This window comes from Mycobacterium sp. ACS4054 (assembly GCF_001667275.1).
Taxonomy (GTDB): Bacteria; Actinomycetota; Actinomycetes; order Mycobacteriales; family Mycobacteriaceae; genus Mycobacterium.
Map to the genome: position 1 here is coordinate 1 of NZ_LZHV01000024.1, position 53,892 is coordinate 53,892.

Consider the following 53,892-nt stretch of genomic DNA (forward strand, 5'->3'; position numbering starts at 1 on the left):
TTGCACATGCCGGGGGCGGCCAGCTTGGCCAGCACCGCCTCGATGGTGGCCCGCAGCTCGGGGGTGAGCACCCCGCGCAGCTCCGACATCCCGTCGGGCCCCTGCTGACCCAGGGTCAAACCTCGCCTGCGGGCGCGCTCGGCGTCGCTATAGGTGCCGTCGGGGTTGAGGCAATAGGCAATATGCTCGGCGAGCGCCGCCAATTGCTCGGGGCGATAATGCGTTCCGTGCGTGGCGAGGTCGGCTTCGACCGCCTGGCGAGTGGCGAAGTCCACCCAGCCGGGCAACTGGTGGAAGAACTTACGGATCACCCCAACCTGTCCACCACCGAGCGTCCCGTCGCGCTGGGCGGCGGCCGTCGCGGCCAGGATCGGCGCCAAAGGTTCGCCGGTCAGCCCGTGCCGCGGCCCCAACTCGACGGCCTCTTTCACCCGCCGGGAGGCTTCGGCGCGGCTGATCAGCGTCGCCTCGGCAATGGCATGCGGCAGCGTGCCACCCAACTCCTCGGCGGTGGCCTGCCGACCCAAGGTGTTGATCACCGGATGCTCGATCGCGGGCAGCTGCCGGCGCACCCTTTCCGAGCGCTCCAGGTAGGCCAACTGCTCGCGGGTGCCCAGGGCATTGCAGTCGTAGCCGCGCAGAGTTTCCAAGGCGGCATCGATGGCGTCGAACGCCGCCGACACCGCCTCGGGATCAGTACTCATACCGCCAAACTATCGGCACCCACTGACAAAAAACGCTAACGTGAGACGGCTGAAACCAAAGTGGTGCAAGTGGTTTCAGCCCGCTTGTCCCAATCGGTCTGGGCAGTAGGTGCGGCGGTGACGCAAGTGATTTCAGCGATACGACGGGCCGGCGGTTAGCACCTCGGCACCACCGTCGGTGACGTGCACGGTGTCCCGGCGGAACACCGCCCCGACGCCGTGCTGCCACACGTAACCGGTGATCGCGAGCACCATGCCCGCCTCGAGCCGGTCGTGTTCGCCCGCGGCCAGCAATGTTTCGGACACCACCGGCGGATCGAAGCCCAAGCCCAACCCGTGCGCGATCGGCATCGGGGGTATGGGTTCACTGGCCGCCTGATAGGCGGCCAGCAGATCGGCGGTCGGCGCGCCGGGCCGGCACGCCGCAAGCATGTTGTCGTGCAACGCATCCGACCGGTCGAACAACTCGCGCGCGCCGTCACCGGCCGGCCAGGTCCGACCGACCTCGGCGACATAGCCATTCGCCAAGGCGCCGGCGGAGAACGCGACCAGGTCGCCGGGCCGCACCGCGTCGTAACCGGCGCGCCGCCAAGGTTGTTCCTTCGACGTCACCCATGCGGCGTCCTGGGTGGCCGGCGTGCTCACCCCACCAGCGGCCATGGCCTGCATCATCGCCCCGGCCAGGGTCCGCTCCGCCACCCCCGGCGCGAACTCCGATAACGCTGCAGCAAGTCCGCGTTCGGCGACGCGGAGAGCGGTGTCCATCGCAGCAACCTCATCGGGCGTCTTGATCCGCCGCGCCGCCCGCATGGCCGGCTCGGCGTCGACGAGCTCCGCATTGGGGAACGCGTCGGGCAACAGGGCGGCGAAAGTCGGTGTGATCGCGTCGGTTCCGACCCGCCGCGCCGTGTCGGCGCCGTCGATCTTCTTCAGCACGTCGATGAGCGTCATCGGGTTCCAGGCCAGCCCGTAGAGATGATCGCGGCCGATCTCCTCCGGAACCCCCTCGTCGTCGGTGCTGTTGAGATAGATGTCCCCGGACGCGCGCACCAGCACGCACATCGGACCGAAGGGCCGGGTGCCGGCTATCCACAGCTGCGGCGCGCCGGTGACGTAGCGAATGTTGGCTTGCCGCCCGAGCACGAGGATGTCGAGCCCGTGTGCGTCCATCTGGGCCAGCGCCCGTTCCCGGCGGCCCATCCGCAGTGCGGTGGGGTCGGGCAGAACCTCAGTCGCCATAGGGGGAATAGGGGTAGTCGGTGATCGGCAGGTAGCCGTCCTCGGTGATCACGACGATCTCCTCACTGCGATAACCGCCCGTGCCGTCCTCCCACACCACCGGCTCCAAAACCAGAACCATGCCGGGGGCGAAGACGAAGTTGTCGTCGAACTCTTCGCCGAGATCCGTTCCGATCATCGGCGCTTCGGCGGGATAGGTGCCGATACCATGGCCCAGATAGAAATGCGGCAGCCACGGTTTGCGGCCGCCGTTGGCCGCGATCGCCGCGCGTGCCAAATCGCCGGAGGTGACACCGGCTTTGGTCACCGCGAGCACGGCATTCAGGATTGCGCGCCATTGCCGAAACTGGTCCTGCTGGCGGGGAGTGGGCCGTTGGCCGACCACCCAGGTCCGGCCGAAATCGGAGCAATATCCGGCATAGGTGATGCTGATGTCGGTCCACAGCACATCGCCGTCCGCCAATTCCCGCTCGGTGGGCAGCAGCGGCAGCGCCAGGTCCCCGTGCGTCGTCCACACTCCGGCTGCCCGGGAACTCGGCATCACCTGCCAGATGGCCTCCAGCATGTTGGTGGTTGCCCCCAGCTCGAACGCGCGGCGCACCAACGTGGCCGAGAGGTCGATCTGCCGCACGCCGGGCGCCAGCGCCCGCTGCACGTCCACGACCGCCTCTTCGGTGATGCGGGCCGCCCGGCGCAGGCAGGACAGCTCGTCCCGCGTCTTCACCAGTTGCGCGTCCCCGAGCACCAGCGCCGCATCGGTCGGCTCACCGCCGGGGAACAGCGTGGCACCGGCCCGGCGCATCGCCCCGGTCAGCTCGTCGACGGCGACGCTCGCGGACGCGGGGATCAGTCCGGCCAGTTCGCGCGCGAATTGCTCGACGCCCGAGTCGAATTCGAGATACACCGGGCCGTGCAGGTGGTCGGCGGGCACCGGCAATTCCGCCGAGGCCCCGCCGCGGTACGGCATGAACAGGTGGGGATGTTCGTCGCCGGCGTCGTCGGCGGCGACGGGGCGCTCGACGTGCGAGAGGCCCGCGTCCACGAGCGGCCAGCTGATGCCCGTCGCGTATCCGACGTAGCCGTTCATCAACAGGATGAGCGCATCGACACCATGATCGGCCATCGCGGACCGCAGCCGCGCGCCGGTCTCCGCGCGCATGCGCGCCCGGTCCGGTTCGTCCGGTATCTCGACGGTGGAGGCGCTTCCGGGGAATGCCATGGCTACCCCTCCGGCTTCACCATGTCACTGGAAGCTCGTAGAGGCCGTAGGCCAGCGCGTCGTGTTTGAACGGCAGGTCCTCGACCGGCGCCGCGAGCCGCAGCGTCGGGACACGACGCAGCAAGGTGGGCAGGACGATCTGCAGTTCCATGCGCGCCAGCTGTTGCCCGACGCACTGGTGGCGACCGTAGCCGAAGCCGACGTGCGGGCCGTCCTCTCGGCGCAGGTCGAGCCGGTCGGGGGCGGGGAACTGCCGGGTGTCCCAGTTCGCCGGTGCGACGTCGAGGATGATGCCCTCGCCGGCGCGGATCGTCTCGCCGCCCACCTCGATGTCCTCGACGGCGATGCGGCGCTGGCCCGTCTGAATGATGCTCAGGTAGCGCATCAATTCCTCGACGGCGACGGCGATCACCTTCGGATCATCGCTGTCGCGCATCAGCGCCAGCTGATCGGGGTGGTCGAGCAGGGCGGCGACGCTGAGGCTGATCATGTTGGCGGTGGTCTCGTGGCCCGCGATGAGCACACCGGTGGCCAGCTGCGCGGCCTCGCGCACACTGAGCTCTTCGGCGTTGACCCGCTCGGCCAAATCGGAGACCAGATCCTCCGACGGGCTCTGCATTTTGGTCCGCACCAAGTTCGCCAGGTACTTCGCCAACGACGCGGCGCCCTGTGCCGTGTCCTCCTCGGTGGCGTAGCGGCCCATGCCGCGCTGGGCTTGGGTCTGGAAGAAATCCGCGTCCTCGTAGGGCACGCCCAGCAATTGGCTGATGACCAGCGAGGGGACCGGCAGCGCCAGCGTGGTGACGATGTCCCCGGGTTTAGGGCCGGCCAGCAGCGCGTCGATGTGGTCGTCGGTGATCTGTTGCACCGCCGGTCGCAGCGCCTCAACCCGCTTGAACGTGAAGGGTTTTGACAGCATCCGGCGAAACCGGGTGTGCTCTTCGGCGTCGGAGGTGAACACCGAACGGGGGCGTTTGTGCACCGTCGCCAGCATTCCCGCGTTCCAATGCGGGTAGCCCGGCAGCCGGTCGTCGACGCTGGTGCGCGAGTCGGTGAACAACGCGCGAATCGCCTCGTAGCCGTGGATCAGCCACGGCGTGCTGCCGTCCCAGATCCGCACCCGGCTCAGTTGCTTATCGGCGTTGAGCTGCAACACCTTTGGCGGCGGCGCGAACGGGCATCCCGGCGCCCGCGGCATCGGGAAAGCCGGAATATCGGTGGCGGTCGAGACGTCGGTCATCGTTCTCCTCGGTGCGGGGCCGGTGTGGTTTCGCTGGGCCGGCCGCCCGCCGCGCCCACGTGGACCGGGGCGCGCCACAGGCCGACGATCGCGTCGATCAGGCCTTCGCCGGCGACCGGCCAGGCCGAACGCGAACGAGGTCCGTGCTGGGCCAGCGCGCTTTCGTGCTCGGCGCAGGTGTGCATGAGCAGGTTGCGCACCATGACCATTCGTTCGGAACGAACCCGCCGTGGCAGGTCGGGGAGGCACCGGTTGATGCCGTCGATGGTCCGCACCAGCAGGGGCGACGCGAGCGCGTCCTTGGTGACGACGTGGCGGTACGTGGGATCGGCCATGGCCTGGGCGGCGAACCGGGCGTACCAGCTGGGCGCGCCCAGCGCGTGCAGGTGATCGGTGAGCGGCCGCACCAACACACCCACCCAGTCGCGCAGGTCCGTCGAACCCTCGATGGCGGTCAGCATCTGCGCCCGCAGTTGCTCGATCGGCTCCCGATGCTTGCCCTCGATCGCCCGAAGCAGGTCGGTCCGCGTCCCGAAGTGGTAGCAGGCCGCGGCGTTGTTGCCTTGTCCGGCCGCCTCGCTGATCTGCCGGTTCGACACCGCGTACATACCGCGCTCGGCGAACAGCTCTTCCGCGGCCGACAGGATCGCCTCCCGGGTGCCCGTCGACCTGTCGGCGCGGGCGACCCGCTCGGCTGTCATCGCCTCAGTGAACACCGCCCACGGAATTAAATCAAGCAATTTATTTACGACGGTGCGCCGCCCGGCCGTCGAGAGTGTTCCCGCCGGAATCCCCGGGCTTCAAGGTGATTTCATCGCTCGGCCGCCCGGGCCGGCCCGCGCCGGAATACAGTCTGGTGTATGAATCCGCTTCAGCGGGTGGCTCGCAATCCGGCGGCCTACCGCCGCCTGGTCCTCAACGGTCAGCCGGTGGCGGAACGAGTCGAGGCGCTGCTGCGGTTCGCGACGGGCGAGCGGTTCGGCGTGCTGGACCTCGCCGGACTTCCGAACGTCCGGATCACGACGCCGGGCCGCAAGACCGGTCTCGCCCGCACGGCGACGGTGCAATACGTGCCCGTCGAGGACGGGCTGTTGCTGGTGGGTTCGAACTGGGGCCGGGATCGCCACCCGTCCTGGTCGGCGAATCTGAAGGCCGCCCAACGCGTTACCGTCCGCCGGCGCGGCCGGCGGTTCGTGGCGACCGTGCGGTTGCTCACCGGCGAGGAGCGCGACCGAGCGTGGTCCACGGTCCTGGCGCACTGGCCGAACTATCAGCTGGCCCAGAATCGCGCGGCCGGGCGGCAATTCCGGCTGTTTCTCCTGACGCCCACGCCGTAGCCGTCGCGACGAACTACCCCGGGTGGGCCTTCTTCAGGTGCGCGATCTCGTCGCCCCAAACGGACTGAGCCCCGGCGTCGCCCACGCGGTAGATCTGCACCGTCGACGCGACGGCAATGGCGAGCACCACGATCGCGATGGTCGCCCGGACGGCCACCCGGCTCTTGTCCGAGCGGCGTTCGATCACGCGCATCACCACGAGCACCAGCGCGGCCGCCAGCAGTGCGGCGGCGAAGTAGTTCATCGTGCCGCCCAGGGTGGCGTGCTTTTGCAGGATGGCGCTGGGTTTGGCCCTCAGGTCGTAGAGCCATTCCCCGGCATTCACCGTGATCGGCGTCAACACCATGGTGGCGGCAGCCGAGATCACCGCGAGCCACAACAGCGGGCCGCGCCGCGCCGTCGGCCACAACACGCACACGATCTCCAGCAGGGCGGTCAGGGGCACCAGCACCACCACGAAGTGCAGCAGCAGGGCGTGGGCCGGCATGCCGTTGATGACGGTCATCGGGCTCCTCGGGTTGTCGGCGGTCAGCTCGCGCTCAGCCGCCGAGCCCCTTCTTGACGGCCGCGTCCTGTTTCTGGGCCACGTCGTTGACGAAATCGGTCGGAGCCAGCGTGTCGGGCGGCCCGTCAAACTGCAGCGTGACCAAGGCCCTGCCCTCGGTGAAGAGCACTATCGTCACGCCCTTGCTGCGGTCTGGGGAGTTGCCCAACAAGGTGGTTCCGCCGGCGCCGACGTTGGCCGCCTGGGTGGTCGGGTTCTTGATCACGTCACCCTGAGCGCCCTTGGCCGCGTTCAGCGCGTTCGTGGCGGCGCCGGGGTCGGCAAACACCTGGATCGTGTCCTTGATGACGTGGCTGCCGTCGTCGTCTTTGAACGTCGTCGCGACGCCCGGCTGGCCGTTCGGGTTGCTGGTCGGCGGGGCGGCCGTGAACGGTATCGGGGCGTTGATGTCGCTCGCCTGGATCAGCAGCCCGGTGTACTCGTTGGGCTGCGCGGCCGCCGACGAACTCGGTGCGGCGCTGGTCGCGCTGGTCGCCGAGCTGGACGACGCCGGTTTCGACGTGGAGGGCGTCGAACTCTTGCCGCCGCACCCCGCTACCGCCACCGCCAGCGCCGCCGTGACCGCGACGCCCGCGGTCACCGTCCGTGAAGTCCTCATCGAAGTCGAGCTCCCTTCCAGGGCGGCCTGCGGCGCCACAGTCGAGTCGTTTCCGAATCGCACAGTACATTGCGGAGGTCGCGCCGCTGTGGCGCTCGAGGGCTCCTGAGGGCCGGCAACGACCCTAGTCGAGCTGGTCGCGCAGGCAGCGCAGGGTGCTGGCCAGGATGCGGGAGACCTGCATCTGCGACACCCCGATCCGCTCGGCGATCTGGCTCTGCGTCATCGATTCGAAGAACCGCATCCGCAAAACCTCGCGTTCGCGCGCGGGAAGGCCGGCGACCAGGACGCGCAGCGCCTCCCGATTGGTGATGTGCTCGATCTGCGGATCGATACCGCCGACCGCGTCGGCGACCGACCGGGGCGTACCCGAACCGTCGGTGCCCACCGGCGCGTCCAGGGAATCCAGCCGGTAGGCGTCGCCCGCCACGAGGCATTCGACGATCTCCTCGCGGGGAACCTCCAGCACCTGTGACAACTCACCGGCGGTGGGCGCGCGCCCCAGCTTCTGGGCCAGGTCACCCGTCGTCCTGCTGATCTGCACGTGGAGTTCCCGCAACCGCCGCGGCACCCGCATGCCCCAGCTGTAGTCCCGGAAGTATCGCCGAACCTCGCCCATCATGGTGGGGACCGCGAAACCGATGAAGCTGGGCCCCTTGGCCGGGTCGAATCGGTTGACAGCGTTCATCAGCCCCACGCGCGCCACCTGCACGAGGTCGTCGAGGCCCTCGCCCCGGCGCGCGAAGTGACTGGCCACATGGTCGGCCAGCGGCAGGCATCGGGCCACGATGCGTTCGCGCTGGCGGCCATACTCGTGCGACTCGGCCGGCATCTGGCGCAGCGCCACGAACATTTCGACCACGTCGTCGTAGGAATCGTCGGATTTGCGGTCGCGGCACTCGGCGGGACGGCTGGGAGCTAGTACGTCGGTCATAGGCGCACGCGCCCCGTGTTGGCGCGGCTGATCCTGAAAACTTTGGTGCACAATCGGTTTGGCATTGCTGACTCACTCCTCTGAGTCGTGTGCAACGAGGCCTGGCAGCTATGCGCAGAGTCGCCTCACTGCACCTGTATCCGTAGGACTGGTCGATTCCCAACACGCAGGGTTACCAAGGAGATGACTCGAGGTGGTTTTCGCCGGAGCCATGTGCTCAGCAGCCGTGCGGCTGACTGGCCGCTTTGAGCTAAACGGCGACACGTCCATAACGGACTTCACTGGTGACTATACGCCCCATCGCCGACGCCCGCGATCGCTTGCCCAACCCGATTCAGATAATTTCTGAACAGTTTCCGTTGTGAACCGACCGGGCGGCGGCAAACGGCGGGCACATATCCAGGCCGCGGTCGCAAGGCGCCGGACCCGCGCCGCGGCCGTAGGTGCGCCGACCGTGGTTCTCATTTCCGTGGCGGCTGGGTACTGTTCGCCTAGTGTTCGTGACCAGCCTCCCGCGACCGGGTCTCTGCGTGCGCCGAGACCGGTTTGCGCCCAATGCATTACGGCTCGCATGACGACAAATGCGGGTGCCCGCCTGCTGGACGGGCGCGCAGTGGTGGTGGCCGGCGGCAGCCGCGGGATCGGGCGCGCGGTCGCCGAACTGCTCGGCGCGTTGGGCGCCGGCGTGGTGGTGAACGGGCGTGACGCGGACGCGGTCGAGGAGACCGTCGTCGCAATCACGGCGGCCGGCGGGCGGGCCAGCGCGGTGGTCGGTTCCGCGGACGAGGAGCGCATCGCGGGTGCGCTGGTCGACGACTGCGTGCGCAGCCACGGGCGGCTGGACGCCCTGATCAACTGTGCCGGCATCGCCGAGTCGGCCGGGTCGTCGATCCTGAACATCTCGCCGGAGGACTTCGACCGCCTGATCAGCGCCCACCTCGGGACGGCGTTCCATACGTGCCGCGCGGCGGCCCGCGTCATGGCCGCCCAAGGCCACGGGGCCATCGTCAACACCAGTTCGGTGGCGTTTCTGGGTGATTACGGCGGGACCGGCTATCCCGCGGGCAAGGGGGCGGTGAACGCCCTGACCATGGCGATCGCGGCCGAACTCAAGGCCCACGGCGTACGGGCCAACGTGGTGTGTCCCGGGGCCAGGACGCGCCTGTCCAGCGGCGCCGAGTACGAGGAACACATCGCGGACCTGCACCGCCGGGGGCTGCTGGACGAAATGACCATGCGCGCCTCGCTGGACAGCGCGCCGCCGGCCTTCGTGGCCCCGGTCTACGCCTATCTGGTGAGCGACTTGGCCCGGGCGGTGACGGGCCAAATCCTGGTTACCGCAGGCGGATTCGTCGGCCGCTTCGACCGGCCGGCGCCGCGGCTGCTGGGCTACCGCGACCACCACGAGGCCGAACCCTGGTCGATTGACGACCTGCACAAGATGATCGGCGCCGCGCAACCCGCGCGCTGAGCCCGCCGCGGCCAATTGGCAGCAAACCGATCCCGGCGCGTCGAGGGTGCGGCCCGCCGGACCGGGCGCTGCGTCCGAGACGCACCGTGATTTCGCCCTCGATCCACTCCGAAGTCGCACGTTGTGGGGGCGGGCGGCCTACGCTGTCCTGCGAACCGCAGGAGGGTGTTTTGACAATGCAACCGAACCCGCTCGACCCGGTGGCCAGCGAACGGCTGTCGCATGCAGGCAAAGTGTTCACTTCCGATCTGTCGATCAACGAATTCGCCTTGCTGCACGGGGCCGGGTTCGAGCCGATCGAACTCGTGATGGGCGTCTCGGTCTATCACGTCGGCTACCAGTTCACCGGGATCCGGCAACAATCCGAACTTCCCGTGCTCACCGACGCGACCTATCGCGCGCGCTGGAATGCGATGTCGCGGATGCAGGCGGAGGCCGATTCGCTGGGCGCCGACGGCGTGGTCGGCGTCCGCCTCGAATGGCGCCATCAGGGCGAGGGCGAGCATCTGGAGTTCATCGCGGTCGGAACCGCGGTGCGATACGTCGCGAAGCCCGGCGCCTACCGGCGCCCCAACGGGCAAGCGTTCACCAGCCACCTGTCCGGGCAGGATCTGACGACCCTCCTGCGATCCGGATTCGCCCCGGTGGCGTTCGTGATGGGGAACTGCGTGTTTCACATTGCCGTGCAAGGGTTTTTGCGCACCCTGAGCCAGGTTGGCCGCAACGCCGAGATGCCTCAGTGGACGCAGGGCAGCTACCAGGCCCGGGAGTTGGCGATGTCCCGGATGCAAAGCGAGGCCGAGCGCGACGGCGGAACCGGCGTCGTCGGCGTGCACTTCGCGATTTCGAACTACGCGTGGGGACACCACACGGTCGAGTTCTACGTGGCCGGCACCGCGGTGCGGCGCGGCGGTGAGGCGCAAACGCTGACCCCGTCGTTCGTCCTGCCCATGAGCGATTGATGACGACCCTCGATCACCAGCGCGTCGGCCAGGCGGTCGGAACGGCTTTGGCGGGGCCCGGGGGAGTCGGGCTGGTGCTGCGGGTGTTCTGCGGGGTTCCGGGGGTGATCCTGGTCCCCGCGCGGCGGGGCTTCTTCCGGTCCCAGCCGGAGCGGGTGCAGATCGGCGACTGGCGTTATGAGGTTACCGCCGACGGCCGCCTGAGCGCCGCGCACGTGGTCAACGGGATCGTCCTGGCCGAGGAGGTGCTCGCCGCCGGTGCCGTCGGGCCGCACATCGCTCGCGCACTCGGGCAGCTGGTGAACAGCTACGGCCCGACGATCATGCCCAACGTCGATGCGGCCCTCGAGGTCCTCGAGGCCGGGCCGCGGTGACGCCGGGCGCCCCCGCCTAGAGGCGACCGGCCGCGAAGTCGGCCGCCTGGTCGACCAAGCCCGCCTCGACGTACTGGCGGTGGGCGACCGGGTTGCCGGCGTCCGAGCACACCGGGTCGCCGGGCACGCACAACTCGATGGTCTTGCCCGCGTACTGCGGGCCGATCGTCACGGGCGGCTCGTTGAGGATGCTCATGAACTGGCTCGATGGTTTCCCGAAAAGCGCGATGGCGGCCACGTGGTTGGAGACCTCGGCCGGCATCGGCTGCAGCGACCGGACCAGGTGCACCCCGTCCGGCACCGCGCTTTCGGTGACGAAACCCATCACGGCCGCGCCCTGCGAGTATCCGCCCAGCACCATCCGGGTTCTGGGGCAGGACACCGCCATGTGTTCGACATGCGCGCCGGCGTCGCTGATGCCGTCCGCGGCCCGGGGGAAGTCCGTGGTCGCCGGGTAGTCGACCGGATAGACGCCGAGTGACCTGCCGCCCACGTGCGAGCGCAGGGTGTCGACGAAACTCTGGCCGATCCGGCCGACGCCCGGCGGCTCGTTGGTGCCCCGGGCGAACACCACCTCGACGTCGGGGCACGGCTCGGCTGCCGCGACCGGAGCGACGGTGAGGGCCGAAAAGGGTAGAAGGACAGCACAAATCAGCTTGCCGAGGGTGTTCGCCTGCACAGCGTGATTTTGTCACAGGGTGACAAAGTGCGCGCGTTATGAGGTTGCGGCCGAGGCCGGGGTTACCCCGGCGTGTCCGCGCCCGGGCCGTGGGGTCGTCGGTGCAGGTACGAGGTGGCGGCGCGCAGCGCGCCGCGAAACGCATACACGGCGCTCACGATGGTGAGGAGGATCAGCAAGATGAACATCGGCAGCCAATTGCCCCTGCTGTGGTCGACGTCCCACCAGATGAAGGTGAACAGCACCGCGCAGATGACGAGCACCATGTCGCGCCAGTTTCCCCGGTACGACAGCGCCGCCCTGCGCAGCGCCTGATTCCGGTCCGCGATCGCGACCAGGTCGTCGATGCGCGCGTCGATGCTGCGTTGCAAATCGGCGCGCCGCTTGGTGGCCTCGGGTGGCAGCCGTTCCAGCAAGTCCATGTCCTGCGCGATCAGGCCGCGATAGTCCGGTCCCCTGAACTGCCCTGCGGCGATGGCCAGCATGGCGCCGCCGAAAACGGGTGCACTATTGAGTGCGATCTGCCCCAGGCCCGCCATGCCCGCTCCTTCCGGTGGTCGTCAACGCCGCTCGCTGACGTAGGTCAGGATGCCTTGGAAGGGCGCCGTCGCGTGCGCTGCGGCTCGGGGCCTTGCAGCGCGTCCATCGCGCGCATCATTTGCGGATACGCGATCGCCGGCCCGAGCCAACGGGTGAGGTATCGGCGCAGATCGGCACCGCTGCGCGCGGGCCGCCCGGGGTCGGTGAGGAAGGAGTGCAGCAACCGGAGGCTGAACTCGTTCAGTTCGTCGAGGCCGGCGTCGTCGAAACCGTAGCTCTCCCAATCGATGTCGTAGCGGTGCAGCATCGACCGGCCGAATGCCAGGGCGGTGTCCGACACGATCGAGACCTTATGGCCCCTGCGTTGATTGAGCACGAACTCGACCTGGTTGTCGCAGGCCAGTTCCTCGATGGCGAACGCCAGGCCTTCGGTCATGGCCACCACCGGGTCCGTCACGCCCTCGAGGTGGGCGGCCATCCGATCCAGGAAGCCGTCGGCCGAGCGCATCGCCGACGCCACCAACAGCGCCTGCGTGCCGGGGAAGTATCGATAGACCGTCTGCCGGGTGACCCCGAGCGCCCGCGCCACATCGGCGATCCGGAGCGCGGAGCCGCGTTCCTCGACGATCGTGTCGGCCGCATCCAGGATGCGCTCGATGGCCTCCTCGTCGGAGGCGGGCGTGTTTCCTGCCCAACCGTGACTGCGCATCTAACGAGCGGCAAACCCGTAGTCGGTGAACCCCACAGCTGGATAATAGCCTCTGGGAGGGGTCTGATCAGTCCGGATGTGCACCGCGCGTCGGGCACGGCGGAAAGCCCGAACCGCGGGCCGCTAATCCGTTGCCGCGCCGCCGGTTAGGCCACCGAGGCGCCCAGGATGAGGTTGACGGCCTCGTCGAGCTGGCCCGCGATCTCGTCGAAGCTGACGAAGCGGGCCGTCATCAGGGCGCCGGAGAAGGTCATCTGCAGCGTGGATTTCACGGCGCGGGGCCAACCCGGCCCGAGGGCGGCACCGATCCGCGTGGACACCTCGTGGCCGATCTGCTCCCGAATCGGCTTGACCGCCGGGTCGTCCGCCATCAGGGCCGCGCCACAGGCGGCGGTCAGCTCGGGTTCGTCGGCGACCACCACGGCCATGTCCCGCAGCGTCGCGCTGACCCGCGTCTTCGTCGTGTCGTTGACGTCGGTGTGCACCGGCAGCTCGCGCAGGAATCGCAGGTATACCGCCGCCACCAACGCGCTCTTGGACGGGAAGTAGGTGTAGGCGCTGGCCGGCGATACTCCGGCGCGGGTCGCCACCGAGCGCATCGTCAGCCGTGCGTAGGACGACTCGCGCAGCTCCTCCAGCCCGGCGTCGAGGACCTTGCGGATCGTCTGCCCCGGCCGGCGGTCCGACCGCCGCGCCGCATCTCTAGACACCCGTCCAGTGTAGGAAGGCGTTCTCCGCGGTGGCCCGGTGTCCGCCGCAAGTGTTTTACGGACAGCCGTCCAGAATCAGTCGGCGAAGCGGTTGGCTCTAGAGTGGCGACCATGGCCGAGGCGGACCGGCATCGCTGGGACGAGCGGTACGCGACCCAGACACCGCCGTCGGTGGAGGCGGTGGGGCCGCCGGGGTTCCTGGCCCCCCACGCGGACGTAATGCCCACTGCGGGAACGGCTCTCGATCTCGCGTGCGGGTCGGGGCTCGGCGCGGTGTGGCTCGCGAGGCGTGGGCTGCGGGTGCTCGGCTTGGACGTGTCACCCGTGGCGGTCGGCCAGGCGCGCGACCTGGCCCGGCGGGCCGGGGTGAGCGATCGGTGCGGCTTCGAGGCCGTCGACCTGGACGACGGGCTCCCAGCCGGGCCGCCGGTGAACGTCATCCTGTGCCACCGATTCCGCGACCGGCGCCTCGACCGGGCGATCATCGACCGGCTGGCACCCGGCGGGCTGCTGGCGATCGCGGTGCTCAGTGAGGTCGGGGGCGCCCCCGGGCCGTTTCGCGCGGCCGCGGGGGAGCTCACCGCGGCATTTGCCGAACTCGACTTGGTCGCCGCCGGCGAGGGCGAGGGTCAGGCCTGGTTGCTGGCGCGGGCGTGACGTCAGGATTCGAGCCTGGCGCGCACCGCCGCCAGCCGCCCGGCCAACTCGTCCTCGTCGATGACGCCGCGTGCCACGAGCGAGTGTGCCAGCGCCATCAAGCGGTTCTCCGGATAGGGGAGGCCGGCGTACACGGTCGCCGACAGGGCGTCCTCTTCGTCGCGCCGGTCGGTGAAACTCAAAATGTCCGGGCCGCAAGGGCTTCGGTCGAGGGCGTCGCACATGCCGTCGAGGCTCGTTTTCCACGGCGGTACGGGATTGGCCACCCCGTACTCGGCCGCCATCCGACTCCAAACCTGGTTGCGCTCGACGATCTTCCTCAGCGGTGCGATCGCCGGCTCAGCGGGCGTGCTCACGTGTTTGGCTCCATCAATGTTCGACGGGATGCGTGGCGGGGCGGGTTTGGGTGATCGCGTTCGTCGTCACCCCGGGCTTGGGCAGCGCGACACCGATCAGGCAGTCGCGGGTGACGATCTCGGCCAGCTGGTCCTCCGTCCAGCCCTCGGTTCCCTCGGGCCGCACGGGCATCACCATGAAGCGGTGCTTCTGATTGGAGTCCTCGACCCGGATCTCGACGTCTTCCGGCAGATACAGGCCGAACTCCGCGAGCACCTGGCGCGGCCAGCGCACGATGCGGCGGCGAAAGTTTGGCGTCCGGTACCACTCCGGTGAGTTGCCGAGGATCGGTCGCGGATAGCACGAGCACAGCGTGCACACGATGACGTGATGCAGGGTGGGCGTGTCCTCGAGGACGTGAAAAGCCGTGAAGTCGCTGGGTGTTCCGAAACCCGTGGGTTCGAACCAGTCGACCCCGACCTCCTTGCTGGCCGCCAGCGGGTCGGACAGCGTCAGCCTCTTGTAGTCCGGGTCGAGCCACGCCCGGGCCACCATGTGGGCGGCCGGCGTGGGACCGATCTGTTCGGCGTACTCGGTGAAGCGGCGATGCTCCTCCGCCGTGAAAATGCCCTTCTCGATGCACAATTCGCGCAACGCGATCTCGAGGACTTCGAAGTCGGTGACCTCGTCGACCATTGGTGCGGCGGTGCGGTCGTGATCGTGGTCGTGATCGGCCATGCGGGAAGTCCTTTCGCGATTCGATGAGGGCACGTTCGAAGGGGGCGGGACTAACCGGCGGCCTCGAGCCAGCGCTCGGGGAGCTCGGTCTGCAGCGTGTCGTTGGCCGGCCCGGTATAGCCGTCCCACAGCTCGGAGAGGTTGAACCGCACGATGTAGAACCATTCGGGTTTTTGATCGGGGGCGTCCCACGTCTCGTCCTCGGCCGCGGGGCTTTCGTAGGAGACCGCCGCGATCTCCCCGGTGGCGCCCCGGACGTACTCCTGCGTGCGGGTGTAGAACAGCACGGGCAGCTCCCGGACCGAAACCCTTTCCCCGACTGCGAACTTCGGGGTGCCGGCCTGTCCGGCATACACCTGTGGATCGCCCTTGCCGACGGCGTGGAGGTGGTGCTCGTTGCGCCGCACCCCCTCGGGATCCCCTTCGCAGCGGGGCTCGGCGGCCAAGGCTCTGCCTTGCAGCCCGCCCGCGTAGCGCGCCTTGATTTCGGCCATTCGTTCCGCCAGCTCGCTCAGGCCGATGTGGTGTTTCTCGACGAGGACGCGCGCCACCGCAAGCAGCCACCGGCCGTAGTAGGGCAGCCCGAGATAGATCGTGCGGCCGAGGTCGACGTTGCCCATCCTGCGCCGTTCCTCGGACAGCCAGATCCCGCGCCAGCCGAGCAGCTCGCACATGACGTAGGTGTTCTCTTCCCACATCTCGTACTGCTTGTTCTCGAAGCTCAACGGGGCGTCCGGCTCGCCCCCGACATCGTGCGGGGTCTTGGTGTAGGCGGCGAAGCGGTCGTGATCGATGAGGTCGGGTGTTGGCGCATCAGGGAGTTCGGGGTAGGACGACTTGAGGCGGGCCACCAAGTCGAGCTGGTTCGTCCGGTCCCGGGGAGTCGCCATGAGACCTCCGCTCGCCGTCGCGATCTTGATGTTGCGGTCGTGGGCAAGCCAGCCGCACCGCGGTCCATTGTCCAACGAATCCGCGCTCGCCCGCGGCAAGATCGCGCAACTGCGGCGTGCGATGCGGCGTGTCTTTTCCCATCCTGCCGATCGGCGTGTCGGGTAAGGTCACGCGCATGGAGCGGCGGGTCCTGGAAGCCATCATCTACGAGCGCGAACCGCCGATCGCTCGGATCATCCTGAACCGGGTCGACAAGGCCAACACCAAGGATGCGGTGCTGGTCACCGAAGTCGACGAGTGCCTGCACGAGGCCGACCGGGACAAGGAGATCAAGGTCGTCATCCTCAAGGCCAACGGAAAGGGATTCTGCGGCGGGCACGTGGCGCGCTGGGGACCCGACGAGAATCCGTATCCGGACTTCGGCGAGACGTTCGAGGATCTGTACAAGGGCACCGCCGACCTGTTCCTGTGGCCGACGCTGTATCTGTGGGAGTTTCCGAAGCCGACCATTTCCGCGATCCACGGCTACTGCATGGGCGGCGGGATCTATCTCGGCCTGCTTACCGACTTCTGCGTCGCGTCCGAGGACGCGTATTTCCAGATGCCGCTTGCCCAAAGCCTCGGCGAGCCGGGCGGGCACACGATGATCGAGCCGTGGTTGCTGATGAACTGGCATCGCACCATGGACTGGCTGCTGCTGGCCCCCACGCTCTCCGCGCAGGAGGCGCTCGACTGGGGCCTGCTCAACAAGGTGGTGCCCCGCGACGACCTCGACGACGTCGTCGAGGAGATGGCGCGCAAGATCTCTCAAATCCCGTTGACCACGCTGATGGCGGTGAAGAACAACGTCAAGCGCGCCTGGGAACTGATGGGCATGCGGGTGCACCTGCAGGTCAGCCATATCCTGACGAACATGGTCGGCGCCGCCTCGGACGTCCAGGCGCGGCGGGCCGAGCTGAAGCAATCGGGCATGAAGCCGCGCGATTTCGTCGGCCGTGACGAATAGGCTTGCGCGACTGTGCGGCTGGCCGCACGGTCGGGGCCGAACGTGCGGCAGGCCGCACACTCGGCGGGGAGGCAGCGTTTAGCGGTTTCGCTCGCCGGCGACCCGCCGGCCGGCGGCGTGGCGGGCGGCCACATAGCCGAACACCATCGTGTAGGCGATGCTGCCGCCGGCGCCCAGATAATTGCGGCCCATCACCGTCGCCGTGATGTTGCCCGTCGCATACAGCCCGTCGATCACGCAGTCGTCCTCATCGAGCACCTGGGCGTGCTCGTTGGTGATCACCCCGCCGCACGTCCCGACGTCGGCGGGAACGACCTTGGTGGCGTAATACGGCGCCCGCGCGAGGGGGCCAAGGGCGGCGTTCGGGCGATACCCCGGATCGCCCAGGCAGTCGTTGTACGCCGACTGGCCGCGCCCGAAGTCCGGGTCGAGGCCCTTGACCGCAAAACCGTTGAAGCGCTTGATCGTCTGCTCCAGCGCGTCGGCCGGCACGCCCATTTGTCGCGCGAGGTCGCTGACGGTCTGGCCCCGGACGACCGCGCCCCGCGTGATGAGTTCCTCGGGCAGGCTGCGCTTCTTGAACGGGTTGGCGCCCGACACGTACCGGCCGATGTAGCCCTCGTCGAAGACCATCCAGCACGGCACCGCCTTGTGCGCGTACATCGCCTTGCCGACCTCGACGTAGGAGTTGGACTCGTTGCAGAATCGCCGGCCGGTTCCGTCGACGTAGATCGCGCCGGGCCGCTGCCGGCCGCTGCCCAGCGCCCGGGCGGCGTCTCCGCCGTCGGCGATGAAAACCGATGGCAGCCACCAGGCCTCGTCCATCAGGTCGGTCTTCGCGCCTAACCGGATGGCGGTCTGCAGCACCTCACCGGTGTCGCCGGCGTTCGCGATCGACCACAGGCCCTCGTTGGGTTGCTCGCCGCTGTAGCGGCGGCGCATGTCGGCGTTGCGGCTGAAGCCGCCCGCCGCGAGCACGACGCCCTTGCGGGCCTCGACGTTCAGCGCGGTGCCGTTGCGCGCGACGCGCGCCCCGACGACACGCCCGTCCTCGATGATCAGGTCCTCGATGGCGGCGCCGGTCCAGATCGGTGGCTCGCCGCGCAAATCGATCAGCGCCTTGAGCATCTGGCCGATGAGCGACGCGCCGTTGGTGAGCATCTCCCGGCGGCGCAGCCGCGCCGCCCTGGTGCGCGCGAACACCCGCATGGCCACCGCGAAGGCTCGCGGCGACCGGTTGAAGTACTGCACCGAACGCAGCTCGTTGGTCTTGAGGACGAACCCGCCGTAGCTCTTGGCCATCGAGGGCTGGACCCGGTCGTGCCAGCTGCCCAGCGCGGCCGCGTCGTAGGGGACGCATTCGATGGCGCGGCCGGCGTCGTTGCCGCCCTTGTGGTTTGGGTAGTAGTCGCTCCAGCCCGGGCACCGCACGAACCGGACGCCCTTGCGGGTCAGGAAGTTGATCATCTCGTAGCCGGCGGTCAGGAACATTTCGCGGCGGGCCGGGGACGACGCGGGGCCGATGTCGCCGACGACGTCGTCGAAGTACGCCAGGCCGTCCTCGTGCGAGTCCGGAATGCCGTCGGCCCGCATCAGCGGGTTGTTCGGCAGCCACACCATGCCGCCGGAGAGTCCGGTGGAACCGCCCACCAGGGGCTGCTTCTCGATCACCAGCGGCTCGATTCCGGAGTCGAGCGCCGCCAGCGCCGCGACCATGCCGCCCCCGCCGCTGCCCGCGATGAGCAGATCCACGGAGCGGTCCCACCGGGTGGTCATCGTGCCTCCGACGTCGCGCGCAGGCCGAGATCGGCGATCGGCACGTCGATGGTGGTGTTGGTCTTCTGGATGGCGGGCACCAGCGCCTCATACGGCAGGCCGGCGAGGAACCCGTCGATGACGCGTTCGAAGTTGGAGATCAGGCCTTCGATTCGGCTGGACAGGCGCATGTATTCAAACCCCTTGGAGTGCAATCCCTTTTGCTGTCTGGGCAGATTGGAGAAATCCTGCGCGGGGATCGGCGGCCAGCGCGGGTCGTCCGGCGCCATGGGTTCCGGCGGTGTCGGCCGGCCGGTGATCTCCTCCGGCGGGATGCGGGTCAGCGACCAGATCTCGAACAGCGTCTCCTCGGGGCCGAGCGGCCGGATCCGATACGAGGAGGCGCTGCTGTACTGCGGGAGCAGAAAGTAGTGCGGGAAGGCGAAATTGATGGCCTCGGTGATGCCGCGCCGCTCCAGCTCGTTGAGGTCGGGGATGTCGCAGCCCCGGGCCCGGTGCCAGTGGACGATCGCGTCGTTGAGGGTGCTGCGCCAGAGGGCCATCGCCGCGGCCGGGTCGGCCGGCAGCTCCATGTCCTGCAGGCCCTCGGCGATGCGGACGTCGTTCTCGTGGGTCATGCCCGCCATGCCTTCGCCCAGGGTGCGCATGAAGTACAGGTTGGTCCGCGCGAGACTTGGTGGCTTGGCGGCGTCGGGCTGCTTGGGCATGCTGGACGGCAACAACTGGGGGTGGGTCTGGGGGACGTGGTAGCCCTCCATGAATGCGGCCGTCGCCAGCTTCCAGTTCACCGGGAGCCGGCACGACTGCCACCACTCGACGCGCAGTGACTCGACCCTCCAGGCGTCGTAGATCGATGCGAACGGCTCGAAGCAGTCGCGCAGCGGCGGGGCATCGTCGTCGAGGTTGATCCACGCGCATCCGCCCCAGAGCTCGCATCGAACCGAAACCAGTCGAAGATCCTCCGGGTCCAGGTTGTGCTCGTCGAACTCCTCGGGCCGTAGCACAAAGGTGTTGCGTCCGTCGATACCCCAACACCACCCGTGGAACGGGCACACGAACGTGCGCCGATTACCGTTGCCCTCCACCAGCTTTACGCCGCGATGGCGGCAGGCGTTGTGATAGGCGCGGACATTTTCGGCGTCGAGGCGCACCACGATCACGGACTCATCGAGGATCTCGTATTCGACATAATCGCCGGGCTTGGGGATCTCCTCGAGGCGGCATGCCATCTGCCAAACCCGAGGCCAAAGCAGTTCGTTCTCCAGCGCGAAGAATTCCGGGTCGTAGTACCGCTGTTTGGGAATGCGGTCGGCGGCTTGTACGGCCAGCGGGACCGGCAGTGGGGTCCAGTTCGCGTTGACTTTCTGGGTGGTCACCATGTCCATTCCCTCGCTCATAGGATTCGGGATGCCCGCCCCTGCCAGTAACGCTCACGAATGCGCCTCTTGTACAGCTTTCCGTTCGGGTCCCGGGGTAATTCGCCGACGAATTCGACGGTGCGCGGGCACTTGTAGCCGGCCGCGTGTGCCCGGCAGTACTCGATGAGCTCGGCCTCGAGGTCCGGTCCCGGCGAGACGCCGTCGACCGGCTGCACGACGGCCTTGACCTCCTCGCCGAACTCGTCGTTGGGCACCCCGAAGACGGCCGCGTCGACGAGCTTGGGATGCATGATCAGCAGGTTCTCGATTTCCTGCGGGTAGATGTTCACCCCGCCGGAAACGATCATGAACGTGGACCGGTCGGTGAGGTAGAGGTATCCGTCGTCGTCGACGTATCCCATGTCGCCCAGGGTGCGCCAGCCGCGGTCGTTGGACACCGACGCGGTCTTGGCGGGGTCCTTGAAGTACTCGAACGCGGGCCCGCCCTCGAAGAACAACTCGCCGGCCTGGCCGGCGGGTAGCTCCTGGCCGTCGTCGGAGATGACGTGCACCGGTGACATCGGTCTTCCCACCGAACCCGGGTGGGCGAGCCATTCTTCCGGGCCGATGGTCGTTCCCGCGAATCCCTCGGTGCCGCCGTAGTATTCGTGGATGATCGGCCCGAACCACTTCATCATGTGATGTTTGACGTCGACCGGGCAGGGCGCGGCCGCGTGGATCACGCATTGCAGGCTCGAGACGTCATACCGCTCCCGAATGGCCTTGGGCAGCTTGAGCATTCGCACGAACATGGTCGGCACGAACTGGGCGTGGGTGACGCGGTGGGTCTCGATCAGCCGCAGGACGGTCTCGGCGTCGAACTTGCGCATCAGGATCGCCGCCGCCCCGACACGGTTGACTGCCATCGTGTAGTTCACTCCCGCGGCGTGATAGAGCGGGGCGGGGGACAGGTACACGCTCTGACGGGTCATCCCGTACTTGTGGGTGAGCGCCAGCTCCAGCACGGCCTGCGCCCACGAGCCGTTGCCGTCGACGGGCAGCGGCCGGCGGACGGCCTTGGGCCGCCCGGTGGTTCCCGACGAGTACAGCATCTCCGACCCGTCCGACACCGGGGGCGGGTCGCCCGCCGCCGCCAGCGCGTCCTCGTAGTCACGCCAGCCGGCCAGGTGGCCGCCGACCGCGAGGTGGACGGTGACGGCCGGGTTAGCCGCGCGCACGTGCGCGGCGAGCTCGGGCATGCCGGCGTCCACGAACACCGCCCGCGCGTCGGAGTCGTCGACGACGTAGGCGACCTCGTCGGGGGTGAAGTGGGTGTTGACCGCGGTGTAGTAGAGGCCCGAAAGCTGGCAGCCCCAGGTGATTTCGAGGAACTCGGGCCGGTTCGACAGCGCCAGGGCCACGCCGTCGCCCGGGCGCAGCCCGGCGTCGTGCAGGGCGGCGGCGACGCGTTGGCTGCGGGCGTACAGCGTGGAGTGCGAGATCGTGTCGCCGCCCGCGACGATGAGGGCCGGCGCCTGCCCGGCCCTCGTGGCGTGGTCGGCGATGTTCACCGGCGAGCCCCCGCGGAAACTTAAGTGGCCGTTGCGCCGTCGGTCGACGCGGCCGCCGCGGCCTGGCGCCGGGCCTGCTCGGACGGCAGCACCTTGTCCCGGAAGACCGTCTGGATCAGCTCCTGGACGTCCTTACTGATGGAGGCCAGGGCGACGAGGTCGTTGGAACTCTGCCAGTGCACCCGCATGCCCATCAGCTCCCAGGCGCGCTTCAGGTTGGCCTTGGTGGCCAGCAGCGTGGTCATCGGCGCCTGGGCGATGTGGCGGGCGATGGCCTCCACCCGGTCGTCGAGCTGGTCGCGCGGCACCACCTCGTTGACCAGCCCGACCTCCAGCGCCTTCTTGGCGTCGATGACCTCGGCGAGGTACAGGTAGTAGGCCGCGCGCCGCCAGTTCATGAAGACCCAGGGCTCGATCGAGCACTCGCCGGACGGCATCCCGAAGCCCTGCAGCGGCGGGTAGGAGAAGTAGGCGTCCTCGGAGGCGATGACGATGTCGGTGGTCAGGCCGTAGTGGGTGCCGCCGCCAACGCAGTAGCCGTGCACTTGGGCGATGGTCGGTTTGGAGAACTCCCACAGGTTGAGCACGGGCTTGACGAACAGGTCGGTCTGCGGCTTCCACGGTGTGCCCATGACTTTGGCGCCCTCGACGAACGCCGGGTAGTCGACCGCGTTGTTACCGATGGCGTGTCCCGAGCAGAAGCCCTTGCCGTTGGCCTTCAGGACGAGCACCTTTATGTCATAGTCGCGGTCGGCGTCCAGCAGCGCGGCATCGACCTCTTCGGCCAGCTTCTGGTCCTGGGCGTTCGCCTTTTCCGGCCAGTTCAGCGTGACCCGGGCGATGGGCCCCTCTTTTTCGTAGATGATTCTCTCGCGAGTCTCGTTGAGATCCATACGTGCTCACCTTTCCTGGTTCACGAAGTGATGACGCCGATTTCGGCGCCGATGTCATAGGTGGTTCCGACCTGCCCCGTCCACCGCACGGTGCCCGACGCTCCGGCTTCGATTTCCTGCTCTACCTTCTCGGTCGCGATCACGTAGATCGGCGTGCCCGCTTCCACGTGCTCCCCGGCGTCGACGAGCAGGCTGGTCAGCTCGGCCTCCGACACGGCCACCGAGACCCGCGGGATGCGAATGACGAAGTCAGCCATGCACTCTCGCTCCCGCACCGGTCTTATCGAGGGTCCGCTGCGCGGCGGCGACGATCCGCTCCGGCGAGGGGTACACCTGTGCCTCGAGCGCGGCCGCGGCCGGGTTCGGCACGAATCGGGCGGCGACTCGTTCGACCGGCGCGGCCAGCTCGGCGAACAGCTCCGAGTGCAGGATCGCGGCTATCTCCGCTCCGGGACCGGCGAATTGGACCGCGTCATGGATGACGACGGCCCGGCGGGTGCGGCGGGCGGAGTCGACGATGGTTTCGACGTCGAGCGGCACCAGGGTGCGCAGGTCGACGACCTCGGCGCTCACGCCCTGTTCCTGCAGTGTGGCCGCGGCGGCGAGCGCGTCGTGCACGCAGCGTCCGTAACCGATCAGGCTCACGTCGGTGCCGGGCCGCTTGATGTCGGCTTGGCCCAACGGGATTGAGAACCCGGGGTCGACGGGGACGGGACCCTTCTTGCCCTGCAGCCGGATCGTTTCGACGAACAGGCAGGGATCCTCGTCGAAGACCGCGGTCGTCAGCAGGCCCTTCGCGTCGCGCGGGGTGGAGGGCACGATCACCTTCATGCCCGGGATGTGCATGAACCACGCCTCCAGGTTCTGCGAATGCGTGGCGCCGGTGGCCAGCCCGGAGTAGACCTGGGTGCGGATGGTGATCGGCGCCGACGTGCGTCCGGCGGTCATGAATCTCAGCTTGGCCGCGTTGTTGATCAGCTGGTCGGCGGCGATGCCGATGAAATCCATGATCATGATCTCGGCCACCGGCAGCAGGCCGTCGATGGCGGCTCCGATGGCCGCGCCGACGATCGCCGCTTCGGAAATCGGTGTGTCCAAGACGCGTTCGTGGCCGTACTTCGTCGACAGACCCGCGGTCGGCCCGGACGCTCCTGGATCGGCGATGTCCTCGCCGAGCAAGAACACCCGGTCGTCGGCCGCGAGCGCCTGGTCCAGTGCGAGGTTGAGCGCCTCGCGCATCGTCATCTCTTGTTCTTGCATGTCGTCGTCTTGCCTGCTCACACGGGGAACTTGATCGGGGTCGCGTACACGTCGAGGTCCAGCTCGTTGATCGACGGCGATTCCGCGGCCAGCACGGTCCGCAGCGCCGTTTCCACCGTCGCCAGTGCCTCGTTGTCGATGCGGTCGAGGTCGTCGCGCTCGCAGATGCCGGTTTCGGCGAGGTGGTCGCGGAATCGGGGGACCGGGTCGGCCGCCATGGCGGCGGCCAGCTGATCCTTGGGGATGTAGGGCATCCGGTCGCCGAAGTAGTGGCCGCGGAACCGGAACGTCACGCATTCGATGAAGGTGGGGCCTTCGCCGGCGCGGGCGCGTCGCAGCGCGTCCTCGACCGCCGATTTGACGGCCAGCGGGTCGTTTCCGTCGACGCGCACCCCCGGCATGCCGTAGCCCGCCGCCCGATCCGCGACGTGTTCGAGCTTCATCGTGTCGGCCGTGGGGGTCATTTCGGCGTACAGGTTGTTCTGGCAGACGAAGACGATCGGCAGGTCCCACAACGCGGCCATGTTCGCCGCCTCGTGGAAGGAGCCGGTGTTGGTGGCGCCGTCGCCGAAGCTGACCACCGTGACGCGATCGGAGCCCTTGCGTTTGGCCGCCATCGCCAGCCCCACCGCCACCGGCGGTCCGGCCCCGACGATGCCGGTCGAAAGCATCACGCCCCGAGCGGGATTGGCGATGTGCATGGTGCCGCCCTTGCCGCGGCCGGCGCCGACGGTGCGGCCCATCATCTCGCCGTAGATCTCCTCGAGCGGGACGCCCTTGCCGATGAGGTCGTGCAGGCCGCGGTAGGTGGTCACCAACTGGTCGTCCGGGCGCAGCGCGACGCCCATCGCGGCGGCGATGGCCTCCTGGCCGCGCGAGGGCCAGTACACGCACATGAACTCGCCGGTGCCAATGCCTTTGGACAGCCGGTCGTCGGCCGCCTTCATCAGCGCCATCAGTTCGTACAACCGGCGCTCGACGCCCGTCGCCCCCTCGCTCATGCGATCACGCACCCGACCACGGCTTGACCTTCAAGAAGCCGCCGCCGTCGACACGGAGTTGTTGCCCGGTGATGTAGCGCGCCGCGTCGGACGCGAGGAACAGCACCGCCTCGCTGATGTCCTCGGGTTCGACGTAGGGGATCGGCATCGCCTGCACGAACGGGAAAACCGGTTCGGCGTCCTCGCGGGTCGGCTCCTTCAGGTCGGGCCGGAAGGCCCGATACATCGGCGGGCTGTGCAGCATGTCGGTGTTGACGTTGGTGGGGTGCACGGCGTTCATCCGGATGGAGAACCGGGCGAGCGCCAGGGCGAAGTCGTTAACATAGTGCGCGGCAGCCAGTTTCGCGAAGGCGTATCCGGCCCCGCCGGGGCCCCCGTCGATGCCCGTGGTGTTCATCGATGACATGAACGCGGCGTTGGAACCGATCACGATGATCGACGCGCCGGCTTGCAGATGCTTGAGGCTCGCGTGCACCAGGTTCAGCACGCCCACCAGGTCCACGTCCACCGCGTCGGCGAACGCCTGCGGGGGCAGCCCCGCGGTGAGCGGACAGATGCCCGCGTTGGCGACGACGATGTCCAGATGCCCGAATTCGGCGACGCCCTCGTCGATCGCCGCGGACAACGCCGCGCGGTCGCGCACGTCGGCGACCGCGGTGAACGCGCGCTGTCCCTCCTTCTCCACCAACCGGGCCGTCTCGTCCAGGTCCTCCGGCCGGGCCAGGGGGTACTCGTTGGTCTCGATGTCGGCGCACAGGTCCACCGCGATGATGTCCGCGCCCTCGGCGGCCAGCATGCGCGCGTGTGAACGCCCCTGACCGCGCGCCGCGCCGCTGATCACGGCCACCTTGCCCGTTACCCTGCCCATCGCCCGTCCTTCGTCCCGTGTCCCGCTACCGCGTTGCGGTCGAACGCGACCCGGTTGCGCCGGGATGCGCGGTCACGGGTGTCGGAACGGCGCCGACGGTCGGATCCATCGCATCCCTTTTCAAAAAAACTGCCCTGACCTGCAGCGGGTCTACCGCTACGCCTTAGACTAGCTAGAATATCTAAAATAGCAAGGAATGGTCGTTGGGCGAGGGAGTCGGGTATGTCGGACGTGCGCGGTGGTGTCCTTTCCGGGGTGCGGGTGGTCGAGTTGGCCTCGTGGACCTACGTGCCGTCGGCCGGTGCGGCCCTGGCGGACTGGGGTGCCGACGTGATCAAAGTCGAAGGCGTCGCCTCGGGTGATCCGGGGCGCGCGCTGGTGGTCGGCGGGTTCACCCGGCAAGCGGCGCGCCCGGATGCCGATTTCATCCTCGAGTTGGGCAATCGCGGCAAGCGCAGCATCGCCATCGACATCAAGTCCGAGACCGGTCGGGAGCTGTTCGGCCGCCTGTTGGCCAGTGCCGATGTGTTCCTTACCAATTGGCTTCCCGGTGCGCTGGAGCGGGCCCGGCTGACCGTGGACGACATCCGCGCGTTCAACCCGAAAATCATCATCGCGCGCGGCACGGGGCTTGGGGTGCGCGGGCCGGATCGCGACCGCGGCGGGTTCGACGCGGCCACCTACCTCGCCCGGGGCGGGGTCGCCTACACGCTCACGCCGTTCGGCACCGAGACGCCCGCCGTGCAGGGGCCGGGGTTCGGTGACCTCCAGGGCGGGGCGACGCTGGCCGGCGGCGTGTGCGCCGCGCTGTTTCATCGCGAACGCACCGGCGAGCCGACGATCGTCGATTCGTCGCTGCTGGCCCAGGCGATGTGGGCGATTGCGCCGTCCATCTGCGCGGCCGACTTCTTCGACATCGACGGCATCCCCGGCGCACCGCCCGGGTTGGCCATCAACCCCCTCGTCAACAGGTACAAGACCCGGGACGGCCGGTGGATCCAGTTGGTGTTCTTGCAGCCGGACAAGTTCTGGGCGGGTTTCTGTCAGCGCATGGGCCTGGCCGAGCTCGCGACCGATGAGCGCTTCGTGCCGTCCAGCAACCTGATAGCCAACGCCGCGGCCGCCACCCAGATCCTGACCGACGTGTTCGCCCTCCACGACCTGGCCCACTGGCAAAAGGCGCTCGAGGACGAGCCCGGCGTGTGGGGCGCCCTGGCGACGCCGCGGGAAACCCTCAATGATCCGCAGGTCGAGCCCAACGGGTACGTGATCACCAACGTCGACGATTACGGGGAGAAGTACCGGATCGTCGCCGCGCCCGTTCAGTTCGACGAAACCCCGCCGGCGCCCGCGCGAGCGCCGGAACACGGCCAGCACACGGAGGAGATCCTGCTGGAGCTCGACGTCGACTGGGACGACATCGCCAGGGCCAAGGACCTCAACGCGATTCTGTAGGGCGCATCGACGAAAGGCGCAATCTATGAGGACCAAAGTCATCGCGTGCCGATAACCGGGTGACCTATGCCGCCCGCGGTCGTACGTTCGGTGCGAGGAGACCGACATGACTGCATTCATGCGCGCCAGCGACGCGTTCACCTGGGCGATGGAAAGTGACCCACGGCTGCGATCCACCGTGGTCAGTGTCGTGCTTTTGGACCGGTCCCCGGACTGGGGCGAAGTGCGGACGCGATTCGACCTGATCAGCCGCAAGCTGCCGATGTTCCGGCAGCGGGTGGTGCAGTCGCCCCCGCCGGCCCCGCCGCGGTGGGAGAACTATCGCGACTTCGACCTGGACTACCACCTGCGGCGAACGACCCTGTCCGCGCCCGCGACCCTCGACGACGTGCTCGAGATGGCGCGGGTGGCCGAGATGCAGGACTTCGACCGGGCCCGCGCGCTGTGGGAGACCACGTTCGTCGACGGCCTGCAAGACGGTGGGGCCGCCATGATCTGCAAGTTCCACCACGCGCTGACCGACGGGGTCGGCGGTGTCCAGATCGCGATGAACCTGTTCGATCTCTCCGAAAATCTGTATCCGCTCGACTCCCTGCCGCCCGAACCGGAGGTCGCGGAGTCGTCGCTGCTCGGTGGCTATCGCGATGCCGTGCGCTATGACACGGGCCTGCTCAACGGAGCCCTGACCGGCGCGGCCATCCGCGTGCCGCGCTTGATGTACGACGGTGTTCGGCGGCCCGTGGCCACCATCCGCTCCGCGGCGACCACCGCGGCGTCGGTCTACCGAACCGTCCGGCCGATAAACCGGACCGGGTCGTCGCTGGCGACCGACCGCGGCCTGATCCGGCGCCTCGGCGTGCATCAGGTGCCGAAGCGGCCGCTGCGGGAGGCGGCCCACCGCTGCGGCGGGGCGCTGAACGACGCTTTCGTCGCCGGGGTCGCGGGCGGACTGCGCATCTACCACGAGAAGCACGGCGTCGAGGTGGGCGACTTGCACATCTCGATGCCGATCAGCCTGCGAACCGAAGACGACGGCATGGGCGGGAACCGGATCACCCTGATGCGCTTCGACGTGCCCGTCGGCGAAGCCGATCCGGCGAAGCGCATCGCGGCGATACGGCGGCGCACCGCGGCGGTGCGCAACGAAAGGTCGCTGCCGTACACGCAATTGATCGCCGGGGTCCTGAACCTGGCGCCCCGGTGGTACATCGGCTCCGTCCTGCGTCACGTGGATTTCGTGGCCAGCGATGTACCCGGCGTTCCGGTGCCGGTGTTCCTCGGTGGCGCCGCGGTGCGCGCGCAGTATGCCTTCGGCCCCACGATCGGATCGGCGGTCAACGTCACCCTGCTCACGTACGTCGACACCTGCGCGCTCGGTTTGAACATCGACACCACCGCGATTCCCGACTACGACGTGTTCCATGACGCGATCGTCAGCGGCTTCGACGAATTACTCGCCTTGGCAAGCTAATTCGGAATTATTGATTAGCGGCCGATCCCGAAACGGTCACGGGCGCGTATCGATCTCGGCGGTGCTCTGGCACAACGTGGCCGATCGACAAATCATGGCACAGGGCGCTATTGAGGTTTGCGGCCGCGACGATGCGTAGCGCAGGAATTCCTCATCCGCTACGCGAGTGCGGATTCGCGACGGCGCCGCAGGAGGTATCCATCAATGACGACGAATTGGGTTCCCGCCCAGACTTCGTGTGGCCCGCACTCCGGCCGCATTCTCGACACCGCGCGGGGCATCCTCATCGGCCTGCGCCGCTGCCCGTCGGACGCCGCGCTGGACGAATTGCACAGCGCGGCATTGCGGCACAAGGTGCCGGTATTCGCGATGGCGTGGGCGCTGGTGCACCTGGCCGGCGACGGCGAGAAGACACCGAGCTTCACCGATGCGCAGTCCGCGGCTCGGCACGAGTGGGGACAGCTGTTCGCGTCGGCCGCGGTGCCCTGCTGACCCGTTGGGACGGCCGAGCTTTCGAGGGGTAAACCCGGCCGTCTCCAACATCTAGCGGGCCCAGGCCGGCGATTCGGCCGCCGCCCGCAAGGCGGCGACGATGCGCTCTTCCTTTTCGGCGAAGCGCTCCGTCGGCGCCGGCACCGAGATGGCGACCATGTTGTCGGCCGTGGCGCGCCGCGCGATCGCGGCGGCGGATATCCCCGGGGTGTGCTCGTCGCGGTCGAAAGCGATGCCCGTGCAACGGATCTCGTCGATCTCCCCGCGGAGCCGGTCGGCGGTCTCGGCGGCCAGGCGCGAGAGCACCGCCTCGACGTCGGCGTCGTCGAGGGCCGCGAGCGCCGCCTTGCCGTTGGCGGTCGATTCCAGCGGGAACCGAACGCCGATGGCCGAGACGGCGCGCAGGCGGTGCGTCGATTCGATCTGGTCGATGAACCACATGCGCTGCCCGCGCAGCACCGACAGGTCGACCGTTTCGCCGTCGGTCGCCCGCGCCACCCGTTCGATGGTCGGCCGGAAGATGGCCGCAAGGCGCGCCCCGTCGGAATTGCCGAACCCGAGCAAGCGGTCGCCCAGGGAGAAGCGGCCCTGGGAATCGACGCTGGCCAGCCCGACCTCCACCAGGCCCACCAGCAGCCGGCGGGACGTGGACTTGGCCAGGCCCAGCCGCTCACCGAGGTCGACGAGCCGCAGCCGGCCGGGCTCCGCGGCGATCTCGTCCAGCGCGGCCGTGCGGCGCCGCAGCACCTGGATCCCTTCGTCGCGAGCGGCCGAAAGATTTCTCCCCGGGGACGGCATCCGTCCAATATAGTGTTCCGCATCGCGGATCGTAAAGATTCGAAGAACGAATCGAAGGGGATTCGGATGAGCGGGCTTCCGGACGGGCGGCACCACTTTCGCGGCGATGACGGCTACGAGGCGGCCCGCCGCCGCACCGTGTGGCACCAGCGGGTGCCGGACCGCTATCCCGAAGTGATCGTGCAGGCCGTCGGCGCCGACGACATCGTCGCCGGCATCCGCTACGCCACCGCCCACGGACTGAAAGTCAGCGTCGTCTCGGGCGGGCACAGCTTCGCCGCCAGCCACCTGCGCGACGGCTCCGTGCTGCTCGACGTCAGCCGGCTCGACCACGTCTCGATCGACACCGAGCAGGGCGTCGCCCGAGTGGGCCCGGGCAAGGGCGGCAGCCTGCTGATGGCCGAGCTCGAGGCGCAGGGCCTGTTCTTCCCCGGCGGCCACTGCAAGGGCGTCTGCCTCGGGGGCTACCTGCTGCAGGGCGGCTACGGCTGGAACAGCCGCGTCTACGGACCGGCCTGCGAGAGCGTCGTCGGCCTCGACGTGGTCACCGCCGACGGCGAACAGATCCACTGCGACGCCAGCAACAACGCCGATCTCTACTGGGCGGCGCGCGGCGCGGGGCCGGGCTTCTTCGCCGTGGTCACGGCGTTCTACCTCAAGCTCTATCCGCGCCCCGCGGTGTGCGGCACCAGCGTCTACGTCTACCCGTTCGAGCTGGCGGACGAGGTTTTCACCTGGGCCCGCGCGGTCAGCGCCGACGTGGACCCCCGCGTCGAGTTGCAGGCCGTGGCCTCCCGCGGCGAACCGAACATGGGCATCGAAGTCCCGTGCATTTCGTTCGCGTCGCCGGCGTTTGCCGACTCCGAGGAGGAGGCCGAAAAGGCCCTGTCACTGTTCGGCACCTGCCCGGTCGCCGACCAGGCGCTCGTCAAGATTCCCTACCTGCCAACCGACTTGCCCACCTGGTATGACGTCGCGATGAGCCACTACCTGTCCGACCATCACTACGCGGTGGACAACATGTGGACCTCGGCGCCGGCCGAAGACCTGCTGCCGGGCATCCGGACGATCCTGGACACGATGCCCCCGCATCCCGCGCACTTTCTGTGGCTGAACTGGGGGCCCTGCCCGCCCCGCCAAGACATGGCCTACAGCATCGAGGGCGACATCTACCTGGCGCTCTACGGGTCCTGGAAGGACCCGGCCGACGAGGCGAAGTATGCCGACTGGGCGCAGTCCAACATGATCGCGATGTCCGAGTTCGCCATCGGCATTCAACTCGCCGACGAGAACCTCGGCGGGCGCCCGGCGCGGTTCGCCAGCGACGCCGCCATGGCCAAGCTCGACCGCGTGCGCGCCGAGTACGACCCCGACGGTTTGTTCAACAGCTGGATGGGACGACTGTGATGGCCGGCGAGACGTATCTGGGCTACCGCGACGACGACGCAAAAACCCCGTTCGGCAAGTTCTTCAAGCCCGAAATGGCGCCGCTGCCAATCCATGTCGTCGAGGCGCTGAACCACGGGCCGCAAGGCGCGATGGCGCTGTCGGCGTTCGACGACGCCGCGAGCGTGGCCGACGACGGCTACCAGCGGACCGAGAATGGCTACGGGGTCCTCGACGACGGCGGTTACCAGGTGTCGGTGCGCACCGACATGCCGGACGTCACGCCCGCGATGTGGTCCTGGTGGTTCGGCTGGCACGGTTGCGACACCCGGCGTTACAAGTTGTGGCACCCGCGGGCGCACCTGAGCGCCGCCTGGAAAGGGCAGCGGCAAGACGGCCGCGACGATGAGGGGGCCGGCCGTCGGGGACCCCAGCGCTACATCGGACGCTGGTCGCTGATCAGCGAGTACATCGGCTCGACGAAGCTCAACGGCGCAATCCAATTCGTCGATCCGGCGAGCATGGGCTGCCCACCCGACAGCGACGCGGCGGTGGCGATCTGTGCCCGGCTGGGCTCCAGCGAGGCCCCCGTCGACGTCGGATGGTTCATCCACCACGTCCGGTCGACCCCGACCGGGGCCGAGATGCGGTCGCGCTTCTGGATGGGCGGACGGCACATCGAGGTGCGCAACGTGCCGGGCGTCGCGTCGCGGGCGGTGCGCCCGATCGCCGCGCGGGTGCTCGGTAATGCGGAGACCAGCGCGCGCAACCTGATGGTGCATTGCGCCCAGGAGATGAATCACCTGGCGGGCTTCCTTCCGCAACTGTTCGAGGCCTTCGGCGACGAATAGGCGCGGCCGCTAGCGACGACGACTGCGGGTGGCTGTTTCTCGACACCAGCCACCGGCACAACCGCCGCTGGTGCAGTGCGGCCGACTGCGGCAACCGGGCCCGGGTCCGCAGGTTCTACGAGCGCAGGTCGTCAGGCGGGCGGCAGCTGTCGCGGGCCGGCGGGTGAATCCAGCTCCGCCGGTCCGTCCCGCCGCGTCAGTTCCGGATCCGTGCCCCGCTGCGACGTGCCGAGCGCTGGGCCACGCCGCGCCCGGCCGCCCACCTGCCGGTGCGTCACCGCCGGACGGTCCGCGCGCGTCGAGTCGATGAATCCGCTTCTCGGGGAATCGGATTCGCCGGCGGCGGGGGCCGCGGCGGCGCCCTGGCCCGGCTCGGAACTTTCGGAGTCCACCGTGATCTTGTGGGTGCGGCGCAGGGCGAAGGTGATCTCCTCGACCTCTTCGAAGACCTGGCGAGCGGTGCGCAGCGGCGCGCTGGTGGTGTCGATCACCCGCGCGACGAACGGCGGCACCAGCGGGCGGATCCACCGCGCGGCCGCCTTGGTGGCGTCGGGAATCGACGGGATCGGCGACGCGGTGCGCTCTTCAGGGAGCGCGACCTCCCGCGCGACGGGCGCCGGCAAGTTCTCCACCTCGGCGCTGTGCGTCGGGGTCGGCAGCCCCATGGCCGCGCGGCTGGCGGCCTCGGCTTCCGCCGCGATGGGCAGGTAGATGTCGTCGTCGGCCGGCTCGAAGGCGCGTTGCGACGATGCCTTCACCACCGGCGGTTCGATGGCATCCGCGATCCGCCGACGCTGCTGCTCCCGGTCGATTTCGGTCTGGGCCTCGATGGCCAGCCGGGCCTGGGTCAGCTGGTGCTCGGCCCACATGATCTCGGCCTCCCGACGGATCTCGGCCCGCTTGATCGCGATCGCGGTGTCCGCCTCGAGTTCCGCGCGTTCGCGCTCGGCGCGCGCCGCCGTGTGGCGATCGTGGGTGGTCTCGCCGCGCCAGCGGCCCAGGATCAGCGGCAGCAGGTAGAGCAGTACGCAAAAGGCGTCGGTCAGCAGCCGAAGCGTCAGCGCGCCGGCGCCCAGGTCGTTCATCGCGACCCAGCGCGCGCCGAGTCCGTGATCGGCGCCGGCGACCACGCCGCGGCGCGCTTCGTCCAGCGCTCGTTCCTGGCGCGCGATCGTCGCGTCCAGCGCGGGCGCCTGGCGGTCGCGTGCGGCCAGGGCACTGTCGAGTTCGCGCTGGCTGTCGGCGAGAAGTTCGTTCGCCGTTCGTGTTTCGGGCCCGGCGCCGGGATCACCGGTGATCCGGGTCTGCGGGCAGCCGGGGGTCGGACGGTATTCGCAGCGCGCGGTGACCAGGGCCTGATCCTGCTGCTGGTGGGCCCGGTCGACGGCGCCGTCGAGCGCGGCGCGCGCGTTCCTGGTTTGTTGCAGCGCCGCCGACGCCTGCGCGACCGGTGCCGCCGATCCGGCGCCGCGCAGGGCGCGTTCGTCGAGACGGTGGTCGATCGAGCCGGACAGCAGGACGATGGCGGCAAGTTCACCGACGACGACGCCGAGCGCCGCCGCAACCACCGCGCGTGCGGCAACGCCGGGGCGGCCGCGGTGAGACCCCGAGGTGGTCGCGCGGGTGACCGCGCCGATTAGCAGGCCGAAGACCAAGGCCAGCGGCAGCACCGCAAGCAGTGGCCAGCGGGCCGACTCGCTCACCGCCAGGGTCGCGACCAGCCAGGCCAGCAACCCGCCGAACAACACCACGGCGCCGGCCACCGCGTGCGTGGAGCGCTCGTGGCGCTCACCCAGTTCCCGCGACTGCCCGCCGCCGAGCCAGGTGAGCACGCCCGCGGGCGAGACTTCCGAGCGCCGGTCGGTAACCATCTGGGCGCACATCGAAAACACCTCCCAAGTCAACAAGCCTCCCAGGCCACCGCCCGCCGCACCGAATCGAACGGCCCCCCGTGTGGCGTGCTTCACAACAACGCGGCCGAATCGCCGGTGATCCGGGCGGGGGAGCTGCGGACGCGGATTTTTGGCGACGCGTGCAGATCAGCGACGGTTCCGACGGCCGACATGAGACGGTATAAGCCTATGGAGAATCACGATTATCTCACCTACGAAGAGTTCGGACGCAGATTCTTCGAGGTCGCCGTCACCCCCGAGCGTGTCGCGGCCGCCTTCGCCGACATCGCCGGCAACGAGTTCGCCATGGAGCCCATCGCGCAGGGGCCCGGCGGCATCGCCAAGGTGAGCGCCAACGTCAAGATCCACGAACCCAAGGTCACCCGTCGCCTGGGTGACAGCATCACGTTCGTCATCCACATCCCCCTGTCGATCGATCTGCTGCTCGACCTTCGGCTCGACAAGCAGCGGTTCGTGGTCTCCGGAGACATCGCGTTGCGGGCGACGGCGCGGGCCGCCGAGCCGCTGCTGCTGATCGTCGACGTCAGCAAGCCGCGGCCCTCCGACATCACGGTCAACGTGTCGTCGAAGTCCTTCCGCGGTGAGGTGTTGCGCATCCTCGCCGGCGTCGACGGCGAGATCCGCCGGTTCGTCGCCCAGTACGTCGCCGAGGAGATCGACGCGCCCCAGTCGCAGTCCGCGCAGATAATCGACGTGGCGCAGCAACTGAACGAAACCTGGCCCTAGCGCGCAACGCATAGGCTCGGCCCGCCCGGGGTACTCAGTCCCCGTTGCGCGCCGGTGGCCGCGCTGCCATGGTGGCGCCAAACCGCCACCATCGTCTGGGGAGGAGCGGCAGGACTTGGCACGAGTGGATGTTTCGGTGTCGTCGAAGGTGGACCCGGAGGCCGCCTGGAAGCTGGCGTCCGACCTCAGCCGATTCGACGAGTGGATGACGATTTTCGCCGGCTGGCGCGGGCCCATTCCCGACCAGATCGAGGAGGGCACCTGCGTTTCGTCGTGCGTGAAGGTCAAGGGTTTCCGCAACGTCATTCACTGGACGGTCACCCGCTACGACGAGCCGAAATCGATTGAGCTGCAAGGCCGCGGACGCGGCGGTATTCGGCTCGGCGTGGCGATGACCGTCACGGACAAGCATCCGGGGACCGATTTTCACCTCACCGCCGACCTGCGGGGCGGATTGCTCAGCGGTCCGATCGGAGGGTTGGTCGCCCGCGTTCTGCGCTCCGACGTGGAAAAGTCCGTGAAAAACCTGGCCTCGCTGCAATAGGTTCGCTGCAATAGGCGAGACGGTCTAGCGCGCCGCGTGGCCGACCGGCCAGTCCCGCTCCGTCTCGCGAATCCGCCTGCGGTCCATGGCAAGCCATGCCAGGCCGGCCCCGAACGCGAGCATGGCGAAGATGGCGGCGGCCACCCCCGCGCCGGCGTCTCCCAGCGCGAAAGTGGCCACGCACACCGCGAACGCCAGGACCGCGGCCCCGACGATGACCAGCCCGGGCGTGCGCCCGAAATCGTCGAAGTCTCGCTTGGCACCGAGTCGGCGAGTGGTGCTCTCGACAGGGCCGTGCGTCATGGCCGCCTCCTCCGGTCGCTTCGTTCGGGCGCTTTTTGGGAGCTACCCGAATCGCCGTCGGAACAAACGACGGGGGCGGCCGGCTACAGCGTCTGGTGCCGCCCGAAGTACTTGTGGTCCTCGCTGTAACCGCCGTAGCCGCTGCCGATGTCGCGGTAGTCGGCGACGAACTCGATTCCCTTGATCCACTTGACGAGCTTGAAGCCGTGCTGCAATTCGTTGCGCAACCGCAGCGGCTTGCCGTGCATGTAGGGGAGCGGCTGGTCGTTCATGTTGTAGGCGAGCATCGTCATGTGGTGGTCCAGCTGACCGATGTGGTGGGCGTTGTAATAGATGCCGCCGGTCGCGCCGAGGCCCATCGAATAAAACACCGCCCATTTGGCTTCCGGCAGCGGCTTGACGATGTCCATGATCGTCTTCATTTGCACGCCACCCCATTTCGCGACGCCCGACCAGGCCTGGATGCAGAAGTGCTGGCTGATCTGCTCGTGGTAGGGCAGCGCCTTCAGGTCCTCGAGCGAGAACTCCATCGGGTGCTCGACCAGACCGTAGACCTTGAGCCGCCAGTCCTTGAAGTCGTTGGCCTCCAGCTCCTTGTATTCGACGGTCTCCGGCAGGCGGCCGTTGCGCCAGTGGTGCGGCGAGATGTCCTTTTCGGTGAAGGCGCCCGGCTTCGGGTCGAGTTGCTCCAGCAGGCGCTGGAACGGGCCGACGAGCGCGTAGCCGACCCGCTGGATCACCCGGGGATGGCGAATGGTGAAGGGCGTGGCCCACACCCAGGCGACCGCCGTCACCACCATCGCCGCGGCGAAGATCCAGAAACCCACCCAGCTGTCGTCGTCACGCGAGGCGAACATGTGGTTGAGGTTCTGCAGCGCGCCGGTGGTCAACACCATCGTCACGTGGACCAAGATGAAGAACAGGAAGTACACCAGCACAACGAAATGCAGGGAGCGCGCGTGCTGAATGCTCAGCCGCTTGCTCAGCCAGTGGACGCGCTGCGACAGTGCCGGCGACATGCCCAAGCCGGTGATCAGGGCCGCCGGCGCGGCGATGAAAACCGTCGTGAAATAGGCGAGCAGCTGCAGGCCGTTGTAGGCGACCCAGCCGTTGTCCTTTGGCCAGTCCAGCGAGAGGTACTGCACCGCAACGGATACGGCGTTGGGAAAGACATCCCAATTGGTGGGCACGATGTGGCGCCACTGACCGGTGGCGAACAGCAGCACGTAGAAGACCAACCCGTTGACGAGCCAGAGCACGTCGATGCCGAGGTGCCACCACCGGGCCAGCCCGATGGAATGCCGGAATCCCGGCAACCCGAGTTGCGGTGGCAGCGCGACGGTGTCGGCGTTGGCCGTCCACAGCTCGTCGTCGGGCACCGGCGGCCCCACCCGCAACCACTCGTCCTTGCCCGGGGTGGCGTTGCGGCTGAAGTAGAGCCGGGGATGGTCACAAAGGATCTGGATGCCCGTCCGGATGATGAACATCATCATGAACAGGTTGAAGAAGTGGGTCCACCCGATCCATGCGGGCAGGCCCGGGCTGACACCGGTGTGGGTGTCGGTTCCCGGGTAGCGCTGGATGAACGACTGCACCGCCGGCATGTTGTGCAGGCCTTTGCCGATCGCCACGCCCACGACCAACAGGGCGAAACCGATCGGGATCAGCCACAGCAGGTTGAACCACCGGTCGCGGCCGATGCGCAGCTTCGGGGCGGTCGCCCGCCGGGTGAGATCGAAACCGCCACCGTAGGTTTCGACATCGATGATGTCTTCGGCGGTGTGGATCTCGTTGCGGTAGTCCGGGGCGGACTGAAGCGGCGTGCCCACTGCGAGTGTCGATACGTTGCCGTTCGGTGCTTGCCGTTCCGCGGTGGCTTCAGAAATGTCGACGTTGCGGTTCCGATGTTCGGTGTTCGTCACGCGGCCGAAAATACACGAACGCAATTGGATTAATTGGACTCGATCGGGAAGAAAAGCGCCGCCACGCGGCGTCGGAAACGGTACGGCCGCCGGCAACAGTTGCCGACGGGCAAAATCCGCCCCGGCACGGATAGCCGTTTCAGCATTTGCTCAACAAAACCGGTGATATCGCCGCATATACGGTTCCTTAAAGGCGCCTGTGGATTTGGGCACAAGTTTCTGGATGATCCCGGCGGCGCGCCGGGCGCCACGCATCGACGCGCCGGCCGGGTTCCGGGAGCGGTCCCGGGCGGCTGCACCGACGCCCACGGCGCGATGCCCGCCGCAACGGCTGCGTTTGGCCCCCGCCAGCAAAATGAATTCGCGGCACAAAGCCGAGCGGCCCCACCAAAGTTGGGTTACTGTACGGCGTCCGGACGACCGCGCATCGACAGGCAATGTTCGGGCAAATAAAAATACAATTCGATTTGGAGGTTTACATGATGCGACGCTGGCTGATTACGGCCCTTGTCCTTGCGGCGGCACTAATGGCCGGCTGCTCGAGCAGCAAACCTGCGAGTTCTCCGGCGAGTTCGGCCACGAGCAGTCGTTCGACCTCCACAGCAACTACCTCGTCCAGCGCTGCGTCGAGCGATACCAGTTCCGCAAACGCGCCCGCCGTCGCAACCCTGGATTCCAGCCAGTGCGTGGATGTCACCGGGGCGAACGTCGATTTGCTGGCCGCATCGGACAAAGACGCCGCGCGCAAGGCCGCCGACACCCTGGAGCGATACAACCCGCCGGCTTCGGTCAAAGATGCGATCGAACATTTCGCCAGCGTGGGCGGCGCCCACTTCGATGACCCGGATTACACCAAGAACAACAAGCTTGTCGACGGGTGGGTCAAGCAGGTGTGCCCCAGTTAACGGGCGAATGGTTCAAAGCTAATTCGCGTCGGGTGGCCGGACTCGGCGGACCGGACGGGTCTCGATCGCGTTGATGGTCAGGGCCCGGCGGCAGATCCGCCAGCGGTCGGTCAGCTCGTAGGAGTCGTCGTAGCGCAGATGCCAGACCACGTCGACCAACTCGTCACCGCGGCGGTCCCAGTGGTGCGCGACGCACGCGACGCGCCCGCGCGCGGTGCCCGGTCGGTCGCCCCCGTCATACACCTCGCCGACGATGGCGTGCTCGGTGCGAACGACCGCCGCGACGGTGGCGACGGCCGCGGCGATCGCGTCTCGACCGCGATGGGTTTGAATCGGTTCCAGCGACTTGGGCGGTTCGGGCACCTGCAGCACCGCGGTGTCGGTGAAAAGCGCTGCCACGAAATCGAATCGACGCTCGTCGACCTGGGCCGCGTAGCGGTGCACCAGGTCGCTGAGCGCGGATCGGTCGTCGGCTGACAGGGTCATCGGGGTCACGCGATCAACGAAAGGCGTTGCGCGCACGCCGACAGCCAGTCCTTGGCCTGCTCGATGTCGGTCGTCGGCGGCATGCCCAGCACGAGGCGGTCGGCCCCCTGATCGGCGAGGGCGCCCGCCCGCTCGGCATCGATCTTTGTGACCAGGTGGCCCAGCGAAACCTCCAGGGCGGCCGGGTCACGTCCGGCCGCGGTGGCCTCCTCGCGCATCAGCGCGATCAGCGACGCGAGTTCGGGACCGGTGACCCCCAGCGGTTGGAACCCGTCGCCGAGCCGACCGGCGCGGCGCGCGGCCGCCTTGCTGTGCCCGCCGATGTGTATCGGGAGCCGTTCGCGGGCAACGGGTTTGGGGTAGCACATGACGTTGTCGAAGTCGAAGAACTCCCCGTGGTGCGACACGCCCTGGGGCCGCTCGGCCCACAGCGCCCGCAGGACGGCCAGCTGCTCGTCGGCGCGCCTGCCCCGGCTGTCGAAGTCGGCGCCGCACGCCTGGACCTCTTCTTTGAGCCAGCCGACGCCGACACAGAGCCGCAGTCTGCCGCCCGAGAGCACATCGAGGGTCGCCGCGCGTTTGGCCAGCATCACCGGATGATGGTTGGGCAGCACGAGTACGCCGGTGGCCAACCCGAGCCGGTCGGTGTGGGCCGCCAGGAACGCCAACATTTCCAGGGGATCGGGGATCGGGCAGTCCGCCGCCAGCCCGACGCGCCCCGAACTGTCGTAGGGATAGACGCTGTCGTAGGTGGTGGCCAGGACGGTGTGTTCGGCGACGACGATCGACTCGAACCCGCACTGCTCGAGGTGCCCGGCGAAGCTCACCATCCACTCGGGGTCCGCGGTGACGCCGTCGGTCACCGGGGCGACGACGGAAACCTTCATGGCCTCAGAAGCTAACAGGCGCGGTTTCGACGGCCGCGGGCGCGATTGCCCGGCACACGGCGTCGACCAGTGCGGCCGCCCGGGCGTCGGTGAACACGTCTTCGAGCAGTAGCGGGTGGCCGTCCGGGGCGGTCAGCGGCACCCGCCAGTTGGGGTATTCGTCGGTGGTTCCCGGCTGGTTCTGGGTTCGCCGGTCGCCCACCGCGTCGGTCAGCGCGACGCCCACCAGCCGCGACGGGGTCCGCCCGAGATAGCGGTACAGGGCGAGCACGATGCTGTCCGGGTCGGTGTCACCCTCGTCGAGCAAGCCCACCCGGTTCAACTCCGCGATCCAGCCCGCCAGCTCCGCGCGATCGGAGGCGAGCTCCTCCTCGGCGGGCCGGGTCAGCAATCCCAGCGATTCGCGCAGCCGCACGTGGTCGCCCGCCAGGTAGCCGGCTGTGGGCGGCAGATCGTGGGTGGTCACCGAGGACAGGCAGTACTCGCGCCAGCGCTCGGCGGGCAGCGGACCGCCGTTGCCGTCCCGGTCGAGCTCGAACCAGAGGATCGACGTGCCGAGCAGGCCGCGCAGCAGCAGGTAGTCGCGCACCCACGGTTCGACGGTGCCGAGGTCCTCGCCGACGACCACCGCCCCGGCGCGATGCGCTTCCAGGGCGACGATGCCGATCATCGCCTCGTGGTCGTAGCGCACGTAAGTGCCCTGGGTGGGCGGCGCGCCCTCCGGGATCCACCACAGCCGGAACAACCCGATGATGTGGTCGATGCGGACGCCGCCGGCATGCCGCAGCACCGCCCGGATCAACGCCCGAAACGGCCGATATTCCTGCGCGTCCAGCCCGTCGGGCCGCCACGGCGGCTGGGACCAGTCCTGGCCGAGTTGATTGAACTCGTCCGGGGGAGCGCCGGCGGTCACGCCGAGCGCCAACACGTCCTGCATGGCCCACGCGTCGGCGCCGTTGGGATGCACGCCGACGGCCAGGTCGTGCATCACGCCCAGCGCCATGCCCGCGCGCAGGGCCTGCGACTGCGCCGAAGCGAGTTGCTCATCGAGTTGCCACTGCAGCCATCGATGGAAATCGACTGTCTCGGAATGCTTTTCGACGAATTTGGCGACACCCGGCGCGTCGGGGTGCCGGAGCGACTTCGGCCAGGCATGCCAGTCGTCGCCGTGCTTTTCGGCAAGGGCGCACCACGTGGCGAAGTCGTCGAGCGCGCCGCCCTCCCGGGCGCGGAAGGCCGCGTAGGACAGCTCGCGGCCCGCCGAGCGCGGCACCCGATGCACCAGCTCGAGCGCGGCCCGCTTAGCCGCCCACGCGCTGTCGCGATCGATGGCGTCGAGCCGGGCGGCCCGCTCCTGGACCTCGGAGCGCAGCCGTCGCACCCGGCTGCGCTTCTCTAGCTCGGCGAACTCCGGAATCGACTCGACGCGAAGGTAAATCGGGTTGACGAAGCGCCGCGATGTCGGCAGATAGGGCGACGGTTCCATGGGGCGCGTGGGGGCCGCCGCGTGCAGCGGATTGACCAACACGTAGTCCGCGCCGTGCCGCGACGCCGACCACACGGCCAGGTCGGTCAGGTCGGTCAGGTCGCCGACGCCCCACGACTGGCTGGACCGCACGCTGTAGAGCTGGGTGGCCAGTCCCCAGGCGCGGCGGGCGCCGAGCCGCTCGGGCAGCCCGAGCCAGTCCGGCGTCATGATCAGCGCGGTGCTGGTCTCGCCGTCGCGGGAGCGCAGACGCACCCGGTGATAACCCAGCGGCAGGTCGGCCGGCAGCACGAAGCTGGCCTCGCCGACCCAGCGGCCGTCCAAGTCGAACGGCGGGGTGAAGTTGTCGACCTGCTGAATCCCGCCGTGCACCGAACCGTCCTCGAGCTGCACCAACACCTCGGCGGGATCGCCGTGGGTCACGTGCACCCAGAATCGCGTCTGCTCACCGGCGCGGCCGACGATCGGCGGCGGCAGCCGGCGCGCCCAATACGCGCGCAGCTTCGCGGTCAGGGCGGCGTTGCGCTCCCGTTCGGTGCCGGCCGCCACGCCGAGCGCGGCCAACACGGCCACCAGGGTGGTTTCGGAGACCGGCACCCGCCGCCCCGTCCAGTCCTGGTACTCGGTCGCGATGCCGTACCGCTTGGCAAGTTCGACCAGCGACGGCGCGAGCTCACTCATACCGCTCATCTTGCTGCCATGCTTCGGCGCCCGCTCAACAGGACGAACGGCACGTGCGCCATTACGATGCCCTGAGAAGACATGAGGAGTCCGGGCGGGGATCGGCGGGGAAAACCCGAAGTGCCAGTTCAACGGCGCCTGGCGCGTCGCCCGCACGGCCGGGGCGGGCGGGCGGCCGAGCACCGGACACCGGCAGATAAACAGATGTAGCAGCGAACGCCATCGGCGCCGCGTGGCGAGGGCCGTACCGGTGCCTTACCGTTGTCGATGTAATTCGCGCGAGGGACAATATCCAGGCGTTCTAGCAGACCGGATGGTGAATTAAGTGGCGGAAGAGAGTCGCGGCCAACGCGGGTCGGGGTATGGCCTCGGGTTGTCGACGCGGACCCAGGTGACCGGCTATCAGTTCCTCGCTCGCCGCACCGCGATGGCGCTCACCCGGTGGCGTGTCCGCATGGAGGTCGAGCCTGGGCGGCGGCAGACGCTGGCCGTGGTGGCCTCGGTGTCGGCGGCGATGGTGATCTGCCTGGGCGCCCTGCTCTGGTCGTTCATCAGCCCGTCCGGGCAGATCAACGAGTCGCCGATCATCGCCGACCGGGATTCCGGCGCGCTGTACGTCCGCGTGGGGGACCGGCTGTACCCGGCGCTGAACCTGGCTTCGGCGCGGCTGATCACCGGCCGGGCGGACAATCCGCACCTGGTGCGGTCGAGCCAGATCGCCACCATGCCGCGCGGGCCGATGGTGGGCATCCCGGGCGCGCCGTCGAACTTCCACACCACCAGCCCGTCCACGTCGTCGTGGCTGGTGTGCGACACCGTCGCCACCTCGACCGGGGTCGGCGCGCCCTCCGGCGTGACCGTCACCGTGATCGACGGCAACCCCGACCTCAGCAACCACCGCCGCGTCCTCAACGGATCGGACGCCGTGGTGCTGAACTACAGCGGGGACGCGTGGGTGATCCGAGAGGGCCGCCGGTCGCGCATCGACGCGACGAACCGGTCGGTGCTGTTGCCGCTGGGCCTGACACCCGAACAGGTCGGCCAGGCGAAGCCCATGAGCCGGGCCCTGTTCGACGCGTTGCCCGTGGGCCCGGAGCTGACCGTGCCGCAGGTGCAGAACGCCGGCGCCGCCGCGTCGTTCCCGGGCGCCCCCGGACCGATCGGCACCGTGATCGTCACGCCGCAAATCAGTGGGCCGCAACAGTATTCGCTGGTGCTCGCCGACGGCGTGCAGACGCTGCCGCCGCTGGTGGCCCAGATCCTGCAGAACGCCGGGCCGGGCAATACCCGGCCGGTGACCGTGGAACCGTCCGCCCTGGCCAAGATGCCCGTCGTCAACAAGCTGGACCTGTCCTCCTACCCGGACGCGCCGCTCAACGTGGCGGACATCCGCGAGAACCCGGCGACCTGCTGGTGGTGGCAGAAGACCTCCGGCGAGAACCGGGCCCGCATCCAGGTCATCTCCGGCGCAACCATTCCGGTCGCGGCCAAGGACGAGAACAAGGTGGTGTCGCTGGTCAAGGCCGACACCACCGGTCGGGTGGCCGACCAGGTGTACTTCGGCCCCGACTACGGCAACTTCGTGGCGGTCACCGGCAACGACCCCGGCGCCAAGACGACGGAGTCGCTGTGGTGGCTGACCGACGCGGGCGCCCGGTTCGGCGTCGACGACACCCGCGACGTCCGCGAGGCCCTGGGCCTGAAGACCAAACCCAGCCTGGCGCCGTGGGTGGCGCTGCGCCTGCTCCCACAGGGTCCGACGCTCTCTCGGGCGGACGCGCTCGTGGAGCACGACACCCTTCCGATGGATATGTCCCCAGCAGAATTGGCGGTGCCTAAGTGAAACGCGGGTTTGCGCGGCCGACCCCGGAGAAGCCTCCGGTCATCAAGCCGGAAAACATCGTCCTCCCGACACCGCTGAGCATTCCGCCGCCGGAGGGCAAGCCCTGGTGGCTGGTCGTCGTCGGCGTCCTCGTGGTCGGCCTGCTGATCGGCATGGTCGGCATGACGTTCGCCAGCGGCTCGCGCGTGTTCGGCGGCGCGGGCGCCATCTTCCCGATCTTCATGATCGGTGGCGTCGCCATGATGATGTTCGGCGGCCGGTTTGGCGGCCAGCAGCAGATGAGCCGGCCCAAGCTGGACGCGATGCGCGCCCAGTTCATGCTGATGCTGGACATGCTGCGCGAGACCGCCCACGAGTCGGCCGACAGCATGGACGCCAACTACCGGTGGTACCACCCGGCGCCCACCACGCTGTCCGCCGCGGTGGGATCGCCGCGGATGTGGGAACGCAAGCCCGACGGCAAGGACCTCAACTTCGGGGTGGTGCGAGTCGGCGTGGGCATGACGCGGCCCGAGGTGACCTGGGGTGAGCCCCAGAACATGCCCACCGACATCGAGCTGGAGCCGGTGACGGGCAAGGCGCTGCAGGAATTCGGGCGCTACCAGAGCGTCGTCTACAACCTGCCCAAGATGATCTCGCTGCTGGTCGAGCCCTGGTACGCGCTCGACGGGGAGCGGGAGCAGGTCCTCGGGCTGATGCGGGCGATCGTCTGTCAGCTGGCCTTTTCGCACGGCCCCGACCACGTGCAGCTGGTCGTCGTCACCTCGGATCTGGACGAGTGGGACTGGGTGAAGTGGCTTCCGCACGTTGGTGATCCCCGGCGTCAGGACGCCGCGGGCAACGCGCGGATGGTCTACAGCTCGGTGCGCGAGTTCGCCGCCGAGCAGGCCGAATTGTTCGCCGGCCGTGGCTCTTTCACGCCCCGCCACGCCAGTTCGTCGGCGCAGACCCCGACGCCCCACACGGTGATCGTCGCCGACGTCGTCGACCCCCAGTGGGAATACGTGATCAGCTCCGAGGGCGTCGACGGGGTGACCTTCTTCGACCTGACCGGCTCCTCGATGTGGACGTCGGTTCCCGAGCGCACCTTGCGGTTCGACGAGAAGGGCGTGATCGAGGCGCTGCCCCGCGACCGCGACACCTGGATGGTGATCGACGAGAAGCCGTGGTTCTTCGCGCTCACCGACCACATCAGCATCGCCGAGGCCGAGGAATTCGCGCAGGCGCTGGCGCGCTGGCGGCTCGCCGAGGCCTACGAGGAGATCGGCCAGCGGGTGGCCCACATCGGCGCCCGGGACATCATGGCCTACTACGGAATCGACGACCCCGGTCACATCGACTTCGAGGCGCTGTGGGGCAGCCGCAACGACTCCATGGGCCGCTCCCGGCTGCGGGCGCCGTTCGGCGTTCGGTCCGACAACGGCGAGCTGCTGTTCCTCGACATGAAGTCGCTGGACGAGGGCGGTGACGGCCCGCACGGCGTCATGTCCGGAACGACGGGTTCGGGTAAGTCGACCCTGGTGCGGACCGTGATCGAATCACTGATGCTCAGCCACCCGCCGGAGGAGCTGCAGTTCGTGCTGGCCGACCTCAAGGGTGGGTCGGCGGTCAAGCCGTTCGCCGGGGTGCCGCACGTGTCGCGCATCATCACCGACCTGGAAGAGGACCAGGCGCTGATGGAACGCTTCCTGGACGCCCTGTGGGGCGAGATCGCCCGGCGCAAGGCGATCTGCGACAGCGCCGGCGTGGACGACGCCAAGGAGTACAACTCCGTGCGCCTGCGGATGCGGGCGCGCGGCCAGGACATGGCGCCGCTGCCGATGCTCGTGGTCGTCATCGACGAGTTCTACGAGTGGTTCCGGATCATGCCGACCGCGGTCGACGTGCTCGACTCGATCGGCCGCCAGGGCCGCGCCTACTGGATCCACCTGATGATGGCCTCGCAGACCATCGAGAGCCGCGCCGAAAAGCTCATGGAGAACATGGGTTACCGGCTGGTGCTGAAGGCGCGTACCGCCGGCGCCGCGCAGGCAGCGGGCGTGCCGAACGCCGTCAACCTGCCGGCGCAGGCCGGCCTCGGCTACTTCCGCCGCAGCCTCGAAGACATCGTCCGGTTCCAGGCCGAGTTCCTGTGGCGGGACTACTTCCCGCGCGGGCTCAACGATGACGGCGAAGAAGCGCCGGCGTTGGTGCACAGCATCGATTACGTTCGCCCGCAACTGTTTACCAACTCGTTCACCCCGCTCGAGGTCAGCGTCGGCGGACCGGAGCTGACCCCGGCCGCCATCACCAACGGCGAGACGCTGGACGCCGACGGCGCGACGCGCGACGACGACGACATCGAGGGCATCCGGGTGCCGAAGGTCGGCACGGTGATCATCGATCAGCTGCGCAAGATCGACTTCGAGCCGTACCGGTTGTGGCAGCCGCCGCTGAACCAGCCCGTCGCCATCGACGAGTTGGTGAACCGGTTCCTCGGCCACCCGTGGCAGGAGAACTACGGTTCGGCCAAGGACCTGGCCTTCCCGATCGGGATCATCGACCGCCCGTTCAAGCACGACCAGCCGCCGTGGACCGTCGACACCTCGGGGCCGGGCGCCAACGTCCTGATCCTGGGCGCCGGTGGTTCGGGTAAGACGACGGCCCTGCAGACCCTGATCTGCTCGGCCGCGCTGACCCACACGCCCGAGCAGGTCCAGTTCTACTGCCTGGCCTACAGCAGCACCGCCCTGACCACCGTCGCCCGGCTGCCGCACGTGGGTGAGGTGGCCGGCCCGACCGATCCGTACGGCGTGCGGCGCACGGTGGCCGAGCTGCTCGCGCTGGTGCGTCAGCGCAAGAGCACGTTCCTCGAGTACGGGATCGCCTCGATGGAGGTCTTCCGGCGCCGCAAGTTCGGCGGCGAGCCGGGTCCCGTGCCCAACGACGGGTTCGGCGACGTCTACCTGGTGGTGGACAACTACCGGGCGCTGGCCGAAGAGAACGAGGTGCTGATCGAGCAGGTGAACCTGATCATCAACCAGGGCCCCTCGTTCGGGGTCCACGTGGTGGTCACCGCCGACCGGGAGTCGGAGCTGCGGCCACCGGTGCGCAGTGGCTTCGGTTCGCGGGTCGAGTTGCGATTGGCCGCCGTGGAGGACGCCAAACTGGTGCGTTCCCGGTTCGCCAAGGAAGTGCCCGTCAAGCCGGGCCGCGGCATGGTCGCGGTCAACTACGTCCGACTCGACTCCGACCCCCAGGCCGGTCTGCACACCTTGGTCGCGCGGCCCGCGCTGGCCAACACGCCGGACTACGTGTTCGAGTCCGACAGCATCATCGACGCGGTCAGCCGCCTCACCAGCGCGCAGGCGCCGCCGGTGCGCCGCTTGCCCGCGCGCTTCGACCTCGAGCAGTTGCGCGAGGTCGCCGCGCGGGACACCCGCCAGGGCGTCGGCGCGGGTGGAATCGCTTGGGCCATCTCCGAATTGGATCTGTCGCCGGTCTATCTCAACTTCGCCGAGAACGCGCACCTGATGGTGACGGGTCGACGCGAATGTGGGCGGACCACGACGCTGGCCACGATCATGAGTGAAATCGGCCGGCTGTACGCGCCGGGGGCCAGCAGCGCGCCGACCCCGCCGGCCGGCCAGCCGTCGGCCCAGGTGTGGCTGGTGGACCCGCGGCGTCAGCTGCTGACCACGCTGGGTCCGGACTATGTCGAGAAGTTCGCCTACAACCTGGACGGCGTCCAGGCGATGGTTGGCGAGTTGGCGGCGGTGCTGGCGGGCCGGCAGCCTCCGCCCGGCCTCTCCGCCGAGGAGCTGCTGTCGCGGTCGTGGTGGAGCGGCCCGGAGATCTTCCTGATCGTCGACGACATCCAGCAGTTGCCGGCCGGTTTCGACTCACCGCTGCATCAGGTCGCCCCGTGGGTAACCCGGGCCGCCGACGTCGGGTTGCACGTGCTCGTCACGCGAACCTTCGGCGGTTGGTCGTCGGCCGGTAGCGACCCGATGCTGCGGGCGCTGGCCCAGGCCAACGCCCCGCTGCTGGTGATGGACGCCGACCCCGACGAGGGCTTCATCCGCGGCAAGATGAAGGGTGGCCCGCTGCCCCGCGGTCGAGGCCTGCTGATGGCCGAGGACACCGGTGTGTTCGTGCAGGTAGCGGCGACGGAGTTTCGCAAGTAAGACGGATACCGCTGCGCTGGGGCTGGATCAGCTCCAGCGCAGCGGTAACTCTTTGAGCGCGAAGCTCTTTGACGGGTAGTTGATCGCCGGGACGTAGTCGGCGGGCACCTCGAAGTCGGGAATCTGCCGAAGCCATTCCCCGACGATTACCGTCAGTTCGATCCGGGCCAGATGAGAGCCCAGGCACCGGTGCGGCCCGCCGCCAAATCCCCAGTGCCGGTGGACTTTTCCGTCCATGACCAGATCGTTGACGGACGTGGCGTCGCTGCCGTCGCGGTTGACCGCCGCCATGCACAGCCGCACCGACGTGCCAGGGGGCAGCGTCATCCCGCCGATGTTGACGAATTGCGTGGTGATCCGCGGCGCCACCGGCGCCGAAGGCTCCAGCCGGACGATCTCCTCGATGAAAACCCGGATCTGCCTTGGGTTGTCGCGAAGTGCCTCGCGTAGCTGCGGCCGGCGGGCCAGTTCGAACAGGCAGAATCCGATCGCCGCCGTCACGGTGTCCAGCCCGGCCAGGATCAGCAGGTGGCTCATGCCCAGCAGCTCCAGATCGCTGAAGTTACCGTCGCTGGCCATGACTCGCGACAGCATGTCGGATCCCGGATGCTGCCTGCGCTGCCGGATCGCGTCGGCCAGATACTGAAGCAGCAGTTCGCTCTTCTCGATGTCTGACTGGGTGACGTAGGGCTTGTCGCTGACGACCGCATCCTTCCAGTCGATCAGGCGATCGCGATCTTCGATCGGCAAGCCGTAGAGGTCCATGAAGACCTGGAACGGATACAGGTGCGCGAAATCCGCCATCACCTCGCACTTCCCTTGGCCGGCAAGGGCGCCGATCATTTCCGCGGCGTGGCGTTCGAGCACCGGCCGGGATGAACTCAGGCCGAGCGGACTGAAGAAGGGCTGCAGCACCTTGCGGTAGCGGGTGTGCTGAGGAGGGTCAAAAGCCAGCGGTACCACGGGCAATGGGTGGCCCGGCGGCTGCAGGATGGTGGACGAGAACACCTTGGGGTTGCGCAGCGCGGCCAGCACGTCCTCGCGGCGCGTGATGTAGTAGTGGCCGTTCATGAACACCACCGGCCCGGCGTCCCGCAGCGCCTTCCACCCGACGCCCCGGTCCACGGCCATCGGCAGCTTTTCGAAATCGAGCCGCGGCAGGTGGAAGGTGTCTTGCTGGCCTTGGCCAGGAGTGCTCATGGGCTCTCCGCTTGTCCGAATTGTTCTCCCAACCGCGGCGGCGGGGGCGTCGTCGGCACCGATTGCGGTTGGCACCCCAATATCGCATGTGTCGCAAGCGTCTACAGCGGCCGGCCCGGCTGCGCGTCGATCTTCTACACTTGGGCGAACGATCCATGGATGCTTCAAGTGCGATCTTGATTGTTCTGCGGGGCCGGGTAGGGAGGAAAACCCAGTGAGGGTTCGTCTCGAACAATCCAAATGCGTGGGCCACGCCCAGTGCTACGCCGTGGACCCGAACCTGTTCCCGATCGACGACTCGGGTTATTCGATCCTCGAAGAGCACGAGGTGCGCCCGGAGGACGAGCAGGTGACCCGCGACGGGGTCGCCTCCTGCCCGGAGATGGCGCTGGTTCTCGAAGAGGATTGACTGCGCCGCAGGCAAACCGGAGATGAACAAACCGTTGCCGGAAATGAACTCCAGTCGACGGGGAATGAACAATCGCTGGCCTGGAATGAACACTTGGCGTTGCGTATCGGAGCACCCCCGATAACGAACTAATCTCATTCCCGAGCGGCAGTTCGGGCAGACCATGGACTGTCGCTCGGTTGCTGACAGTAGGGATCAATCGAGGCTAAAGGTGCACGTTGTTCCTGACCGGATGTCCGAGAAGCGTGGTGCTACACCACATTTGGATGTCAGGCACGGAATTGGCAGGATGCGCCGGCCAGCCCGCCGACTGGGGTGGCAGACCGCGAGGTCTGAGTCGGGTGATTCCGGGCGGTCAGCGACCCACGGGTGGCGATTGCTTACGAAGCCGTGACCACGGCCACCACTGATTCCGATGCGACTGTCGCGGGCGCCCGCGACCGCGACGAACTGAGGAGAACAGGTGTTTGACTTCGGGGCGTTACCGCCGGAGGTGAATTCCGGGCGGATGTATGCGGGTCCGGGTTCGGGGTCGTTGATGGCGGCTTCGGCGGCGTGGGATGAGGTGGCCGCGGAGTTGGCGACGGCGGCCAGTGGGTATGGCTCGGTGGTTTCGGAGTTGACCAGTGGGCCGTGGGTGGGTCCGGCGTCGGCGTCGATGGTGGCCGCGGTGGTGCCGTTTGTGAGTTGGCTCTCGGCGATGTCGGGGTTGGCCGAGGAGACGGCCAGTCAGGGTCGGGCGGCCGCGGCGGCGTTTGAGGCGGCGTTTGCGATGACGGTGCCGCCGCCGGTGATTGCGGCGAATCGGGTGTTGTTGGCGACGTTGGTCGCGACGAACTTTTTTGGCCAGAACACGCCGGCGATCATGGCGACCGAGGCGCAGTACATGGAGATGTGGGCTCAGGACGCGGCGGCGATGTATGGGTATGCGGCGGCCTCGGCCACGGCCTCGGAGTTGACCCCGTTTGCCGCGCCGCCCAACACGACCACGCCTGATGGGTTGGCCGATCAGGCGTTGGCGGTGAGCCAGGCGGCCACCCAGCCGGCGGGCAACACCGCTCAGACGGTGGCCTCCAACGCCACCCAGGTCGCCGCGCTGGCACCGCAAGCCGCGGCCGTGCAGCAGGCCAGCACCACCGCCGCGGCCACAACCTCCCAACCGGGCCCGCTGACGTGGCTCTGGAACGCGATCCAGGGCTTCCTGCAGTACGGACCGCCGACCCCGACCAACAACTACTTGGGGCTCACGCCGTCGGTGTACACGGTGCTGCTCAAGCAGACCACCGGGCTCGGCTATTTCTCCAACGGGCTCGCGTCGTTCAGTTCGTCGATTGCCCAGCAGTTGGTGTTCGGGCCCGGTGGTAGCACGGCCGGTGCCGGTGGGGCCTGGTTCCCGACCCCGCAGTTCGCCCAGTTGGGGTTGGGCAACCTGGGCAGCTTGAGCAGCAACGTGGTCTCGGCCGGGGCCGGGCAGGCCGCCCACGTGGGCGGGTTGTCGGTGCCCCAGCAGTGGGCCACGCTGACCTCGGCGGTCAGCTCTGCCGAGAACGCCGAGGTCGCCCCGATCCAGACCGCCGGGGCGAGCAACCCGCCGGGCAACGCCCTGCTGCGCGGCATGCCCACCGGCGTCATGGGCCGCCGCGCCGGCGCCGCCGCGGGCTACTCGCACAAATACGGATTCCGCTACAGCGTGCTCACCCGCCCACCCTCGGCCGGATAGCGGCGGCATGAAAACACGCCATTCCATTTATTCGCGACGCGATTTTATCGACCGCCGAACGGGTCCAGGCCGGCCCGCTCCTTCGGCACGCGGCGTCGGCTTCGGCCGGGCGATGAATGTGGGTCGCCCCACCGGGGCTCTCTTCCCAGCTCATGGCGAACGAGCGGCCGGCCGCCCAACGCATGGCCAATGCCAAGTTAACCCGGACGCGGCGAGCAGGCCGGACGCGTTCCCGTCGGGCCGTTGCCGCCGCCACGGGATCGGGGCCGGAAAGCCGGCCGCAAGCGCATTATCGTCATTCAAAACGACGGGTTAAGGGGTAATTCGTGTTTGATTTTGGGGTTCTTCCGCCGGAGGTTAATTCGGCGCGGATTTACGCCGGTCCGGGGTCGGGGTCGTTGATGGCGGCGGCGTCGGCGTGGAATGCGATTGCCGCGGAGTTGCAGTCGGCGGCGTTGAGTTATCAGAGCGTGGTGACGCAGCTGGCCAGTGAGGAGTGGGCGGGCACCGCGTCGGCGGCGATGGCGGCCGCGGCCACGCCGTATGCGGAGTGGCTGGCCACGACCGCGGGGCAGGCCGAGCAGGCGGCCACCCAGGCCAGTTCGGCGGCGGCGGCGTATGAGGCGGTGTTTTCCTCGGTGGTGCCTCCGCCGGTGATCGCGGCCAATCGGGCGTTGGTGCAGCAGTTGCAGGCCACCAATGTGATCGGGCAAAACACCGGGGCGATCGCGCAGTTGGAGGCCCAGTACGGCGAGTTTTGGGCGCAAGACGCCGGGGCGATGGCGACCTATGCGGCGCAGTCGACGGCGGCGACCAAGGGCATCACGGCGTTTGCGCCCGCGCCGAAGGTGACCAACGATGCGGGCACGAGCACTCAGGCCGGCACGGTGGCCAACGCGGCGGCCAACACCACCGCGGGCAACACGGCCAACGCCGTGCAGAAGGCGGCCACCACGGCCACCACGAGCACGACCCAGCAGGCCGCGCAGGCGGCGGCGACCACCACCGATCCGTTCCAGGAGCTGTGGTTCCTGTTGACCGGCCAGACCACGCTGCCCACCAACCTGGGCACCCTGGTGAACGGTTACAGCCCCTTCGCCGGTCTGTTCTATAACACCGAGGGTCTGCCGTACTTCAGCATCGGTATGGGCAACAGCTTCGTGCAGATCGCCAAGTCGGTCGGCGCGATCGGGGGCGCGGCCCCCGCGGCGGCCAAGGCCCTGCCCGGCCTGGGCGGACTCGGTGGTCTGCTCGGTGGCGGCGCCGGTGCGGTGCACCCGGCGGCGGCCATCGGCGGGGCGCCCTCGATCGGCGGCAAGCTGTCGGTGCCGGTGGCCTGGAACAGCGCCCCGGCCGTGCCGGCGATGGGGCACACCGCGGTCCCGGTCAGCGCGATCAGCGCCGCACCCGAGGCCGCCGGGGGACCGGGCAACCTGCTCGGCGGCATGCCCCTGGCCGGCGTGGGCAGCGGCACCCACAGCGGCGCCGGCCCCCGCTACGGATTCCGCCCCACCGTCATGGCCCGACCTCCCTTCGCCGGATAACGGCTTTCGACCATTCGAACGGGGGGTTAACAAAGTGGGTGCGCCCGGCGTCGTGGGCGGCCGGAGCCGGCGCCTCGTGGAGGCGCGTCGCGAGCCCGTCCACCCGTTGCTAGCCGGCAAGGGGCAGATAACGGGCAACGAGATTTTTAGCGGGCCTGCCCTGGGAAAGCGGCCCGCGAGAGGCCTACCAGCACCTTTCGGACGCGGGACGGTCACGGTTTGCTGTGACCATGGTGTAAGGTGCTGCGCTCCCGCTCAGACGCTGTTACTGTGGCGTTACCAAAAATGAATTCGTCGTACTGCCACGTGAACAGTTGCAAACAGGCGGCTTCCGGAAGCGCTTCAGGGGCCGCCGTCATCTAGTCTCTGCAGAGTCGGGGATTGATCTTAGGAGGGAACCAAGTATGTCGTTCGTGACCACACAGCCCGAGGCTCTGGCTGCGGCGGCCGGAAACTTGCAGGCCATCGGCTCAACGCTGAGCGCACAGAACGCGGCTGCTGCGGCCCCCACGACCGGGGTTGTGCCCGCTGCTGCCGACGAGGTGTCGGCGCTGACGGCGGCGCAGTTCGCAGCGCACGCGCAGATGTACCAGGCGGTCAGCGCGCAGGCCGCCGCCATTCACGAGGCGTTCGTGAACACGCTCACCACAAGTTCTGGCTCGTACGCTGCGACCGAGGCAATCAACGCAGCTGCTGCGGGCTGATCGGACTGGCGGTTGTGGCTTCGGGATCCGACGTCTACGACGTGAGCTCCCACCTCACCGCCGAGCTACCGATGATCTCGGGGGCTGACGGCCGGACAACTCAAACGCCGTGGTTCGGGTTTGACGTCCGTCTCACCGTGTCACTGCGACCGGTGGCCGCCGGCTGACGGGAAGGGGGGATCATCCTTTTAGATTCGGCTCGGCGGTTCGCCAGCGCGTAACCGGTCCGGCCATCGTCGTAACCACAGCAGGTATCTGAGTAATCACGTATTAAGGAGACAGGCCAGATGGCAACTCGTTTTATGACCGACCCGCACGAGATGCGGGCGATGGCGGGCCGCTTTGAGGTGCACGCCCAGACCGT

At 68.4% G+C, this 53,892-nt stretch carries 53 protein-coding genes and 1 pseudogene; 22 read left to right on the forward strand and 32 right to left on the reverse strand.

Annotated features, from left to right (window positions below; translation table 11 throughout):
- The 5 genes from A5730_RS04680 to A5730_RS04700 form a co-directional block, all read right to left on the reverse strand.
- Positions 1-704, reverse strand: a 704-nt coding sequence (locus A5730_RS04680; protein ID WP_156745686.1) for a DUF222 domain-containing protein, incomplete at its 3' end; no start/stop codon positions are given.
- 132 nt (positions 705-836) lie between these two features.
- A complete protein-coding gene (locus A5730_RS04685; RefSeq protein ID WP_067896314.1) occupies positions 837-1,943 on the reverse strand; it encodes a Xaa-Pro peptidase family protein in 1,107 nt (368 codons plus the stop codon).
- Positions 1,933-3,162 carry a Xaa-Pro peptidase family protein gene (locus A5730_RS04690; protein ID WP_067896317.1) on the reverse strand — a complete coding sequence of 410 codons (1,230 nt, stop codon included), beginning with the start codon at positions 3,160-3,162 and terminating at the stop codon, positions 1,933-1,935. The genes A5730_RS04685 and A5730_RS04690 overlap by 11 nt, the downstream gene beginning before the upstream one ends.
- Before the next feature lie 16 nt (positions 3,163-3,178).
- Positions 3,179-4,402: a cytochrome P450 gene (locus tag A5730_RS04695; protein ID WP_067896320.1), complete on the reverse strand. Its 1,224-nt coding sequence runs from the start codon at positions 4,400-4,402 to the stop codon at positions 3,179-3,181.
- Complete coding sequence (locus A5730_RS04700; protein ID WP_067896323.1) at positions 4,399-5,118, reverse strand: TetR/AcrR family transcriptional regulator; 720 nt, start codon at positions 5,116-5,118, stop codon at positions 4,399-4,401. The genes A5730_RS04695 and A5730_RS04700 overlap by 4 nt, the downstream gene beginning before the upstream one ends.
- 144 nt (positions 5,119-5,262) lie before the next feature.
- Between A5730_RS04700 and A5730_RS04705 the strand changes: the two genes are divergently transcribed.
- Positions 5,263-5,739, forward strand: a complete 477-nt coding sequence (locus tag A5730_RS04705) for a nitroreductase family deazaflavin-dependent oxidoreductase (protein ID WP_067896326.1) — start codon at positions 5,263-5,265, stop codon at positions 5,737-5,739.
- Between the two features lie 13 nt (positions 5,740-5,752).
- On the opposite strand, the gene A5730_RS04710 is transcribed toward A5730_RS04705, so the two are convergent.
- The 3 genes from A5730_RS04710 to A5730_RS04720 form a co-directional block, all read right to left on the reverse strand.
- On the reverse strand, positions 5,753-6,244 hold the full coding sequence (locus A5730_RS04710; protein WP_055402150.1) for a DUF2231 domain-containing protein: 492 nt from the start codon (positions 6,242-6,244) through the stop codon (positions 5,753-5,755).
- Between the two features lie 34 nt (positions 6,245-6,278).
- Positions 6,279-6,902: a hypothetical protein gene (locus A5730_RS04715; RefSeq protein ID WP_055402152.1), complete on the reverse strand. Its 624-nt coding sequence runs from the start codon at positions 6,900-6,902 to the stop codon at positions 6,279-6,281.
- Positions 6,903-7,026: 124 nt separating this feature from the next.
- Complete coding sequence (locus tag A5730_RS04720) at positions 7,027-7,836, reverse strand: SigB/SigF/SigG family RNA polymerase sigma factor (protein ID WP_067896329.1); 810 nt, start codon at positions 7,834-7,836, stop codon at positions 7,027-7,029.
- A 571-nt stretch (positions 7,837-8,407) separates the two neighbouring features.
- Here A5730_RS04720 and A5730_RS04725 point away from each other — a divergent pair.
- The 3 genes from A5730_RS04725 to A5730_RS04735 all read left to right on the forward strand — a co-directional run bounded on the left by A5730_RS04725 (position 8,408) and on the right by A5730_RS04735 (position 10,643).
- Complete coding sequence (locus A5730_RS04725) at positions 8,408-9,307, forward strand: SDR family NAD(P)-dependent oxidoreductase (RefSeq protein WP_067896332.1); 900 nt, start codon at positions 8,408-8,410, stop codon at positions 9,305-9,307.
- Between the two features lie 176 nt (positions 9,308-9,483).
- Positions 9,484-10,269, forward strand: a complete 786-nt coding sequence (locus A5730_RS04730) for a heavy metal-binding domain-containing protein (protein ID WP_055402158.1) — start codon at positions 9,484-9,486, stop codon at positions 10,267-10,269.
- Complete coding sequence (locus A5730_RS04735) at positions 10,269-10,643, forward strand: DUF5073 family protein (RefSeq protein ID WP_067822869.1); 375 nt, start codon at positions 10,269-10,271, stop codon at positions 10,641-10,643. Before A5730_RS04730 ends, A5730_RS04735 begins: the two co-directional genes overlap by 1 nt.
- A 16-nt stretch (positions 10,644-10,659) precedes the next feature.
- Here the strand turns inward: A5730_RS04735 and A5730_RS04740 are convergent, their stop codons facing one another.
- From A5730_RS04740 to A5730_RS04755, 4 genes are all read right to left on the reverse strand, one after another.
- Entirely contained in the window at positions 10,660-11,298 is a 639-nt protein-coding gene (locus tag A5730_RS04740) for a cutinase family protein (RefSeq protein WP_067896416.1), read from the reverse strand.
- An 86-nt stretch (positions 11,299-11,384) separates the two neighbouring features.
- Positions 11,385-11,861 carry a hypothetical protein gene (locus A5730_RS04745; protein ID WP_067896336.1) on the reverse strand — a complete coding sequence of 159 codons (477 nt, stop codon included), beginning with the start codon at positions 11,859-11,861 and terminating at the stop codon, positions 11,385-11,387.
- A 44-nt stretch (positions 11,862-11,905) separates the two neighbouring features.
- The gene (locus tag A5730_RS04750; RefSeq protein ID WP_067896339.1) at positions 11,906-12,571 is read right to left on the reverse strand and encodes a TetR/AcrR family transcriptional regulator; all 666 of its coding nucleotides are present in this window, start codon (positions 12,569-12,571) and stop codon (positions 11,906-11,908) included.
- Between the two features lie 146 nt (positions 12,572-12,717).
- Positions 12,718-13,281, reverse strand: coding sequence for a TetR/AcrR family transcriptional regulator (locus A5730_RS04755; RefSeq protein WP_067896342.1), 564 nt, complete (start codon positions 13,279-13,281; stop codon positions 12,718-12,720).
- A gap of 111 nt (positions 13,282-13,392) precedes the next feature.
- Here A5730_RS04755 and A5730_RS04760 point away from each other — a divergent pair, with 111 nt between their 5' ends.
- Positions 13,393-13,938 carry a bifunctional 2-polyprenyl-6-hydroxyphenol methylase/3-demethylubiquinol 3-O-methyltransferase UbiG gene (locus A5730_RS04760; protein WP_067896418.1) on the forward strand — a complete coding sequence of 182 codons (546 nt, stop codon included), beginning with the start codon at positions 13,393-13,395 and terminating at the stop codon, positions 13,936-13,938.
- A 2-nt stretch (positions 13,939-13,940) separates the two neighbouring features.
- On the opposite strand, the gene A5730_RS04765 is transcribed toward A5730_RS04760, so the two are convergent.
- From A5730_RS04765 to A5730_RS04775, 3 genes are all read right to left on the reverse strand, one after another.
- On the reverse strand, positions 13,941-14,222 hold the full coding sequence (locus tag A5730_RS04765; RefSeq protein WP_231994628.1) for a nitrile hydratase subunit beta: 282 nt from the start codon (positions 14,220-14,222) through the stop codon (positions 13,941-13,943).
- Positions 14,223-14,307: 85 nt separating this feature from the next.
- Positions 14,308-15,012, reverse strand: coding sequence for a thiocyanate hydrolase subunit gamma (gene scnC / locus A5730_RS04770; protein ID WP_067896348.1), 705 nt, complete (start codon positions 15,010-15,012; stop codon positions 14,308-14,310).
- A 50-nt stretch (positions 15,013-15,062) separates the two neighbouring features.
- Positions 15,063-15,902, reverse strand: coding sequence for an SH3-like domain-containing protein (locus A5730_RS04775; RefSeq protein ID WP_067896422.1), 840 nt, complete (start codon positions 15,900-15,902; stop codon positions 15,063-15,065).
- A gap of 176 nt (positions 15,903-16,078) precedes the next feature.
- Between A5730_RS04775 and A5730_RS04780 the strand changes: the two genes are divergently transcribed.
- A complete protein-coding gene (locus A5730_RS04780; protein ID WP_067896426.1) occupies positions 16,079-16,909 on the forward strand; it encodes an enoyl-CoA hydratase-related protein in 831 nt (276 codons plus the stop codon).
- 78 nt (positions 16,910-16,987) lie between these two features.
- Here the strand turns inward: A5730_RS04780 and A5730_RS04785 are convergent, their stop codons facing one another.
- From A5730_RS04785 to A5730_RS04820, 8 genes are read right to left on the reverse strand one after another with little or no spacing between them, the layout of a single operon-like run.
- Complete coding sequence (locus A5730_RS04785) at positions 16,988-18,685, reverse strand: FAD-binding protein (protein WP_067896351.1); 1,698 nt, start codon at positions 18,683-18,685, stop codon at positions 16,988-16,990.
- Positions 18,682-20,070: an SRPBCC family protein gene (locus A5730_RS04790; protein ID WP_067896429.1), complete on the reverse strand. Its 1,389-nt coding sequence runs from the start codon at positions 20,068-20,070 to the stop codon at positions 18,682-18,684. The genes A5730_RS04785 and A5730_RS04790 overlap by 4 nt, the downstream gene beginning before the upstream one ends.
- 8 nt (positions 20,071-20,078) lie before the next feature.
- Entirely contained in the window at positions 20,079-21,614 is a 1,536-nt protein-coding gene (locus tag A5730_RS04795; protein ID WP_067896354.1) for an acyl-CoA synthetase, read from the reverse strand.
- Positions 21,615-21,634: 20 nt separating this feature from the next.
- Positions 21,635-22,507 (reverse strand): enoyl-CoA hydratase-related protein, encoded by an 873-nt coding sequence (locus tag A5730_RS04800; protein WP_067896358.1) that lies wholly within the window; start codon positions 22,505-22,507, stop codon positions 21,635-21,637.
- A 20-nt stretch (positions 22,508-22,527) separates the two neighbouring features.
- The gene (locus A5730_RS04805; protein ID WP_067896361.1) at positions 22,528-22,764 is read right to left on the reverse strand and encodes a lipoyl domain-containing protein; all 237 of its coding nucleotides are present in this window, start codon (positions 22,762-22,764) and stop codon (positions 22,528-22,530) included.
- On the reverse strand, positions 22,757-23,767 hold the full coding sequence (locus A5730_RS04810) for an alpha-ketoacid dehydrogenase subunit beta (protein ID WP_067896431.1): 1,011 nt from the start codon (positions 23,765-23,767) through the stop codon (positions 22,757-22,759). The genes A5730_RS04805 and A5730_RS04810 overlap by 8 nt, the downstream gene beginning before the upstream one ends.
- Positions 23,768-23,784: 17 nt before the next feature.
- Complete coding sequence (locus A5730_RS04815; protein WP_067896433.1) at positions 23,785-24,768, reverse strand: thiamine pyrophosphate-dependent dehydrogenase E1 component subunit alpha; 984 nt, start codon at positions 24,766-24,768, stop codon at positions 23,785-23,787.
- 4 nt (positions 24,769-24,772) lie between these two features.
- A complete protein-coding gene (locus A5730_RS04820; protein ID WP_067896364.1) occupies positions 24,773-25,636 on the reverse strand; it encodes a mycofactocin-coupled SDR family oxidoreductase in 864 nt (287 codons plus the stop codon).
- Positions 25,637-25,858: 222 nt separating this feature from the next.
- On the opposite strand from A5730_RS04820, the gene A5730_RS04825 reads away from it, so the two are divergent.
- The 3 genes from A5730_RS04825 to A5730_RS04835 all read left to right on the forward strand — a co-directional run bounded on the left by A5730_RS04825 (position 25,859) and on the right by A5730_RS04835 (position 29,054).
- Positions 25,859-27,091: a CaiB/BaiF CoA-transferase family protein gene (locus A5730_RS04825; protein WP_067896366.1), complete on the forward strand. Its 1,233-nt coding sequence runs from the start codon at positions 25,859-25,861 to the stop codon at positions 27,089-27,091.
- Positions 27,092-27,197: 106 nt separating this feature from the next.
- The gene (locus A5730_RS04830) at positions 27,198-28,562 is read left to right on the forward strand and encodes a wax ester/triacylglycerol synthase domain-containing protein (protein WP_067896369.1); all 1,365 of its coding nucleotides are present in this window, start codon (positions 27,198-27,200) and stop codon (positions 28,560-28,562) included.
- Positions 28,563-28,766: 204 nt separating this feature from the next.
- Complete coding sequence (locus tag A5730_RS04835) at positions 28,767-29,054, forward strand: ANTAR domain-containing protein (protein WP_055402192.1); 288 nt, start codon at positions 28,767-28,769, stop codon at positions 29,052-29,054.
- Between the two features lie 51 nt (positions 29,055-29,105).
- Here A5730_RS04835 and A5730_RS04840 read toward each other — a convergent pair whose 3' ends face one another.
- The gene (locus A5730_RS04840) at positions 29,106-29,852 is read right to left on the reverse strand and encodes an IclR family transcriptional regulator (RefSeq protein WP_067896372.1); all 747 of its coding nucleotides are present in this window, start codon (positions 29,850-29,852) and stop codon (positions 29,106-29,108) included.
- 66 nt (positions 29,853-29,918) lie between these two features.
- On the opposite strand from A5730_RS04840, the gene A5730_RS04845 reads away from it, so the two are divergent.
- From A5730_RS04845 to A5730_RS25380, 3 genes are read left to right on the forward strand one after another with little or no spacing between them, the layout of a single operon-like run.
- On the forward strand, positions 29,919-31,259 hold the full coding sequence (locus tag A5730_RS04845) for an FAD-binding oxidoreductase (protein WP_067896375.1): 1,341 nt from the start codon (positions 29,919-29,921) through the stop codon (positions 31,257-31,259).
- Complete coding sequence (locus A5730_RS04850; RefSeq protein ID WP_067896378.1) at positions 31,259-32,089, forward strand: DAPG hydrolase family protein; 831 nt, start codon at positions 31,259-31,261, stop codon at positions 32,087-32,089. Before A5730_RS04845 ends, A5730_RS04850 begins: the two co-directional genes overlap by 1 nt.
- Entirely contained in the window at positions 32,020-32,256 is a 237-nt protein-coding gene (locus tag A5730_RS25380; RefSeq protein ID WP_082946716.1) for a CGNR zinc finger domain-containing protein, read from the forward strand. The genes A5730_RS04850 and A5730_RS25380 overlap by 70 nt, the downstream gene beginning before the upstream one ends.
- Here A5730_RS25380 and A5730_RS04855 read toward each other — a convergent pair.
- The gene (locus A5730_RS04855) at positions 32,221-33,972 is read right to left on the reverse strand and encodes a DUF4407 domain-containing protein (protein ID WP_067896436.1); all 1,752 of its coding nucleotides are present in this window, start codon (positions 33,970-33,972) and stop codon (positions 32,221-32,223) included. The two genes, A5730_RS25380 and A5730_RS04855, sit on opposite strands and share 36 nt — an antisense overlap.
- 198 nt (positions 33,973-34,170) lie before the next feature.
- Between A5730_RS04855 and A5730_RS04860 the strand changes: the two genes are divergently transcribed.
- On the forward strand, positions 34,171-34,728 hold the full coding sequence (locus A5730_RS04860) for a hypothetical protein (protein WP_067896381.1): 558 nt from the start codon (positions 34,171-34,173) through the stop codon (positions 34,726-34,728).
- A 115-nt stretch (positions 34,729-34,843) separates the two neighbouring features.
- On the forward strand, positions 34,844-35,272 hold the full coding sequence (locus tag A5730_RS04865) for an SRPBCC family protein (RefSeq protein WP_082459812.1): 429 nt from the start codon (positions 34,844-34,846) through the stop codon (positions 35,270-35,272).
- Between the two features lie 24 nt (positions 35,273-35,296).
- Here the strand turns inward: A5730_RS04865 and A5730_RS04870 are convergent, their stop codons facing one another.
- The 3 genes from A5730_RS04870 to A5730_RS24900 all read right to left on the reverse strand — a co-directional run bounded on the left by A5730_RS04870 (position 35,297) and on the right by A5730_RS24900 (position 38,194).
- Positions 35,297-35,575, reverse strand: coding sequence for a hypothetical protein (locus A5730_RS04870; protein ID WP_067896384.1), 279 nt, complete (start codon positions 35,573-35,575; stop codon positions 35,297-35,299).
- 83 nt (positions 35,576-35,658) lie between these two features.
- A complete protein-coding gene (locus A5730_RS04875; protein WP_067896438.1) occupies positions 35,659-37,404 on the reverse strand; it encodes a molybdopterin-dependent oxidoreductase in 1,746 nt (581 codons plus the stop codon).
- A 568-nt stretch (positions 37,405-37,972) separates the two neighbouring features.
- On the reverse strand, positions 37,973-38,194 hold the full coding sequence (locus A5730_RS24900; RefSeq protein WP_067896387.1) for a hypothetical protein: 222 nt from the start codon (positions 38,192-38,194) through the stop codon (positions 37,973-37,975).
- Here A5730_RS24900 and A5730_RS24905 point away from each other — a divergent pair.
- Complete coding sequence (locus A5730_RS24905) at positions 38,184-38,402, forward strand: hypothetical protein (protein ID WP_156349497.1); 219 nt, start codon at positions 38,184-38,186, stop codon at positions 38,400-38,402. The two genes, A5730_RS24900 and A5730_RS24905, sit on opposite strands and share 11 nt — an antisense overlap.
- 18 nt (positions 38,403-38,420) lie before the next feature.
- Here A5730_RS24905 and A5730_RS04890 read toward each other — a convergent pair whose 3' ends face one another.
- Genes A5730_RS04890 through malQ form a run of 3 tightly spaced genes read right to left on the reverse strand, consistent with a single transcriptional unit; the run spans position 38,421 to position 41,942 of the window.
- Entirely contained in the window at positions 38,421-38,888 is a 468-nt protein-coding gene (locus tag A5730_RS04890; RefSeq protein WP_067896390.1) for a nuclear transport factor 2 family protein, read from the reverse strand.
- Positions 38,889-38,893: 5 nt separating this feature from the next.
- On the reverse strand, positions 38,894-39,775 hold the full coding sequence (locus A5730_RS04895) for an LLM class F420-dependent oxidoreductase (RefSeq protein WP_067896393.1): 882 nt from the start codon (positions 39,773-39,775) through the stop codon (positions 38,894-38,896).
- Between the two features lie 4 nt (positions 39,776-39,779).
- Complete coding sequence (malQ, locus tag A5730_RS04900) at positions 39,780-41,942, reverse strand: 4-alpha-glucanotransferase (RefSeq protein WP_067896395.1); 2,163 nt, start codon at positions 41,940-41,942, stop codon at positions 39,780-39,782.
- A gap of 325 nt (positions 41,943-42,267) precedes the next feature.
- Here malQ and eccB point away from each other — a divergent pair, with 325 nt between their 5' ends.
- Positions 42,268-43,785, forward strand: a complete 1,518-nt coding sequence (eccB, locus tag A5730_RS04905) for a type VII secretion protein EccB (protein WP_055402212.1) — start codon at positions 42,268-42,270, stop codon at positions 43,783-43,785.
- Entirely contained in the window at positions 43,782-47,951 is a 4,170-nt protein-coding gene (gene eccCa / locus A5730_RS04910) for a type VII secretion protein EccCa (RefSeq protein ID WP_067896398.1), read from the forward strand. The genes eccB and eccCa overlap by 4 nt, the downstream gene beginning before the upstream one ends.
- A 27-nt stretch (positions 47,952-47,978) precedes the next feature.
- On the opposite strand, the gene A5730_RS04915 is transcribed toward eccCa, so the two are convergent.
- Positions 47,979-49,151, reverse strand: coding sequence for a cytochrome P450 (locus A5730_RS04915; protein ID WP_067896403.1), 1,173 nt, complete (start codon positions 49,149-49,151; stop codon positions 47,979-47,981).
- 214 nt (positions 49,152-49,365) lie between these two features.
- Here A5730_RS04915 and A5730_RS04920 point away from each other — a divergent pair, with 214 nt between their 5' ends.
- The 5 genes and pseudogenes from A5730_RS04920 to A5730_RS24170 all read left to right on the forward strand — a co-directional run.
- Complete coding sequence (locus A5730_RS04920; protein WP_067896406.1) at positions 49,366-49,560, forward strand: ferredoxin; 195 nt, start codon at positions 49,366-49,368, stop codon at positions 49,558-49,560.
- A gap of 463 nt (positions 49,561-50,023) precedes the next feature.
- On the forward strand, positions 50,024-51,280 hold the full coding sequence (locus A5730_RS04925; RefSeq protein ID WP_067896410.1) for a PPE family protein: 1,257 nt from the start codon (positions 50,024-50,026) through the stop codon (positions 51,278-51,280).
- Positions 51,281-51,606: 326 nt separating this feature from the next.
- Positions 51,607-52,824, forward strand: coding sequence for a PPE family protein (locus A5730_RS04930; protein ID WP_067896413.1), 1,218 nt, complete (start codon positions 51,607-51,609; stop codon positions 52,822-52,824).
- A gap of 404 nt (positions 52,825-53,228) precedes the next feature.
- The gene (locus tag A5730_RS04935; protein ID WP_046182845.1) at positions 53,229-53,528 is read left to right on the forward strand and encodes a PE family protein; all 300 of its coding nucleotides are present in this window, start codon (positions 53,229-53,231) and stop codon (positions 53,526-53,528) included.
- Between the two features lie 287 nt (positions 53,529-53,815).
- Positions 53,816-53,892, forward strand: a pseudogene (locus tag A5730_RS24170) (WXG100 family type VII secretion target); the annotation flags it as partial.

Coding starts and splice junctions, on each gene's coding strand:
- A5730_RS04685 (WP_067896314.1), bottom strand. CDS start 1,943: ATGGCGACTGAGGTTCTGCCCGACCCCACCGCACTGCGGATGGGCCGC.
- A5730_RS04690 (WP_067896317.1), bottom strand. CDS start 3,162: ATGGCATTCCCCGGAAGCGCCTCCACCGTCGAGATACCGGACGAACCG.
- A5730_RS04695 (WP_067896320.1), bottom strand. CDS start 4,402: ATGACCGACGTCTCGACCGCCACCGATATTCCGGCTTTCCCGATGCCG.
- A5730_RS04705 (WP_067896326.1), top strand. CDS start 5,263: ATGAATCCGCTTCAGCGGGTGGCTCGCAATCCGGCGGCCTACCGCCGC.
- A5730_RS04710 (WP_055402150.1), bottom strand. CDS start 6,244: ATGACCGTCATCAACGGCATGCCGGCCCACGCCCTGCTGCTGCACTTC.
- A5730_RS04715 (WP_055402152.1), bottom strand. CDS start 6,902: ATGAGGACTTCACGGACGGTGACCGCGGGCGTCGCGGTCACGGCGGCG.
- A5730_RS04720 (WP_067896329.1), bottom strand. CDS start 7,836: ATGACCGACGTACTAGCTCCCAGCCGTCCCGCCGAGTGCCGCGACCGC.
- A5730_RS04725 (WP_067896332.1), top strand. CDS start 8,408: ATGACGACAAATGCGGGTGCCCGCCTGCTGGACGGGCGCGCAGTGGTG.
- A5730_RS04730 (WP_055402158.1), top strand. CDS start 9,484: ATGCAACCGAACCCGCTCGACCCGGTGGCCAGCGAACGGCTGTCGCAT.
- A5730_RS04735 (WP_067822869.1), top strand. CDS start 10,269: ATGACGACCCTCGATCACCAGCGCGTCGGCCAGGCGGTCGGAACGGCT.
- A5730_RS04745 (WP_067896336.1), bottom strand. CDS start 11,861: ATGGCGGGCCTGGGGCAGATCGCACTCAATAGTGCACCCGTTTTCGGC.
- A5730_RS04750 (WP_067896339.1), bottom strand. CDS start 12,571: ATGCGCAGTCACGGTTGGGCAGGAAACACGCCCGCCTCCGACGAGGAG.
- A5730_RS04760 (WP_067896418.1), top strand. CDS start 13,393: ATGGCCGAGGCGGACCGGCATCGCTGGGACGAGCGGTACGCGACCCAG.
- A5730_RS04765 (WP_231994628.1), bottom strand. CDS start 14,222: ATGGCGGCCGAGTACGGGGTGGCCAATCCCGTACCGCCGTGGAAAACG.
- scnC (WP_067896348.1), bottom strand. CDS start 15,012: ATGGCCGATCACGACCACGATCACGACCGCACCGCCGCACCAATGGTC.
- A5730_RS04775 (WP_067896422.1), bottom strand. CDS start 15,902: ATGGCGACTCCCCGGGACCGGACGAACCAGCTCGACTTGGTGGCCCGC.
- A5730_RS04780 (WP_067896426.1), top strand. CDS start 16,079: ATGGAGCGGCGGGTCCTGGAAGCCATCATCTACGAGCGCGAACCGCCG.
- A5730_RS04785 (WP_067896351.1), bottom strand. CDS start 18,685: ATGACCACCCGGTGGGACCGCTCCGTGGATCTGCTCATCGCGGGCAGC.
- A5730_RS04790 (WP_067896429.1), bottom strand. CDS start 20,070: ATGGACATGGTGACCACCCAGAAAGTCAACGCGAACTGGACCCCACTG.
- A5730_RS04800 (WP_067896358.1), bottom strand. CDS start 22,507: ATGGATCTCAACGAGACTCGCGAGAGAATCATCTACGAAAAAGAGGGG.
- A5730_RS04805 (WP_067896361.1), bottom strand. CDS start 22,764: ATGGCTGACTTCGTCATTCGCATCCCGCGGGTCTCGGTGGCCGTGTCG.
- A5730_RS04810 (WP_067896431.1), bottom strand. CDS start 23,767: ATGCAAGAACAAGAGATGACGATGCGCGAGGCGCTCAACCTCGCACTG.
- A5730_RS04815 (WP_067896433.1), bottom strand. CDS start 24,768: ATGAGCGAGGGGGCGACGGGCGTCGAGCGCCGGTTGTACGAACTGATG.
- A5730_RS04820 (WP_067896364.1), bottom strand. CDS start 25,636: ATGGGCAGGGTAACGGGCAAGGTGGCCGTGATCAGCGGCGCGGCGCGC.
- A5730_RS04825 (WP_067896366.1), top strand. CDS start 25,859: ATGTCGGACGTGCGCGGTGGTGTCCTTTCCGGGGTGCGGGTGGTCGAG.
- A5730_RS04830 (WP_067896369.1), top strand. CDS start 27,198: ATGACTGCATTCATGCGCGCCAGCGACGCGTTCACCTGGGCGATGGAA.
- A5730_RS04835 (WP_055402192.1), top strand. CDS start 28,767: ATGACGACGAATTGGGTTCCCGCCCAGACTTCGTGTGGCCCGCACTCC.
- A5730_RS04840 (WP_067896372.1), bottom strand. CDS start 29,852: ATGCCGTCCCCGGGGAGAAATCTTTCGGCCGCTCGCGACGAAGGGATC.
- A5730_RS04845 (WP_067896375.1), top strand. CDS start 29,919: ATGAGCGGGCTTCCGGACGGGCGGCACCACTTTCGCGGCGATGACGGC.
- A5730_RS04850 (WP_067896378.1), top strand. CDS start 31,259: ATGGCCGGCGAGACGTATCTGGGCTACCGCGACGACGACGCAAAAACC.
- A5730_RS04855 (WP_067896436.1), bottom strand. CDS start 33,972: ATGTGCGCCCAGATGGTTACCGACCGGCGCTCGGAAGTCTCGCCCGCG.
- A5730_RS04860 (WP_067896381.1), top strand. CDS start 34,171: ATGGAGAATCACGATTATCTCACCTACGAAGAGTTCGGACGCAGATTC.
- A5730_RS04870 (WP_067896384.1), bottom strand. CDS start 35,575: ATGACGCACGGCCCTGTCGAGAGCACCACTCGCCGACTCGGTGCCAAG.
- A5730_RS04890 (WP_067896390.1), bottom strand. CDS start 38,888: ATGACCCTGTCAGCCGACGACCGATCCGCGCTCAGCGACCTGGTGCAC.
- A5730_RS04895 (WP_067896393.1), bottom strand. CDS start 39,775: ATGAAGGTTTCCGTCGTCGCCCCGGTGACCGACGGCGTCACCGCGGAC.
- malQ (WP_067896395.1), bottom strand. CDS start 41,942: ATGAGTGAGCTCGCGCCGTCGCTGGTCGAACTTGCCAAGCGGTACGGC.
- A5730_RS04915 (WP_067896403.1), bottom strand. CDS start 49,151: ATGAGCACTCCTGGCCAAGGCCAGCAAGACACCTTCCACCTGCCGCGG.
- A5730_RS04935 (WP_046182845.1), top strand. CDS start 53,229: ATGTCGTTCGTGACCACACAGCCCGAGGCTCTGGCTGCGGCGGCCGGA.